Source organism: Enterococcus sp. RTP21361st1_A6_RTP21361_211029 (assembly GCF_040910045.1).
Lineage (GTDB): Bacteria > Bacillota > Bacilli > Lactobacillales > Enterococcaceae > Enterococcus_D > Enterococcus_D gallinarum.
In genome coordinates this window covers 1-47,686 of record NZ_JBDGBK010000018.1, presented here as the reverse complement: position 1 = coordinate 47,686, position 47,686 = coordinate 1, and the positions used below count along the sequence as shown (strand labels likewise).

The window sequence follows — 47,686 nt, the reverse complement described above, 5'->3', positions numbered from 1 at the left end:
GTGAATGTCAACTCTTTTTTTAAAAGTTTTTTTTCGAAAGTGTTTATTCAACAACTTCCTGTGCGTCATCAGCGACTTCATTAGAATAACAAATTAATTGTTATTTGTCAACAACTTTTTTCAATCTTTTTTGTTGCTGCATCAGCATCAAATTGATTTCTTAAATTTGTGAATTCGTTATAATATCATCTGTTGGTTCTGGCGTCAATAACTTTTTTCATTTTCTTTTAGAAATGATTTTTGTCATTTGGCACATGTAATAATATACCAACTAAATGCTGTCAGGTCAATAACTTTCTCTCTTATTTTCGTAATTTCTCAAAGGCGTTCATTCTTACAATCCAATGAATTCATCGTTCGTTTTTAATTCGTTTTCGTTCCATTTAGCAGTGAGTTTCTCCCTTGTTTTTTTCTTGTTAGTCATTTTGGAGGGAACTACTGGTAAAAAAAGAAACACACAAGTAAGCACCCGTGTGTCTCTCTTTATGAATTATCAACGCATTGTTGGGAATAACAGCACATCGCGAATCGATTGTGCATCTGTCAACAGCATGACTAGACGATCGATCCCGATCCCTAAACCACCGGTTGGCGGCATGCCGTATTCTAGCGCTTCAAGGAAGTCTTCATCGACTCCATGAGCTTCATCGTTTCCTTCTTGTCGTTCTTTTTCTTGTGCTTCAAACCGTTGTCTTTGATCAATTGGATCATTTAATTCGGTAAAAGCATTAGCAAACTCCCGGCCTACGATAAATAGTTCAAAACGATCTGTAAATCGAGGGTCCTTTGGATTCTTCTTCGCTAGAGGTGAGACTTCTACCGGATGTCCATAAACAAAGGTCGGTTGCTGTAAGGTTTCTTCAACAAACGTTTCAAAGAATTCATTGATAACATGTCCTACTGTCATCGTTGGAGTGACTTCCACTTGGTGTTCTTTTGCTAAAGCATGTGCTTCTTCGATTGTCATCTCTTTCCAAAAATCGACACCCGTTTGTTGTTTGATAGCATCGACCATATGCACGCGGGCAAAATCACTCGCCAAGTCGACTTCTTGTCCATCATAAGTAATCACAGCAGAATCTAAAACTTTCTCTGCTGCATTGCGGATAATTCCCTCAGTTAGATCCATAACATCTTTGAAATCTGTATAGGCTGTATAAGCTTCTAACATAGTAAATTCTGGATTATGGGTAGTATCAATCCCCTCATTACGGAAGACCCGGCCGATTTCGTAGACTTTCTCCATACCACCTACGATCAATCGTTTCAAGTGCAACTCAAGCGCGATTCGCAAGTATAGATCAATATCTAACGCATTGTGATGAGTGATAAATGGACGAGCTGCTGCCCCACCCGCTTGATTATGCAAAACAGGCGTTTCCACTTCAATGTAGCCATGACCATCCAAATAGCGACGAATCTCACTGATGATCTGGCTGCGTTTCATGAATCGGTCAAAGCTATCTTTATTACTGATCAAATCCAGATAACGTTGACGGTAACGTTGCTCGATGTTGGTAAGTCCATGGTATTTGTCCGGGAGTGGGCGTAACGCTTTAGACAAAATAACGATTTCTTTTGCTTTGATCGTTACTTCCCCCGTATCAGTTTTCATGATCTCCCCTGAGACACCAAAGAAATCACCTAAGTCAGCATGCTTAAATCCTTCATACGGTTCGTCACCTACTTGATCTTTGCGGACATAAATTTGAATCTGACCATCACGATCTTGCAAATGTGCAAAGCCAGCTTTCCCTTTACCACGTTTCGTCACCATTCGTCCAGCAACACTTGCAGAAAGATTCATCTCTGTTAACTCTTCTTTTGTTCGTTGATCAAATAACTCATGCAACTCGGCAGAATTATGCGTACGTTCAAAGCGCTTGCCAAAGGGATCAATGCCTTCTTCCCGTAATTTTTCCATCTTTTCACGGCGAACCAACATTTGATCATTTAATTCTTCTTGTTTTTGTCGTTCCTCTGTCACGAGTTTTCCTCCATTCTTAACTTGGGTTTCCTTCTTATAATGCCAATGATGCCACAAAAAATCAAGCCGAAGTTCAAGATCGACTTGATTTTACTTTACTCAGGAGTATTTCCGACAGGTTGTTTTTCTGTCTTTTCTACAAATGCATCTAACAGATCAATAATCGCTTGCTTATTCTCTGTCTGGTTGATTGCCGCTTTGACTTTAGCTGCCCGTGAAATGCCTTTTAAATAGTAGGCAGCATGCTGCCGAAACTCTCGGGAAGCAACAAATTCACCTTTTAAATCAGCAAGCCTTTCCAAATGAAGTTTGGCTGTAGCGATCTTCTCCCGTGGAGTAGGTTCGGCGATCAGCTCTCCCGTTTCAAGATAATGTTTTGTACGATGGATCATCCACGGATTCCCCAATGCTGCTCGTCCGATCATGACAGCATCTGCGCCGACTTCTTCCAGCATTCGTTTGGCATCTTCTGGTGTCCGAACATCTCCGTTCCCCATAAAAGGGATCGAAATTGCTTGCTTCACCTCTCTTAATACCGACCAATTAGCCGCTCCTTCATACATTTGGACCCTCGTGCGGCCATGCATCCCAATCGCCGCTGCACCTGCCGCTTCAGCAGCTTGCGCATTTTGGACAGCGAAAATATGTTCATCATCCCAACCGATCCGCATTTTGACTGTGACCGGTTTATCAATTGCCGTAGCTACTGCATGCACCATTTCGTAGACTTTGTCTGGATCCAATAGCCACTTTGCACCAGCCTCCGCTTTAATAATTTTATTTACCGGACAACCCATATTGATGTCAATGATATCTGCTGCTGTATTTTCTGAGACAAATTGAGCCGCTTCGACCAAAGACTCTTTATTCCCACCAAAAATTTGCAAGCTTAAAGGATGTTCTGTTTCATCTATATAAAGCATTTCTAATGTTTTTTTGTTTCGTAGTTGGATTCCCCGATCACTGATCATTTCACAAACGACTAAGCCTGCGCCAAATTCTTTGACCGTTACGCGAAACGCCGCATTGGTTATTCCTGCCATAGGCGCAACGACAACTCGATTAGGGATTTCGACATTACCGATTTTCCAGCTGTGTATCGCCATCTTCTATGCCTCAGCTTCTTTCTTTAATCTAGCAAGTTCTTGTTCATCGAAATGGTATTTATTACCGCAGAATGAACAAACAGCTTCTGCACCATGATCTTCATCCATCATTTCTTGTATTTCATCCGCGCCTAATGTAATGATCGCTGTCGCAAATTTTTCTTTGCTACAATCACATCGAAATTGAACAGGCATTTTTTCTAACACTTCGACTTTGGTGTCATTCAACAATACCGTCAAAATTTCTTCAGGCGATTTCCCTTCATCCAGCAATGATGACACTCGTGGTAATTCTTGCAGGCGGTTCTCGATTGAATCAATAACCGTTTCATCTGCTCCCGGCATGATCTGCAGTAAGAAACCACCGGCTGTTCGAATAGAATCATCGGTATCAACTAACACACTCAATCCAACGGCCGAAGGGATTTGTTCAGAAACTGCTAAGTAATAAGTGAAGTCTTCTCCCAATTCTCCAGAGACAATAGGTGTTTGTCCAGAAAACGGTTCTTTCAACCCTAAATCTTTGATTACAGTAAAGATTCCTTGATCTCCTACTGCTCCTCGCACATCCAACTTTCCTTGTCCGTTTAGCGGCAAGCTGACATGCGGATTTTTTATGTACCCTTTGACATCTCCACGACCATTGCTATCAATAATGATTGCTCCAGCGGGTCCGTTCCCTTGGATTTTGACCGTTAATTTGTCATCACCCTTTAACGTGCTGCCCAAAAGCAGGCTTCCAACCATAGCGCGGCCTAGCGCTGCTGATGCTGTATTCCAAGTATCATGACGTTGTTGTGCTTCACTAACAGTTTTTGTTGCAGACACTGCATAGGCACGAACAAAACCATCATAAGCTAATGCTTTTACTAAGTAATCTTCCATTGTTTATGCTCCTTTATTTCGTTCATTAGTGAATCATACTAGGAACTTGTTTTTTTTTCAACTGAATGCCACCATTTTAGAGAAAAGCCAATGTTTTCTGTCGGTTTATTTCTCGATTTGTTAACAAGAAAGGACTGCGGCACAAGCCGTAAAACAAGCAACTGGTCCGAACCTCATTCGAATCTGTTCTCTTGTTTTGACTTATGACACAGTCCCTAGACTTTACGATAGCTAATCACCTATTGATAATTGAACGACTACTCTTGACCGTCCTCTGTTTTATCTTGGGATGAAGCTTCGTGGTTTTCATTATTGTGACGAAGTTCGTCTACTTGCTGATCAAAATCTTTTTTCTCAGCAGCTTGCTTTTCAGCATCTTTCTCTTCTAAAGCGCGTTTTGCTTCTTCAAAAGTTTGAGCTTTTTCGCTTGGATATTCTGAATTCTCAGTTCCAGCAGGCATTTTGCCTTCTTCAAACAATGACTTGATTGCTTTTGCATCCAATGTTTCATATTCAAGCAGTTTTTCGGCAATCAATTTATGTTGCGCACGATGTTCTTCGATGATCTCATGTGCTTTTTGATGTGCCTCCATCAAGATACGGCGTACTTCCTGATCGATCTCGAAAGCAACTTGTTCTGAGTAAGCTTTGGTTTGACCATAATCACGACCGACGAAGACCTGATGATTGCCTTCATACTGAACTGGACCTAGTTTGTCGCTCATACCATATTCTGTGACCATACTTCTAGCTAAAGCTGTTGCTTGTTCAAAGTCATTGGATGCTCCGGTTGATTGAACGCCGAAAATGATTTCTTCTGCTGTCCGTCCACCAAGCAATCCGACGATTTGTTCAAACATATCTTCTTTCGTCATTAAGAATTGATCTTCTTTAGGTAATGCGATCATGTAACCGCCAGCACGGCCCCGAGGGATGATCGTTACTTTGTGAACGACCCGCGCACGGCTTAAGACTAAACCGACGATCGTATGACCCGCTTCATGGTAAGCAACCATTTCGCGTTCTTTTTTATTGATGACACGATCTTTCTTCGCAGGTCCTGCGATTACCCGATCTTCTGCTTCATCAATATCAGAGGCATCGATTTTCTTTTTATTGCGACGAGCAGCGACTAGCGCAGCTTCATTTAAGACATTCTCTAAATCAGCACCGGCAAAACCAGGTGTTTGTTGTGCTACGACTTTCAAATCCACATCATCCGACAACGGTTTGTTCCGTGCGTGAACTCGTAAAATAGCTTCACGGCCTTTAACATCCGGACGGCCAACAAGAATTTGTCGGTCAAAACGACCTGGACGTAACAAGGCTGGGTCTAACACGTCGGAACGGTTGGTTGCTGCAATAACAATAACTCCTTCATTGCCATCAAATCCATCCATTTCAACTAATAACTGATTCAACGTTTGCTCACGTTCATCATGTCCACCACCCATGCCGGCACCACGTTGGCGCCCAACCGCATCGATTTCATCGATAAAGATGATGGCCGGTGCGTTTTTCTTGGCTGTTTCAAATAGATCCCGGACACGGCTCGCTCCGACCCCGACAAACATTTCCACAAAGTCTGAGCCTGAGATAGAGTAAAACGGAACGCCAGCTTCTCCGGCAACCGCTTTTGCTAGCAATGTTTTCCCTGTCCCTGGAGGTCCTTCTAGCAGCACACCAGCTGGGATTCTCGCACCTAATTCGACAAAGCGTCGTGGATCTTTCAAAAATTCGACCACTTCGACTAATTCTTGTTTCTCTTCTTCAGCACCCGCTACATCAGAGAAACGAACGCGATTGGCTTTTTTGTCGGCCTCTTTCGCTTTGGATTTTCCAAAGTTCATGACACGGCCGCCACCGCCGCCACCGCCGCCTTGCTGGCTCATCATCATATAGAAGAAGAAAATGATGATTACGATTGGCAAGAAACTAATCAGCAACGATAACCAAACACCACTGTTCGATTCTTCTTCGATCGTTGTTTTAACCCCTTGATCCTTTGCTAATGTCGTAACCTCGCTCAATGTCGAGTCATTCGGCAAAATGATCGTTGTAAAACGTGTCGTACTTGCTTGCGTGCTTCCTAGTACGGAAAGCCCATTGTCATTGCTGACGGTTTGTTCGGCATTGTATTCACCGACGATCCGGTAAACACCGTTAGCAGGCTGAACGGTAAACTGTTTGACCTTTCCGTCTTTCAGCTGCTCCGTAAATGTTGAGTACTCGATTGTTGGCGTTTGCTGATTGCCATTTCCAAAAATGAAATAGACGACCATGACCATTGCTAACAAGACAAGTACATAATATAAGGTATTTTTGATCATACCGTTATTTTTCTTATTCATGCGTACCTCCTTGGCTATTTTGTTTTATCAATCCTGACCATTTAATTGTATCACAACTGATTTAGATCAGTCACTAATTTGATTGATAAACGCTTGGTTTTAAGACACCCACATAAGGGAGGTTACGGTATTGTTCCGCGTAATCCAATCCATAGCCGACCACAAATTCGTTCGGTACATCAAAGCCAATATAGTCGGCATCGATTTTCACCACACGTCCTTCTGGTTTGTCTAGCAATGTCACGATTTTAACCGACTTTGCTTTGCGATATTTAAATAGGTCTACTAGATAGGCTAATGTGCGACCGCTATCAATAATATCTTCTACGATCAGCATATCTCGGCCTTCGACATTTGTATCCAAATCTTTCAAAATCTTCACTTCGCCAGAAGAAATTGTCGCGTTTCCATAACTAGAAACATCCATAAAGTCCAATTCCAAATGACAGTCCATTTCTCGGACGATGTCTGCCATAAAAGGAACAGCTCCTTTTAATACGCCAACGACCAATGGATTTTTATCTTTGTAGATTTCCGTCAGTTCTTTACCTAGTTCAGAACAACGATTTTGGATCTCTTCTCGAGTAATCAAAATTTTTTCAATATCTTTGTCTAACATAAAGTTCTCCTTCCAACTCTTACTTCCGATATTTATAAAGAAGTATGTAGTGTATTTTATCAGTTTCTTGCTCAATACTCAAATAGGAAAATAGATAAGGCAAAAGTGCCAATACATTCTCTTGAGCGTCTGTCAGGACCCAACTAGCAGCACGCTTTTCATTCGAAATCTTCTCATCGATAAAGAAACGCCTGATTTTTTTCGTAAGACCTGGTTTCAGCTGTAACCGATCCCCTGGTTTTCGCTTCCGCAAAAAAACTGTCGCAGGATATTGTATCGGTAAAATTTGTGAAATCTCTGACCAATCCATGACTTTTTCTGGAACTTGGGCGTCACTTGGAATGTAGCCGATCCATTCATGGTCCGACAAAAAGAAACTTTCACCTTTTTTTAGAACAAAATGCGTCTCATCTACCTGCGTTTGGAGGTGAGAGCCTTTTTTAACAGCAGTGACTTTCAACTGATCATAAACTCGAACAATCTGCCAATCTTGATTTAAATCGATTATCCACTGACTGGGATTATGTTCTAGTAGATACAGCAACTGCTCTCGTTGTTTAGTATTGTACGAGATTCCTTTATCATGGGAAACTTTCTGTAGCAAACCTTCAAAAAAGTAATAGCGTTCTGCTGCGGTAAACGCAGCCAATTCATCCAAGTTTAAAAAATAGCCTTCAGCTTCCTCATGAAGTATCGTGGCGAGCCAATCTGCTTGCTGCTTTTTGATCAATTGGTCAGCATAGATCATCTCTTGAGAAAGCTGCTGAAAATGATCAAGAGCTCTCGGGTTCTCTGCTTTCAGCAGAGGGACCGCTTGATGACGCAGGCGATTTCTTTGAAACAGCGTTTGCTGATTCGTTTCATCTTCGAAATAAGCGATCCCTCTCCTTCTTGCATAGTCTCTAATCTCCTCTTTGGCGATCGTTAGGAAGGGACGGATCAAATAACCGTTACCAAAAGGTTGCTTGCGCTTGATTCCCGAAGCGTTTTGCAAGCGTCCCTCTCGCACCATCTTCATCAGCATCGTTTCCATCTGGTCATCTGCATGATGAGCGGTTAATAACCAATCATAACTCTGAAGAGTCATCGTTTCTGCAAAAAAATGATAGCGGAACTCTCTAGCGGCCGCTTCGATGCCATTTTGGGGCGGATCTTGCCAAACTCGTTCATAATATGGAATCCCGCGCGTTTGACAATAGTCCTTCAGGAACGCTGCTTCGTCGTCTGAAGCTTCCCGCAGATTATGATTGACATGAGCCACGCCAAATGTTCCTTGCTGAAACAACTCTTCGATCACATGGAGTAAAACCATTGAATCCACGCCTGTCGAAACAGCAAGCAAACAAGTAGCATCCTCTACCCATCCATCGGCTTTGATTGCATGATAGACTTTTTGCTTAAGCATTCTATCCCTCCGTGTCTCTTGCTTCTATACTTAACTTCAAACTAAAAATGACTGTCTATTGCTAAGAAAGAGAAATATCCGAACTATGCCGATTCCAAAACGCCGTGCTCCACGGCGAAAGCCTACTACATGGTAGGAGTAATCGGATATAGTTCGGATATTTTTTGAAATACTTATCGTTACGTCACAAATTCTTTTGACAACTTGCTCATCCTGTTTAGTTACGTCGACCGCCACGGCCGCCGCGTTTACCTTCCGTATTACGTCGTAATGAAGATAAACGATCATCACTATCTTTTAGAAAAGAACTCATCAATGAATCGAAGTCTTGTTTATTTACGTTCGTCGGTTGATTGCGTGAAAAAGATTTCTTCGGACTTGACCGATTGAATTCTTTTTTAGGAAAATCACGTTTTTCTTCCGGCTTTGCTTCTGCTTTACGGATCGATAGCCCGATTTTTCCATCATTGCCGATTGCCGTCACAACAACGGTTACTTCATCGCCAATAGACAACACGTCATGAATGTCTTTCACAAACCCATTTGATACTTCGCTGATATGTACCAAACCAGTTTTCCCCTCACCAAGATCAATGAACGCACCAAAATTTGTAATACCAGACACTTTGCCCTTTAGTTTCGCTCCAACTTCGATTGACATATAAAAAATGTTCCTCCTAATTTTTACCCATTTAATCATTTCAACTACTGCGATGAGTAGGTATGACCTTGTTTATTCCGAATCACTTGTCTTTGTATCACTAGCATTTGCCTCATCACCGCTTGTTTCTGTTTTTGAATCAGAAGCATCCGGCAAGACAGGGTAGATCTTTTCATTTTTCTTTGAATAAAAGAATCTACTGCGAGCTAATTTTGCAACGTATTCGTCATCTTGCAACAGTGCTACATCTCGCTTAAGTTGTGTCACTTTTTTGTCCGCTGCTTCTTGTTTTGCTACTGTTTCTGCTTTATACTCTTGTAATTTTTGCAGACGCATTTGATCATTGAACATTTGAATACCTACGATTGCAAAAATCACTAGCGCTGCAACAAAAACAGCTACAAGTCGACGTCGACGAAAGACCACTTGTCGTCGTTCTTTTTCGAACTTGGCAAATTGCTCTTTGGCATACTCGGTCTGCAATAGTTCTATTTGTTTGTTTGGCTCTTTATCCATGCTGACCTCGCTCCTGTCACTGTGATTGTTTTTTCCATTATACCAACATCCACAAAAGTTGTCTAACTGAAAATGGGACAAAAATCAAGCATTTTCTGAGATACGTTCTTCTTTGAGGATCTCGTACATTTTAGCTGCATCTTCTTTTTTAGTTGATTCGTGTAATTCTTGTACTTTTATTTCTAATACTTTATTTCCAAACTGAATACGCACCGTATCGCCGACTTTGATATCACTGCTGGATTTTGCCAATTTTCCATTGATTTGGATACGCCCTTTATCTGCTACTTCTTTTGCAACAGATCTACGTTTGATAATCCGGGATATTTTTAAAAATTTATCTAATCTCATTTTTTCCACCTCTTAATTTCAACAATTTTTTTCCAAACGGAACGAGCAGCCATTCTCGAATCGTTAATAATTTAACTTTGAGAGCCATTATAATGAAAACTGTCCCGCCAAAAAAGACCCCTCCAAGGCAAAAAATCAGCGCTTGCAGTCTTTTCGTCACTGGACCTCCACTCAACAGAGTGATCACACCATAATATAAAAACAGTGCGCAAGCCATGATCCCTAAACAAAGCAGGAGTTTTTTGCCATACCCTTGCTCTATCCAAAAGCTGTTCAATGCTTTTTTCTCAGAAAACACAAAATAGATTAAAGTACCGATCAAACCTAAAAGGGTACTCAAACTCGCACCAGTTGTTCCTAAAAGATAGGTCAAGGGCCACGTCAGCAAACCTTTAAGCAAAAGGCCGCATCCTGCTGCATAAATCCCTACACGGAATTGGTTCCGGCTTTGTTGGATGCTTTGATACGCTTGGATTGCAGCCATCAAAGCGACCGCAAAAACAAATAAGACCAACGCACTGTTGCCGGCACCATCTTTAAAAAGAGCGAAGTTGATATAAGGAAGCAGGATAGCCAAGCCAACTGCAGAAGCACTGGCAATCCCTAAAGTCAACCGCAAGTACATCTTAGCTGATTTTTCAAACAAGTGCTGATTTTTGACTGTCAGATATTTCGTCAATGTTGGCAAGAAAGTCGAACTTAGAGCCATCGCTACCACGAGACCTAACTGAACCAATGGCTGTCCTCGGTCATAGATCCCTTTTGCAATGCGGGCACTTTGTTCCGTCAAACCGCTGGCTTCAAGTGAGTTCGTCATCAAAAAGGAATCTGCCAACTGAAACAAAATCAAAAAACCGCTGTAAATGGTCAACAGTCCCCCTTCAATCAAAAAACGGCGACGCAAGGAAGGAGCATGTGCGGTAGGCATAGTTTTTGTGGGGATCGCTAACGACCGACCGGTGATTTTCCGACTATAATAGCTTAAAATCCCCCACGCCGCAAGTCCGCCAATCAATGCGCCGGACATTGCCAAAGTCCCAGTCTGATAAACATCCCATGAGAAGAGATGAAAAAAACTGGCCGCTACTAAAATCACTCCGACTCGAAGGAGCTGTTCTACTACTTGGGAAACTGCCGTCGGTACCATCTGTAAATTTCCTTGGAAACTCCCACGATAAAAAGTCAGGGGTGGTACAAAGAGGAATGTAAAGGATACCACGCGGATCAAAGATGCCAGTCCTGCGTCTCCCATGACCCGAGCGATAACATCGGCAAAGAAAAACGTCGTTGCCCATAGTCCAATCGCTGTCCAAAAAACATACGGATAGATGACTTGGATCTGGGCACGCTGCTTCTGAGGATCAGGTTGTTCGGCGATCACGCGCGAAATAAATTGCGGCAACCCAGATAAAGCCAATGTCATAGCTAATCCATAGATTGGATAGACTTGCTGATAGACGTAAAACCCTTCGTCACCAACTAAGTTTTGGAAAGGGACGCGGTAAACCGCACTTAACACTTTGGCAATGAAAGAAGCAATCGTTAAAATAAATGCTCCTTCCATCGTCCGTTTTAATTGTGACTTTGGCATCTTCTCCGCCCCTTTATAACTAATTTTCTTGTAACACGTATTTTTGTTCCCGTAGCGCTTTGACAAAATCTTGAATCTCTAACAGCCAAGTGCTTTCTTTCATCACAGCAGGAATCTGAAGTTTGATCGTCATCTGCTCGTGATCGACACCCATCGTCGCTTTAAGCTTGGTCGCTTTCAACGCTTCAAACAGCTGTTCGACAGAATAGTTTTTGGTGCCAACTTTACTTAACGTTAGGATCACTGTTTGCTGCTGTTTACGGATCGTATCTAACAATGCCCGATCCCCATTCATTTTGATTTCTCCGACAGTTAATAGGTGAGCCACTTCGACCGGATATTCTCCAAAGCGATCAAGCAGATCATCCTGCAGCTCATCCACCGCTTCTTGAGAATCCAATTCACGGATGCGTTTATAAATTTCAATTTTTTGCCGTTCATCTTCTATATAAGAAGTTGGCAGATAAGCATCGATGCCAAGATCGATCTCAACCGTTGTTTTCTCCGCTTGTGTATTTTTCCCTTGTTTACGCGCTACGGATTCTGACAGCATTTGAGAGTACATATCAAACCCAACAGCATCAATAAATCCGTGCTGTTGCGCCCCCAAGAGATTTCCTGCACCTCGAATCGAAAGATCACGCATCGCGATTTTAAATCCGGAACCTAATTCCGTAAAGTCTTTGATTGCCTGGAGCCGCTTTTCACTGACTTCGTTCAAAATTTTTTGCTGTTCGTACATAAAATAAGCATACGCAACACGATTGCTTCGACCGACACGACCTCGCAATTGATAAAGAGTAGACAAGCCCATGTAATCCGCATTTTCTACAAATAATGTATTGGCGTTCGGAATGTCGACCCCAGTTTCGATGATCGTGGTTGTCACCAACACATCGTATTGTCCTTCGATAAAATCAAACAATGTGTTTTCTAGCTGGATTTCTGTCATCTGCCCATGGGCATACCCAATACGCGCATCTGGAACTAACGCTTGGAGCTCTTCGACTTTACGTTCAATCGTATCTACTCGATTATAGAGATAAAAAACTTGTCCTCCCCGTGCCATCTCCCGCAAAATAGCTTCTCGAACTGCACCTGGATTCATTTCCATCACATAAGTTTGAATAGGATAGCGATTTTCCGGTGGCGTTTCAATCACAGAAAGATCCCGCACCCCCAACATGGACATATGCAGTGTCCGGGGAATCGGGGTAGCCGTCAATGTAAGAACATCGACTTGCGAGCGTAATTGTTTCAAGCGCTCTTTGTGTTTGACGCCAAAACGCTGTTCCTCATCGATCACCAATAATCCCAGATCTGCAAACTCTACATCTTTAGACAGCAGGCGATGCGTGCCAACTAAAATATCAATTTGGCCCTTTTTCACTTGCTCGATCGTTTCCGTTTGCTGTTTCTTCGTTCGAAAACGGCTTAACAAACCGACATTGACTGGAAACCCTTCAAAGCGATCCAGCATTGTTTCATAATGCTGTTGTGCTAAAATCGTTGTCGGCACCAGAAAGGCTACTTGCTTACTCTCTTTGATGGCCTTGAAAGCCGCCCGCAATGCCACTTCTGTCTTCCCAAAGCCAACGTCTCCGACTAATAAGCGATCCATTGGTTTTTCTTTTTCCATATCACGTTTGATCTCCGCAGTGCTGCGTAATTGATCATCTGTCTCAGAGTAAGGAAAGGCATCTTCAAATTCTTTTTGATAGCCATCATCAGGCTGAAACGCGTAACCTTTCTCCGATTCGCGTTTTGCGTATAAAAGAATGAGATCATCTGCAATGTCCTCGATTTTTGCTGAAACTTTTCGTTTCGTTTTCGCCCACTCACTGCCGCCTAATTTATTGATCTTTGGCGTTTTAGATTCAGAGGCAACATATTTTTGAATCAGATTCAACTGGGTAACTGGAATAAACAGCTTATCATCATTTTGGTAGAGGATGGTCATATAGTCTTGGTGTACACCATCTACTTCCAGCGTTTCCATACCAATGTATTTACCAATCCCGTGATTCGCATGGACGACATAGTCGCCGGCTTTTAATTCATTGTAACTCTTCAATCGCTCCGCATTGGTCACATTTTGACGCCGCGTACGTTTCTTGTTGATTTTTTGGAAGATTTCCTTTTCTGTGACAATGACCAACTTATCTTGGGGCATTTCAAACCCGCTTTGCAGTGTTTCTACAACGATTTGCGTTCGACCTGTAAAAAGTCGATCTGCTGTGGTTTGTACTGCGTAAATGGAGTGATCACGAAAATCTTGTTCCAATTTTTTTGCTCGTTCTGAATCACTTACTAAAAAGACAACCGTTTGTTGTTGTTTCTCCCAGCGATCTACTTCAACTTTCAGCAAACCCATTTGGCTGAAAAATTGTTGCATTGGTCGATATTGAAAATTGTGGATCGCTTGAAAACGAAGATTTCCCATCCCCTTTTGAAAAAGCGAGAAGAAACTTGTAGAAAATTGTTCTTTTTGAATCAGCTGCTGGACATCTTGCCCGAAAGATTGCTCAGAAAAAACGCGAAGTTCTGCAATTTTTTGTGTATGCCACTCAGCTTCTTCTCGTTCAATCTCGCGGTTTGTCTCCATAATACGAGCATAATCATCGATCATCAGCAGTGCATCTTTTGAAAAATAATCCAAAATGCTCGTCGGTTGCTGATACAAAAGATCCGCATAATAACGAGCATTCTCGTCAGGTATGCCACTTTGCCAAGCCGATGCTAATTGACCAAAATAATCTTCTAAAAAGTTTTTATCTGTGGTCTCTTTCACTACAGCGAGCCGTTTCTTCAGCAACTCTTGCAGAACTTTTTGTCCATGAGCTAAATCAGCTGGCGAAAACACTAATTCTGTTGTGGGAACAATCGTTACTTCTGACAACGTTTCTACTGAACGCTGTGTTTCCACGTCAAAAGAGCGCATCGAGTCGATCTCCACATCGAAAAGCTCGATCCGCACCGGATATTCAGCTTTCAAAGGATAAATATCCAAAATGCTTCCACGAATACTAAATTCACCAGGTTTGCCAATCATTGATTGCCGCTCATACCCCATCAATACCAATTGCTGCGGCAACTGATCTAAATTGATCTCATCCCCCACATGCCAAGAAAATTGGTAGTTCAGCCAAGTATCTTTAGCAGGCAGATATTTCCGCAATGCAGCGATCGGCATGACGTAAATTCCTTTTTTCCCGGTAGCGACAGCATTCAATGCTGTCACTCGCTCCGCTCGAGCTTCTGGTGAAGCAAACGCCATTTCGGCCGACAACACTTCATCCACCGGAAAGACATACACGTCGTCAATAATATTCCGCAAATCTTCGGCAACTTGATTGGTATAATAAAGATTTGGTGTAACAACAATGACTTGCCGATCAAATTTCTGATAAGCTCCGGCAAAAGCTAATGTTTTTGCGGAACCTGCTAAGCCAGTCAATAGCTGTCGAGATGCGTGATCCGTTAATTGTTGGTGCCAGGCAGCGACTTGCGGCACCTTATTTATTAGTTCAATCAGATCCATACAGGTCCTCCTTAATTAAATCGATTCATTGTGGCAAGAAAATCACCGGTGGTCAAGTAATCGATACTTGCTGCTGCTGCTTTATCCAAGCTTTGCAGAATCATCGGCTGGTCTTCTTTAGCAAAAGGACTTAGAACGTGATCGACCACTGTCCGGCCTGGCTGTGGTCGATCGATCCCTACTTTGATGCGATCAAATACAGATGTACCAAGATGGGAAATCAAGCTTTTCATCCCGTTATGCCCCCCCGCACTGCCTTTTTGCCGCAAACGAATTTTGCCTAACGCTAAATCAAGATCATCATAGATAACCACGATCTCTTCAGGATAAACTCCATAATAAGTCATTAAAGGCCCTACTGCCCGGCCCGATTCATTCATGAAAGTCTGAGGTTTGACCAACATGATTTTTTCACCGTTCATAAAAAATTCAGCAATTTCTGCTTCAAAAGCTGATGATTTAAAAGTAGCTTGGTATTTCTCCGCTAACGCATCGACTACCATAAACCCAACATTGTGTTTTGTTTTTTCGTATTTTTTGCCTGGATTTCCCAGACCTATAATCATTTTCATTTTTTGATCCGCTCCATTTTTTCAAAAAAATTACCACCACAAAATACTGGGCACGACAATTCTGCCCAGTAAAAACGTTCACTACGATTATAACACATAACGGACTGTTACCGTGTCTTTCCTTTGCTCAGAATTTCTCTTTCTTAAAAAAATCATTAGAAACCCTGATTTATCCTAATTCCTACAGGATAACAAAGAAAGCATTTACAAATGAAACAGCAAAATTATCTGTAACATTGTTGAGCAAATCACATGACAAAATCGCTTGAAAGTGTTAGGATGTTACCTAGTAAAACAAATATGCGGAAGGAATGATACACAAATGACTGCTAAGACAAATAAAAAAGATCACCAAAAGATAATCCTTGTTGGAGACGGTGCGGTTGGTTCCAGTTATGCATTTGCGTTAGTCACTCAAAATATTGCTCAAGAAGTAGGGATCATTGATATAAATACAGCAAAAACAGAAGGAGATGCTATCGACTTATCTCATGCGTTAGCATTTACCTCACCCAAAAAAATCTATGCTGCCACTTATGCAGATGCACATGACGCCGATGTCGTGGTGATCACAGCTGGTGCGCCACAAAAACCTGGCGAAACTCGCTTGGATCTAGTCCACAAAAACTTAAAAATCAATCGTGAAGTAGTTACACAAATCGTTGATTCAGGATTTAACGGTATCTTCCTTGTCGCTGCAAATCCAGTAGATATTCTTACCTACTCAACATGGAAATTCTCAGGTTTTCCAAAAGAGCGCGTAATCGGTTCAGGAACTTCACTAGATTCTGCTCGTTTCCGTCAAGCATTAGCTGAGTTGATCGATGTTGATGCACGTAATGTCCATGCTTATATTTTAGGGGAACATGGCGATTCAGAATTCCCAGTTTGGTCTCATGCAAATGTTGCCGGATTGCAAATTTATGAATGGGTCAAAAACAACCCCGATATTGATGAAGAAGCAATGGTTAACTTGTTCTTCAGTGTTCGTGATGCAGCTTACACAATCATTGAGAAAAAAGGTGCTACTTTCTATGGTATCGCTGTTGCCTTGGCTCGTATTACTCGTGCCATTTTGGATGATGAAAATGCAGTACTGCCGCTTTCTGTCTTTATGAATGGCGAATACGGCTTAAAAGATATTTATATCGGTGCCCCTGCTATCATTAATGCCCAAGGAATCCAAAAAGTAATCGAAATTCCATTGACGGATGGAGAACAAGATCGAATGACTGCTTCTGCAAAACAATTGAAAGACATTCTAGATGAAGCTTTTGCGAAACTAGATGCGGAAGACAATCAATAAAACGATTGCTATAAGCCACTTACAAGAGTCTGTAACATAAGACCGAACAAGAAAGAGATCCTTTGAATCAAGATGCTTCGTGTACTTTGATCCAAAGAATATTGCGTAAAGCTGCTGTGCTTTTATCACACAGCAGCTTTCGTTGAATCACTTCTTGGTTGCTGTCCTATGAGCAGACTCTTTTTATAATTTAAGAATTCTCTATTTTTTCATGGAACTTTCACTTAATCAATTCGCTTTTCTTGTAGAATATGGTATGATTTAGCCGATCTATCATTTTTAAATCATCATAAAAGGAGCCTTTAAATGACACGATCCAACAAACACACACATACTCAGAGTAAGACGAAAAAGATCGTTCTGATCGCTATCGCTGCCGTTCTAGTCGTGATTGCGGGCGGATACGCTTATCGAAGTACATATTATCAAGACCGTTTCTTGCCAAATACCTCGATCGATGATATTGACATCAGCAATAAAACGGTCGCTGAAGCCAATGACTTGTTGCATGACCGTTACAGCAAACAGTCTTTTACAATCAAAGAAGGCAATACGGATTGGAAAACCATCAATTTGGCTCAATTTGGTTTGCAAACGGATTTTACAAAAGAATTGGAAGATTTGAAAGATGAACAAAACCAGTGGACATGGGGAATGGCCTATGTATCTGCTGCAGAAGATAAAAAACTAGGTACCGTTTCTGTTGATCAACAAAAGTTGACAAGTGAAACAGCCACAATCAAAGAGGCTTTAGAAACCTTAAATGAAGGTAGGACCGCTTCTAAAGATGCCACATTGAAAAAAGGAGATGATGGCTTCTCGATTGAGCCAGAAGTTGTTGGTGATGCCATTGACGTCGAACAAACTGTCACGGATTTACAAAAAGCAATTACTAGCGGCGAAAGTGAATTGGATTTGACTGCGTATCAAAAGAAACCTAGCGTTACTTCTGATGACAAAGAACTAGCAAAAGAAATGGAATCATTGAATAAAATTGCTCAAGTAAATGCTAATTATTCCATCAATGGCTCAACTTTCCAGATTCCGACCGCAACAATCATGGATTGGCTCTCTTATAAAGATGGAAAAACCACGATTGATGAAGAAAAAGTACGGAATTATGTAGCAGATTTAGGGAACCAATACAACACAAGCACCAATGCTTCTACGTTCAAAAGCACGAAACAAGGCGAGGTATCCGTACCAGCTGGGACACTAAGTTGGACGATCCAAACTGATTCTGAAACAAGTGCATTGATCGAAGCCTTAAAGACTGGAGAAGACTTTACTCGTTCTCCAGTGGTCTTGGGTAGTGCAGATCCAAGTGGTCCACTGTTTGGAAACACTTATATCGAAGTTGATTTAAAAAATCAACATATGTGGTATTACAAAGACGGTGCAGTCGCTCTTGAAACAGACATCATTTCTGGAAAACCTAAATCACCCACTCCTACAGGTGTATTTTACGTTTGGAACAAAGAGCGGAATGCTACATTGACCGGCGAAGATTATTCTTCTCCTGTTGACTACTGGATGCCTATTGATTGGACCGGCGTTGGGATTCATGATTCAGATTGGCAACCAGAATATGGTGGTGATTTATGGAAGACCCGCGGGTCTCACGGATGTGTCAATACTCCGCCAGGTGTGATGAAAGAATTATTTGGTATGGTAGAAGTAGGAACGCCTGTTATCGTTATTTAATCTATATAATCCAAAAAGGACGGAGAATTATTTCTCCGTCCTTTTTTATACCCGATTCTGGTTTCTGATCGTAATCGTCAGTACAAAAAGTAATATGCCCGATACGACCCAAATCGTTCGGTGAAAAAGAAACATACCTAATAAACTGCTGCTGACTGCCCCGAAGAAAAATCCTCCGATGATCATCGCGATATACTTGATCTTATAATCTACAGTAGCATCTTTTTTGAAGAAACGCTGATAAAGATAATCCGCCATTGAACGCAAATTTCCGGTCGTCATCGTCGTTGCATAGGGCATTCCAGCTAATCTGCGATAAGAAGCATATTGGATGGCTGCAAAAAAAGAAAGTCCAGAATCCACAAAGACATTTGGCAATGTCTGAGCAAAAAATCCTAAAAGAAAAATACCGAGTGCTTCAAAGAAGAGGGCTACATTTTGCCAAACAATTCTACCACCTGTTGGGAAACGATGCTGCAAGCCATTAGTCACTATGATCCCTATCAAAAACAGCAAAATTGGCGGTAAATATCTGGCAGCCTGTCCAAACTCTCCAGATGCCAAATTGATTCCTAACAAAATGACATTTCCTGATTGCATACTGGCAAACACTTCTCCATGAAAGAGATAAGTATATGCGTCTAAGAATCCCCCTGCCATTGCTAAGGCAACTCCTACTGGTAGACTTTCATGCACCACGATATCCGGTTGTCGTCTATTCGGATCATTTATTTTACTGCTGTGATCTGCTTGCATCTTTTCCGCCTCTATCTTTACTTTACTATTTCTAGCTGATTGATTGCATTTTAGTTATGGTTGCTGTTAAAAAATAATCTCATTTTCTTTTCTTGCCTCGCTTTTGCCAACTAAGAATCCCCCAACTAAGTAAGACAGCTGTCAGTGCTCCAGCTGAATCGAGCATGACATCTTGGAACAAAGGTGTACGGCCACCGGTCAACATTTGATGGTACTCATCCATCCCTGCATACCCTGTTGCTGCCAACCAGCCAAAGAAAGCTGACAGCCAATAGGGAATTTTTCGATAGCTCAATGATAGAAATAAGCTACCTCCTAATACAAAGTAAGTAAAGAAATGAGCCCCTTTACGAATAAAAAATTCCACAAAAGAAAAATAACCTTTTTCGGCAATACTGATTTCAGATCCTGCATAAGAGAAAGCGAATTTGCTCAACCATTCTTTCAATGGCTCTTCTTTTAACAGGCGAGAAAGCAAACCGACTTGTGATTGTTGTTCATAAGTTTGTGACGAACTAATAAATAAAATAACCATCACAGCTACCGCAATCGTGAAATAAAAATTTGGTTCTTTCCACATTTTTTTCATCATCTCAGCCCCTCATTTTCTAATCTTACCATTTTCAGTATTCTCTGCAACTACTTTTCGAAGGGTGTGCTATACTTATTACCATCTGATAAACGAAAGGAGCAACACCCAAGATGACTTATTCTCTCAACTGGGACCTTGATTCGATTTTTTCAGGCGGCAGCACGTCTACCCAACTGCAAGAACGAATGTCCCAACTAGATGCACAAATCAAAACTTATCGCACAAAAGTAGATGCGTGGCAACCCGACAATGCCTCTCAACCAGAGGAATTAGCTGAATTATTATCATTGTCCGAAACAATCAGTAAAGGATTTTCTCAGTGCAGCAGCTTTATCAATGCATTGCTATCTGCCAACGTTAATGACAATCAGGCAAAATTACTTTCGGGCGATCTCTATGCCAAATTACCAATGCTACAAGCAGCCGAAACAGTTTTTTCGAAAAAATTGACAGAAATTTCTGATGAAGACTGGGAGACACTATTGAAAGAAGAACCCTTTGCGACTATCGCCTTTCGTTTGAGCGAAATTCGTCGCGACGGCAAGGAGCTTTTGTCGGAAGCAGAAGAAACGATTATTAACACACTTTCTTTAGACGGACTAAATGCTTGGAGTCAGCATTATGATACGATTGTTGCTTCGATTGCGATTCCATTTACCCGGTCGGATGGAACAACGATTACTCTTTCAGCTGGTCAAGCTTTCAACAAAATGATGGGTGACCCAGATCCTGAAGTTCGTGCTCAACTATTTGCGGAGTGGGAAAAAGCTTGGGGAGAAAAAGAAGATTTATTTGCCGATACATTGAATCATCTGGATGGATTCCGTCTCTCCAATTACAAACTGCACGGTGTAGATGACTATCTGAAGGAGCCTCTCGAGTATAATCGCCTGCAAAAAGCGACATTAGACGCAATGTGGGGAACGATCCAGAAGAACAAACAACCGATCGTGGACTTTTTGACACGAAAAGCCCAATTATTCGGAAAAGAAAAAATGGAGTGGCAGGATCAAGATGCTCCGATCATTTTAGGTGAAATGAAGGAACGTACCTATACATTCGATGAAGCAGCTGCTTTCATTTTAGAAAACTTTAAAAAATTCAGTCCCAAAATGGCTGATTTTGCGCAAGAAGCCTTTGAAAAAAGTTGGATCGAAGCAGAAGATCGTCCTGGCAAACGTCCTGGCGGTTATTGTACAAGTCTGCCTGAAACAAGAGAATCACGTATTTTCATGACTTATAGTAATTCCGTCAATGAGGTAGCCACTTTGGCGCATGAGTTAGGTCATGCTTTCCATAGTAGTGTTCTTTGGGACTTGCCGCAGCTTAATCAGGATTATGCGATGAATGTGGCTGAAACTGCAAGTACCTTTGCCGAACTAATCGTTGATGATGCAACATTGAAAGAAGCAAAAACAAAAGAAGAAAAAATCAATTTGTTAGATGCCAAAATGCAAAATGCCATTGCCATGTTCATGAATATCCATGCCCGCTTTATTTTTGAAAACAGTTTTTACCAAGCACGGCAAAAAGGGCTGGTTTCTGCTGAACAAATCACAGAAATGATGGTGGCTGCACAAAAAGAAAGTTACGCCGATGGATTAGCTAGCTATCACCCACATTTCTGGGCGGCAAAACTACATTTCTTTATTGATGATGTTCCTTTCTATAACTTTCCTTACACATTTGGCTATCTTTTCAGCATGGGAATCTATGCTTATGCCAACCAAAAAGGGACGAGTTTTGAAGAAGAATATATTGCTTTGTTACAAGACACAGCTTCTATGCCGACGGAAGAATTGGCCCAAAAACATTTAGGCGTTGATCTGACAAAACCTGATTTCTGGCAAGCCGGAATCGATCGGGTCTTACAAGATATCGATACCTTCATGGAGTTGACAGAAGAATATTTATAACAAAAAACAAGCGCAGAAATCTGCGCTTGTTTTTTGTTACTATCAACTATTTAATAGTGTTAATCCGATAGTTAAATACCCCGCATAGAGACACCAAATCAGATAAGGTACAAAAAGATAGGTGGATCTTTTATCGATTCGGGCAAATAAAAACATACAGACGATGACTGTCAAAACCAATAAGACGATAACCACTGTTCCTACCCAATAAAGATTCCAGCCAAAAAAGACAATACTCCACAAAAAGTTCAACACTTGCTGGATACCAAAGAAGATATAGGCTTGTTTCTTAAATGCTGGATTTACTTTCGCAATGATGAGTAAAAACAAAGCTGTTCCCATAAAGGCATATAAAATCGTCCAAACGATACCAATAATCCCTCCTGGAGGTGCCAAAAACGGTTTGTCCATTTGGGCATACGTCGCAGCAATATCACCCGCGAACAAGCTGGAAATAATCCCAGTAATCTCGATTCCTACCACACAAACAAGCCAAAGCAAAAATTTCATTTCTATCGCTCCCTTTCGTTCTCCACTTTTCTTCCGCTACTCGGTTAAATGAATCTAGCAACGGTTTGCTGCTTTTGCCTTAGTTTCTAATATTATGGTATCATTCCTACCTTCATTTCAAAAAAGTAATGCTCGTCTCAAAGAGATCGTTGGTCGATTTCAGCTCTAGTTGTCTGATAACGACCTGCTATACTTGCTTTGTTGTTGGGCAACATATTTATAAAGCGAACCATAACGGCTCTTGTACCCTTTCTTCCAAGGCTTGTCTTTACCACAAAAATGCAGCAATACAGTATGATCGATGACCCAGTCTAAGTCCCAGTGTCCTAGGCTGATCGTTTCATATGTACGGTTTTTTCTTACATCATAATTATATAGTTGGTCTGGAATTCCCAAGATCCGATCCCCATACAGCCCATTTAGAATATCTTGATCCGGTAAAAATAAATTCAATTGATTCTTCTGAATAAATGCCGCAATCTCTTTTTCTTTTACTTCTTGACGTAACTGAGTCAGATTCATCAGCAAAACGCCCGAATTGAAATATCCTTCAGACTCATAATTTTTGAGACGCACTTTATTGATGACTGTCGTAACCTCTGTTAATTTTGAATGGTTTGCTGCCGCATAAAGATGATCTTCAAGCGGTAATTCATATAGCGGCTGCAAATCGTTGATACACAATATGTCTGCGTCTAAATATAAGACCTTATCTAGATCTTTCGGCAAATAATTTTGGGCCAATAACCGGTAATAGATCGACTCTGGATAACGATCACTGACAGGGGCTTGTTTAAAAATAGATCCTGTACCGATAATGACTGGATGGTAGACAATTCCCAGTCCATGACAAAATTGATTCAATTTCTCTGTCTGAGCAAGTTCCTTCTCTTGTAAAACAAATGCATCCAATCGGCTTGCCGATGTGTGCAACCAAATTGAATAGAGGGTTGTTTTTAATTGTTCTACAAACGTATCGTCAATCGCAAACAGCAGGTTCATACTTTTCTTCACTCCTTAAGCAATCATTGAAAACTGCTTGTATCTATCTTCGTACTATTAGTATACCTGATTCTCAGAATCTATACGAAAACAAACCATTCGGCCATCAAAAACAAAAAAACCAAAGCAGCGAGCACTTTGGTCGTTATGGTTTTCGATGATTTAAAAGATCTGGTTTCATGTCTAACATGGAATACCCGCGAACATCATACCGATTTCGGCTTCTTGAATAATCGATCGGTCTTCCCGATTCTAAATAAATAATCTGCTCTAATTCCAAAACTGGATCATCCGATTGACACTTCAAATATTGACGATCATACTCATCACTTTTCGCTGCTTGAAATGTCCGATAAGCACCGGCAAACTTATAATTCAACTCTTCTAACAAATAATCATATACCGATCGATGCAAGATTTCTTTCGTTAATCCCGTCACTAAATCTACTGGCATAAACGAATGTTCCAAAATATAAGGTTGCCCATCTAATATTCGCAAACGAATCACATGATACACCGGCTCTTCCGCAGCGACTTTCAACATCTCTTGTACTCTGCTATCTGGGAAACAGACTTCGAAGGTAATTACCTGACTTTGTAAATCTCTTTTTTGCATTTTCATCTGGTAACTAAGTCCTTTGTATTCGTTTACAGAAGACGTGTCACGATCCCAAAAAGAATGGTTCAACACTTTCGTCCCAGATCCTCGTTTCGAAAGCAACAGTCCCTCCATGATCAAAATATTGATGGCATTCTTAATGGTCATCCGACTGACACCAAATTCTTTTACTAACTCCGTTTGATGCGGCAGAAAGCTCTCTTTGGGATAAGTTCCATCTTTGATTCTTTTTCGAAGGACATCTGCTATCTCAACATACTTTGGCACAACATTCACCTCACATCCTATTAATTAAAAAAGACTGCGGCATAAGCAACAAAGACGACTACCCATCCTGTTGCTTTAGCCACCAACTAGCAACTAAAGCAACAGGATTGTCATTTTCATTCGTTCGGGTAGTTTCGTCTTGTTCTGACTTATGTCCCAGCCTAATTTTGATCGGTTAGATTTCTTTCAGACGACGATTTTCTTGGATCTGTGCCATCTTCACGAATGGAAGATAGATCACGATCGAGATAATCAAATTAACTGCAGCTAAGATTCCGCCAGCAATGCTTTGTGTTGACAAGATCCCACCAATGATCGGTGGTGTTGTCCAAGGCGCAATAACGGTACATGCTGGTACCAGTCCTGTTGCTGTGGCAAAATATGCAGTTGAAACTAATACAAGTGGTGTCAAAACATAAGGGATGAACAAAATTGGATTCAACACGACTGGCAATCCAAACATCACTGGTTCATTGATCATAAATACCCCTGGAGCCAATGATAATTTCGCTACAGTCATATAGGCTTTATGATGACGAGCAACCAAGAAAATTGCGATCAATAAGCCTAATGTTGCACCGGTACCACCTATATTAACAAATGAATCAAAAAACGGCTTATTTACAATATACGGCAATTTGTCTCCTGCTTCAAGCGCTTTCGTATTCGCTTCGATAGCTGGAATGTTAATCGTTTGCATAAATGGATCGATGATATTTGCACCATGCAAACCAAAGAACCAAAGGAAAGCAGAAATGAACCCTAGTAGCAATGCAGCTGGATAAGAGTTTGCCAATCCCATGAATGGTTGTTGCACAAGCTCATAGAAAGATAGAACCAAACTTGATACGCCGAATGCTTGGAAGATTGCTGTGAACAATGCAAAGATCGAAACAGTGATCATTGCTGGGAACAACGCTGCAAAAGAACGAGAAACTGCAGGTGGTACACCATCAGGCATGTTGATCACTAGACGAGGATTGCCTGCCAAACGACGGAAGATCTCAGTAGAAATAATAGCAACGATCAATGCCAAAAATAATCCTTGTGAACCAAGACCCGCAGCTGTCAGCAAACCATCAGCATCTGTGGCCATTGCACCTAATGCAAAAAAGCTGGCAACTGAAATTGCTCCTGCTCCTAATGCATCTTGGTCATAGCTCTTGGCCAAGTTATAAGAAACTGTGAATGCAATCAATAAAGCTAAAATAGAAAATGTACCTGCAGATAAATTATTGCCAAATGCTTGCCAGGTGCCTTCACCAAAAATACCGTTCATAAAATCAATATAAGCTGGAATAGGCAAATTATTGATCAATACCCCAAAAGATCCCAAGATCATCAATGGCATCGTTACGATAAAACCGTCACGAATCGCAACTAGATGACGTTGTGAACCGATTTTGGAAGCAATAGGAATAAAATGCTTCTCCATAAACGCGATAAACTTATTCATTTTTTTCTCCTTTCAAAAACCATCCTATAATTTAGTGAAACCGATTTCCTCTATAGAATACCACGCTTACATTTATAAGTCTAGTCTTTTTATTTATAAAACTGAGCATGGATTATACAGTCCTATTCTTTTGCTATAGACAGCACCATTTTTTGACAATAAAAAAAACACAGTGAAGCAATCTTCACTGTGTTTTGAATCAAAAGCCGTTATTGTCAGAAACTTCTTTGTACCAACGGCCAGATTTTTTAATAGTGCGCTTGGCATCATTATTCAAGTCAACAGAAATGAAGCCATAACGATTCTTGTAGGCATTCGTCCAAGACCAGTTATCCATACATGTCCACATATGGTAGCCAACACAATTGGTCCCCTCTTGGATTGCTTGGTGGACATATTTCAAATGTTCCTTGACGAATTCGATGCGATAATCGTCCTCAATGATTCCTTCATCATTGACAAAACGTTCTTCTCCTTCTACGCCCATACCATTTTCAGAAATATAGCATTTGATATTGCCATAATTCTCGCGGGTATTGGTCAAAATATCATAAATCCCTTTTTCATAGATTTCCCATCCACGATAAGGGTTCATTTTTTTGTCAGGTTTATCATAATTGTCAAAATAATCATCTGGTAATGGGCCATTCGTGTGGTCGATCGGTGTTTCTTTTGCCATAATACGACGTGGCTGATAGTAATTGATGCCTAATAAGTCAATCGTATTTTCTTGGATGATCACTAAATCTTCTGCTTCATGTTCCGGTATCATGTCTAATTCTTTGATGATCGTGACTAATTCTTCAGGAAATGTCCCTTTAACTGCTGGATCCAGAAAAGAACGGTTGAAGAAGGCATCGGCGATTTGGGCTGCTTTAACATCCTCCGGGTTTGCTTCATCTCTCGGATAGCTAGGTGTCAGATTCAAGATAATCCCTATCTCTCCACCCAATTCTAGCGCATGATATTCCTTGATTGCTTTCGCGCTCGCTAAGGTTTCATGGAAGCCGGCTTGAACAGCATGCTTCATGTTGATTTCGTTTGGATAGTGGAACTGATAGAGATAGCCACCTTCTATCGGAACGATTGGTTCATTATGCGTGAACCACTTTTTGACTTTTGTACCAAACAATTCAAAACAAGTTTTGGCAAAAACGACGTAAGCCTCAACTGTCTCACGACTTAACCAACCGCCTTTTTCCTGCAAGGCCATCGGCATATCAAAATGATACAAGTTGACGAAAGGTTCAATCCCATTTGCAATCAATTCATCGAAATAATCATGATAAAAAGCCACAGCTTCTTGATTAACTTCGCCAGTTCCTGCTGGAATCAAGCGACTCCACTGGATCGATGTCCGAAATGTATTGTGTCCTGTTTCTTTCATCAGTTGAATATCTTCTTTATACCGCTTATAGACTTGGGATGTTTTTTCGGGGCCTACACGGTCAAAGAATTTTCCTGGTTCTTGCTCATACCAGTAATCCCAAATACTGGGTCCTTTTTTGTCTCCTGGAAAAGTTCCTTCTGTCTGAGGACCGCTGGCAGCAGAACCCCACCAGAATCCTTCTGGAAATTGATACGTCATCTTTTTTACACTCCTTATTCATGCTTGATACCGTAATCATAAAGGAAGCACTACCAAAAATCAATCTTTTTATTAGACAATGTATAGACATTTAGAATAAAACATGATACATTATGAATTGTAATCGATTGCAAAAAGTTGTTAGGAGTGATTTTTAATGAACGGTTTTATGGATAAAATATCTGAAAAAATCTTGCCGCTAGCCAATGCGTTAGGGCAAAACCGCTACCTCACTGTATTACGAGATGCGTTCATGCTTTCTTTTCCCATTACGATGTTTGGTTCAATCGTAGTGGTTATCAACAATCTGCCTTTTTTCAATGATGCAACGAAAGGCACTCTAAGTACCCTGTTCGGTAATGGACAAAATGCAACAATGAGCATCATGACAGTTTTTGTTACTTTCGGTATCGGCTATTATTTGTCTAAGTCTTATGATGTTGAAGGGATTTTTGGTGGCGCTGTATCTTTTGCAAGCTTTTTGATTCTAACGCCATTTTTCATGACTACAGAATCAGGCGAAACAGTAACTAGCGTGCTTTCCCTTGACCGATTAGGCGCCAAAGGGATGTTTATCGGAATGATCGCTGCCTTCTTAGCTGCTGAGATTTATTGTCGCGTCACAAAACGCGGTTGGCAAATCAAAATGCCTGATGGGGTGCCACCTGCAGTAACGAAGTCATTTGCTGCTTTGATTCCAGCGATCGTTACGCTAACCATCTTTTTGATGATCAATGCGATCATGACCGGCGTCTTCCATGCGAACCTTCATGATGTAATCTATGAATTGATTCAAAAACCGTTAACAGGTCTTGGCAGCAGCTTACCTGCTACACTATTGGCACTGTTCTTGGTTCAGTTCTTATGGTTCTTTGGTCTTCATGGGCAAATCATTGTCAACTCTGTCATGGATCCTATCTGGAACACATTGATGTTGGATAATTTAGAAGCCTATCAAAATGGCGAAGCATTACCCCATATCGTGACGAAACCATTCATGGAAACTTTCACGGTTGGTTTAGGGGGTTCTGGAATGACACTAGCTGTTGTGATTTTGATGGCTTTTGTCCTTAAGAAAAAGCAATACCGTGATGTTGGCCGCTTGGCTCTTGCTCCTGGTATCTTCAATGTCAATGAACCTGCTATTTTTGGAATGCCGATCGTGTTGAATGCGACGATTTTGATTCCTTGGGTAGTCGCACCCTTAGTTGTAACAACCTTCAATTACTTGGTGATGGCTGCTGGGCTAGTTCCAGCACCAACTGGTGTGTCTGTGCCTTGGACCGTGCCAGTGATTGCTAGCGGTGTATTAGCAACCAATTCTTGGTTAGGGGGCTTGCTGCAAGTCATTGACGTGGTACTTGTCGGTATGATCTGGTATCCATTCTTGCGTATTCTGGATCGTCAACAAGAAGCTTCAATCAGTTAAGACAAAAAGACTGGCAGGCCCATCAACCTGTCAGTCTTTTATTTTGAAAAAAGGCTGCCGATTCGGATTGTCGAAATCGCTTTTTTCAGCTATACTCTTTGCGAGGTGAGGAGATGCCAAAATATCAAGAAATTGCCAATATTTTAAGAACCAGAATCAAGAATAAAACCTATCCTCCAGATAGTTTATTACCTAACCAAATAGATCTCGTTGAAGAGTTTCAAGTAAGCCGTATGACCATCAAAAAGGCGATCGGGATTCTCTCTATGGAAGGGCTCGTCTATTCTCAGCGAGGAGCTGGAACTAAAATATTGAATCATCCTTTTGTGGATCGAGATACGACTACATTAACGGAATATGTCGGCTTATCCACTGAAATGCGCAAAGCAAAGCGGCAATTGACCAGTGAAGTCATTGATTTTCAAGTAGCTTTCCCGGACAAAGAGATTCAAGAAAAACTGATGTTGACAGAAGAACAACCTGTCTATAAGATCATCCGTCTGCGAATTTTAGAAGGCAGACCATTTATTCTAGAGCATACGTACATGCCGGTCCATTTAGTTCCTAATCTAAAACGTTCTCACTTGGAAACTTCTATCTATCAGTATGTAAAAGAAGAACTAGGCATTCAATTTGTCGGTGCTTATCGGACGATTTCTGCGGATAAAAGCTCGTTATATGATCAGAAATATCTGGCTTGCGATCCAACCGATCCAGTATTAGAAATTCAACAAATCGTTTACCAAAAAAATGGCTCACCGATCGAATACTCCCGCAGTCGCAACCGTTATGATACGCGGGTATATTCCTATTTAGACGTTCAACGGTAATAAACAGCCAAAGCGGCGCAGTAAAACTAGACAAAAGAACAACCAAAAGATAGAAAGGAGATTTTTCGGTTTTTGGGTGTATTAGTCTTGCTTACTGCTCGCTTTGACTGTTTTTATTTATTGGTCTATTGTTTTTATATCTCTCTTCTCGACGTTCATCAGATAGAAAGTAAACGATAAGAAGTGTCTTTTAACGCAGCTGTCAATGCTTGCTCTGGGGCATCGCTTATGACGGTCGCAGTTTTCTTGTTCAAATCAACTGTAACTTCGGTAACGCCGGCAACTCGAGCAAGTGTTTCTCGTACCGTTTTTGCACAGCCTTCGCATTTCATGCCCTCGACTTGATATGTTTTTTTCATAATGATCCTTCTTTCTTCTCTATTTTATTATTAGTTTCTTGCTGCTCGTTTACTGACTGGAGTGAACCGTTTTAAACGTAGCGCATTCAATAAGACGGAAACAGAACTAAAACTCATGGCTGCCCCTGCAATCATCGGATTCAAAAGCGGTCCGCCAAAAAGATGCAATAACCCCATAGCAACAGGAATCCCCAAAACATTATAAGCAAATGCCCAGAAAAGATTTTCTTTGATATTCTTGATGGTTGCTCGACTCAATTCCACTGCAGTCGGCACATCCATCAAGTCACTACGCATCAACACGATATCTGCAGATTCAATGGCGACATCCGTTCCTGAGCCAATGGCGATACCGACGTCTGCTTTGGCTAAAGCTGGTGCATCATTGATTCCATCACCTACCATGGCAACTTTTTGTCCAGTTTGCTGCAGTTCTGCCACTTTAGCCGCCTTATCTTCTGGCAACACATCACTAATGACTTCATCGATCCCTACTTGATCAGCAATGGCTTGTGCTGTTCGCGCATTATCTCCTGTGATCATCGCCACTTTGATGCCCATTTGATGCAGACGTTCAATGGCTTGTGCGCTGCTTGTTTTCACCGTATCGGCCACAGCAATCAACCCAATCAATGCGCCGTCCATGGCAACATACATTGGTGTTTTCCCTTGTTTTGCTAAGCCTTCGGCAGAAGCAATTACAGATGAGACATCTATTTGTTTTTGATCCATCAACTTTTTGTTTCCTAACAGCACGTCTTTTCCATCCAATCTTCCCGTGATTCCATGACCAGGGACGGCTTGGAAATGACTAACTGAAGAAAATGTTAATTTCTGTTGTTTGGCAGCGGCTACGATAGCTTCTCCCAGTGGATGCTCCGATCCATCTTCTGCAGAAGCTGCTAGCTGCAAGACCGTTTCTTTCGTATGTTCGCCATAAGGTAAAAGATCTGTCACAACTGGTTTCCCTTCTGTGATCGTCCCGGTTTTGTCAAAAACGATCGTTGTGATGTTGCGAGTCGTTTCTAATGCATCACCGCTTTTGATCAATACACCATTCTCGGCGCCTTTCCCAGTTCCCACCATGATTGCCGTTGGTGTTGCTAATCCTAAGGCACAGGGGCAGGCAATGACTAATACCGAAATAGTGATCGTCAGTGCAAAGATCCACGACTCTTGTCCGAAGAAAAACCATGCCAGTCCTGCTAGTAACGCTAAGCCAATCACGATCGGAACAAAAACACCCGAAACTTTGTCAGCTAATCGTGCAATTGGGGCTTTCGAACCTTGGGCATCTTCCACTAGCTGGATGATCTGTGCTAAAGTGGTATCCTTGCCAACTTTTGTCGCCTGATAGCGAAACGTACCCGTTTTATTGATACTCGCTCCAACAACTGAATCACCAGGTTGTTTCTCCACCGGAAGGCTCTCTCCAGTGATCATTGACTCATCCACTGCTGAATGTCCTACTATCAGTTGTCCGTCCACAGGAATTTTTTCACCGGGACGAACAATCACAATATCGCCAGCCACGACTTGCTCGACTGGCACTTCGATCTCTGAATCATTTTTTAAGATCCGAGCAGTTTTTGGTGCTAAATCCAATAATTTCTTGATGGCTTCAGAGGTCTTGCCTTTTGATACCGATTCAAGGTATTTCCCTAGTGTGATTAATGTTAGGATCACTGCAGCCGACTCATAGTATAAATGCATCGCGAAATGCGTCTCTCCTAAATAAACCATGACCGTTCCATACAAACTATATAAAAAAGCCGCACTGGTGCCTAAAGCAACCAGAGAGTCCATATTAGGATGCCCTTTGAACAATGCTTTGAAGCCATTGCTAAAAAAAGCGTGGCCAAAGATCATGACAGGAAGCACAAGGATCAATTGTGTACTAACAAATGCTACAGGCTGTGTCATAGGGTTCAAAAAGGAAGGGAGCGGCAGACCGATCATTTCGCCCATTGCTAAATAAAATAATGGCACGGTAAAAATGGCAGACAACCAAAATCGTTGCCATAACTTTTGAATGGGGTCTTTCTTTGCCGATTGCATCTCAACAGTTTTTTCGGTGAAAGCTTGATAGCCTGCTTTCGTCACCGCTGCTTCGATGGCAGCCGTGTTTAGTTGCTCCTTGTCATAATGAACTGTCAATTTTTCTGTGGCTAAATTGACAGTAGCCGCTTGAACGCCTGCAAGTTTGTTCACGGCTTTTTCAACCGTCTGGGCACAAGAAGCACAGGTCATTCCTTCAATCTGGAATGTTGCTTGCAGCTGATTTCCTATAAGAGAGTAGCCGGCATCGGCTACTGTTTTTGCTAAGAGTTGTTCATCTACCTGCGTTTCATCGTAGCGAACGTGAAGTTTTTCCGTTGCCAAATTGACGGAGGCTTCTTCGATACCTGTGACTTTGCTGACAGCCTTCTCGACCGTCTGGGCACAAGAGGCACAGGTCATTCCTTCGATTGCATAGTTCCCTTCAGCCATTGTTTATTCCTCCTTAATGAAATATCGTACTGGGTTCCCCAAATAAGCGAGAGAGGCTACCTTTTGATTACAACTGTAATCTCTACTCTTCTACTTTACCTCCATCGTTTACATTTGTCAACGATTTTCATTCTACAAAAAAAGTACGCTTTCTTTTAGAAACGTACTTTTTGTTTTGCTATGATTTAACTATTTTGTCCATTGGTCTTGATCACTTCTTGATACCAATAGAAGCTGTCTTTTTTATAACGGGTCAAACTACCGTCTTGATTTTCGTCTTGATCGATATAAACGAAACCATAACGTTTTTGGTAGCCATTCAACCAGCTTAATAAATCAGTAAACGACCAAGTACAGTAACCTAGCACCTCTGCACCATCACTGATTGCTTCTTTGATTGCGTGAACATGGCTTGACAGATAATCGATGCGGTATTGATCATGAATCTGATGATTGTCTGTCAACTTGTCATATTCGCCAAGTCCATTTTCAGTGATCATCACCGGGATCCGATAGCGGCTGGTGATACGGCGTAACGCCACTCGCAACCCTTGAGGATCAATTTCCCAATCCCAATTGGTGCGATCAACAAATGGATTTTCGACTTTTTTGAACATACCGGGTGTTCCTGTTTCTTCTGAACTGCCTTTTTCTCCAGTTGTATTCATTTTACCAGCGCCTACACCATCTAACGGATTTGCTGCGTTAGTGGCGGTTTGATAGTAATTGATCCCTAAGAAATCCGGTTTTGCCGAACGCAACAGTTCCATGTCTCCTGGCTCAATCGTTGGCGCGATCCCCTGTTCTTTCAAGAAATTCATGGCTGCGATCGGATATTCGCCCCATAGGTAGACATCCATCCAATAATGTGCCATCAAATCTTCGGCATTTTCTGCTGCCAAAATATTTTTGGGATCACTGTTGATCGGATAGTTTGGTGTGTAAGCAAAGCTAGGTCCGATTTTACCCGGAATCTCCATCTCATGAAATGTATTGATTACAGAAGCATTAGCTAAGTTGGCAATATGATTCACTTCATACATTCGTTTAGGATCAGTGACACCTGGCGGATGAGCAGCTAATAAATAGCCTAGTGAGGTAAACACATTTTGTTCATTCAGACTGACCCAGTATTTGACTTTGCCGCGAAATGCTTCGAAAAGTGTCGCAGCATAATTAGTAAAATCTTCAATGATTTGGCGAGATTCCCAACCACCGTAAGCTTCTTGTAACGCTTTAGGCAAGTCCCAATGATAGAGCGTAACCATTGGTTCGATCCCTGCAGCAAGCAGTTCATCGATCAAAGCCAAGTAGAAATCTAGTCCCGCTTGATTGACTTCTCCTCGGCCTTCTGGAAAAATTCGTGTCCAAGCAACAGAAAAGCGGTAGGTTTTCAGCCCTTGTTCTTTCATCAATGCCACATCTTCTTTGAATCGATGATAGTGATCGACTGCGACATCACCGTTGGTTCCTTTAAATGTTTTTCCAGGAATGCGCACAAAATCATCCCATACAGAGGCGCCTTTCCCATCTTCTTGCCAAGCCCCTTCGACTTGGTACGCTGCAGACGCAGAGCCCCATAAGAAATCTTTGGGGAAATCTTTTAATTGTTTATGAAACACACAGGTTCCCTTCTTTCTTTCAATAATTCAGAATGTTTCCTTTCTAAGTATACCGATAAAAAAGCGGTTTGTCATGGAAACGCTGCATAATTTTGTCACTGCTTGATTGAAAAAGAAGAGGCGGCGACAAAAGGCCTGCTACAAACTGCGAACCGTGTCATTGTGTACTTCTGCGATTCAGCAAGTTTTCGGCGCACATAGACGCAACTATCTGTTGGATGCCCCAATTCTGCTACTATGCGTGGGTCTTTAGTCCAACTGCTAAGCTGCTTCTTCTGAGTCAAGCTATTCGTTGCTTATTCATCAAACTGTGCTTGGTAAAGGGCTGCATACGCACCTGCTCTAGCTAATAATTCATCATGAGTCCCTTGTTCGACGATATTACCGTTTTGGACCACTAAAATCACATCTGCGTGACGGATAGTGGAGAGACGATGAGCGATCACAAAGGACGTTTTGCCCTTCATCAGCTCAGTCATTGCCGTTTGGATCAACCCCTCGGTCTGGGTATCGACATTTGATGTGGCTTCATCTAAAATCAAGAGATCCGCATCCAAAAGCATCGCACGAGCAATGGTCAAAAGCTGCTTTTGTCCTTGCGAAATCCCGCCACCATCTTCTGTGATCAGTGTGTCATACCCTTTTGGCAATTGTTGAATGAACTCATGGACATGGGCTGCTTTAGCCGCTGCCTCTACCTCAGCAAGAGTCGCGGATGCTTTACCGTAAGCCAGGTTTTCAAAGACAGTTCCAGTAAATAACCAAGTATCCTGCAGCACCATCGCATAGCTTTTGCGCAAGCTGCTGCGCGTCGCTTTTTTGATGTCCTGTCCATCTAAACGAATCACTCCTTGATCCGGATCATAAAAACGCATTAAGAGATTCACGATCGTGGTCTTACCTGCCCCGGTTGGACCAACGATAGCGACTAAACTGCCTGGGGCAACGTCCAGCGATAGGTCCTTAATGATCATGCGATCCTTTTGATACCCAAAGGAGACATGATCCAATTGGATACGCCCGGTTACTTCTGTAAACTCATAGGCATCAGGAACATCGGAGACTTCCGGTTCTTCATCCAACAAGCGAAAGATCCGTTCTGCTGCTGCCAACGCGGATTGCAAATCGCTAAAGATATTGGCCAGCTCATTGATCGGTCCAGAAAATTTACGAGAGTACAACACGAAGGAGGAGACGCTTCCTAAAGAGAGACGACCGAATAAAAATAGCAGTGCGCCAAAGACACTGATCAGTGACAACGAAACATTGTTGATAAAGTTGATGGACGGTCCCGTCATGCTGCCATAATATTCTGCATTGTAATAAGAGGAAACTGCGGCCTGATTTTTTTCATCAAATCGTTCAATGATCGGTTCTTCTTGGTTATAGATCTTAATCGTTTGCTGACCCGAAAGAATTTCTTCTACAAATCCGTTCAATTCCCCTAGCTTTCGCGAACGACGCCGAAATAATGGCTGAAATTTCTTCATTAAATAACGAGTCAATAGAACCGAGGCAGGCACTGTCACTACAAAAATCAAAACGAGCACTGGAGAGATCAGCAACATCATAATAAACGAACCAATAATGGTGACTAAGCTACTCAGCACTTGGATGGCATCACTAGCTAATGATGTATTGATCGTATCGACATCATAACTGATTCGACTAATGATATCGCCTGTTTGGATACGATCAAAGTAGCCGATCGGCAATTCAGAAATTTTGTTGAAAATCGCTTTGCGCATGGACTGGACGACACGTTGACTCAGACGGATCATCAATAATGAGATCAGATAACTTAACACCGCTGAACAAAGATAAAAAGCAATCATCCATCCGCAATAAAAGAATACTCGGTGAAAAACAACTTTTCCTGGACCTGGCTGGATGGCATCAATGGCATAACCGGAAAGCAGTGGACCTACTAAGGAAAACAGATTGCTAGCCATCATTAAAACTGCTGATAATAGAAGAAGCCATTTCGCTTCATACAAATAGTGCCAGAGACGCTTCACAGTTTTTTTCGTCTCTTTTGGTTTTTCGGCGACTGTCTTGCTAGGCATTGATTCTTCCTCCTGTCTGTCCATGATAGATTTCCTGATAGATGGTATTCGTCGCCAGTAATGTGGCATGATCGCCGAATCCACTCATGCGGCCATTTTCCAACACAAGAATCTTATCTGCATGCTGGATCGAACCGATTCGTTGTGCAATCAAAATCGTCGTTGTGTCCGCAAATTGTTGTTTAAGTACTTGGCGTAGTTTGGCGTCTGTCTGATAATCCAATGCACTGGCTGAATCATCCAGGACTAAAATTTGTGGTTCACCAGCTAATGCACGGGATAGGAGGACTCGTTGCTTTTGACCACCGCTTAGATTACTTCCTCGCGCATGAAGTTCATAGGCCAATTGTTGCGGCAACTGCTGGATAAATTCCTTTGCTTGCGCTCTAGCAGCAGCTTCTTCGATTTGTTCTTTTGAAAAGCGGCGCCCAAAATCAATATTTTTTTCGATCGTATCTGCGAAAAGGACATCTTTTTGCAAAACAATGCCAAAATATTGGTGCAGCTCTGCAGGATCCAGTGAGCGGATATCACGGCCATTAATGCGGATCTGACCATTGGTCGGATCGTACAAGCGCAGCAGTAAACGTACAATCGTCGATTTGCCACTGCCGGTAGCTCCGATGATCCCTAACGTCTGTCCTTTGTCTAGAGAAAAATCGATTTCCTTCAGGACGGTCGTACCATCAGGATAAGTAAAGGAAACGTGGTCAAATACAATGTGTGCCTCATCTTCTCTTGCCAGAAGGGGAACGACCTTCATGTCTTCTGGTAGTCGCAGTACCGCTTGAATACGGTCTGCGGAAGCTAATCCTTTCGAAACGATCACGAAAATCCGCGTGATGCTTAACATTGCATTGAGAATGATCGTAAAGTAGGTGAGAAAAGCAATAATCACCCCTGGCTGTGTCAGCCCCGCATTCACTCGATAGGCACTCACTAAAATCACCAATGTCAAACCCGCATTCAGGAAAAAATCCATTAAAGGTGGTGTGGCAGCCATCGTTCGGTTCGCCTTTGTTTCTGCCGCAACAACTGACTGATTGACTCGCTGAAATCGTTGTTTTTCATATTCTGCTTTCGACAATGCTTTGATCACACGAGCGCCTGTCACATTTTCCCGGACGGTGCGAACTAGTGTGTCTACTCGCTTTTGCAATTGCGCAAACAATGGGATTCCTCGCTTCGAAATGATAACAGCGGCAACTAATGTGAAGGGCAAAACTCCAACTAATACGACTGTTAGCACTGGATCTAAAGTAGCTGTGATCAATACGCCTCCTAGTAAGAGGATCGGTGCTCGAATGCCAAGCCGCTGGATCATGCCTACCGTTTGATGAATATTGTAAGTATCCGTAGTCAACCGTGAAACCAGTGAAGGGATACCGACTTGTTCGATCTGAGGAATCGATAAATAGGCTACTTTGGCAAAAAGATCATGACGTATGCTGCCAGTAGCATCTCTGGCAACACTGGAAGCCATACGATTGGCCAAAATATTGGTTACAACAGCAATCACCGAACACAGCAGCATCACACCGCCCCACAAGAATATGGCGGAAACATTTTTTGTAGGAATGATCGTATCAATGATATAGGCTAGGATCCATGGCAACAGCAGATCCATCAAAGACCCAAAAAACTTGATACTGATTCCGAGAGACATACGCCCAATATATGGGCGCAAGTATTTTTTTAGTAGCTTCACTGGACCTCATCTTCTTTCTTTAAAGCACGCTGCGAGTTTTCTTTTACTACTTGCAGATCTGCCAGCAATTTTTGCTGTTCCGTTTCAGAAAACCCTGCTAAGGCTTGCTCATTCCACTGCTTCAACAATTGTTGGAGGATAGGTTGCATCGCCAAGGCTTTTTCAGTTGGATAAATAAGCTGTCGCCGCCCATCCAAACTGCTCGTTTGCCGACGAACATACCCTTTTTCTTCTAAGACTGCTAATTGGCGAGCAACGTTGCTTTTATTGACAAAAATCAACTGACCTAAAGCTTCTTGACTGATCCCAGGGTTGCGACAGACATTTAGAATGTACGTATGATGCATGGGACCTAACCCATATTTTTTTAGCTCTCTTTCTCGGTACAATGAGGCTAAACGGGCAATATGATTGATTGAACGAATGATCGACTCCATAATTTTTCTCCTTTAAATGCCGTAAGGTAAATACAGTAGGTTCAGTATAAAGATAATTAGTTGCGGGCGCAACTAATTCCAAAAAAATTTTTCTTAAAAAAACTTAGACGCCAGAGAAGTGCTGGAGTGTTGCCCACTACAGTTGCTTCTCTGGCCTCTAAGCCAATTCATTATTCTTTGCTGTCGGAAAGCGGCCGTCGGCATTTGTTCCCTTGATTATTTTTGGCGTCTAACTGCAGCAAACAGCTGCCGCTTTTTCCAAAGAAAACCAAGAGCCAATAAAACCCATGCAGCCATTGTCACCCACAGTCCCCAGTCAAAATACCAAGGCGCGTCATAATCCACGATCAGCTCATTGAGACCTGCCTGCTGCTTAACAGTCACTGCCCCTATCGTACTCACTCTGATGTCGGAACGCGTCAATGGCTGGCCGTTAAGCTGTAAGGTCGTTCGCTGGTAATTGATGACCGGTAATGCCTTCCAGCTAGAATCGTCCCCTTGCCAGCGCAAAATCAACTGTCCATTAACCACTGCTTTTTGCACTGTCGTGTTTTGCTTGATGATTTGTTCCCCATAGGCATCGTATTTATTTTCCTTTGTGTCACGATAGATGGGAACATAATCGGGGGTTGACCGCTGGAACAGCACCAGTGCCTTGGCCTTGTCTGGACTGAAATAAGCCGCTTTCAGCGTCTGCTGATCAGAAACAAACAGATAGGAGTGATTTCTGATTTTCACCGCGGAATCGCTGGACTGCCACTCACTCATCTTGGTACTGGTTTGGAACATGATCTGACCCACACTGACAACTAAAAGTAAAATCAGCCAAATCGGCCGATTCAGGCGGCTATCCGCTAAATAGGGCCACAAAATACACAATCCCGCAAGAATCAGCACTGTCGCAGGGACAAAAAAGCGAAAAGGAAATTGAATCAATTCTATCAATGGGTTTTCGAGACTAGATAACCATTGCCATGGCAAATAGTTAGACGATAATAGGAAAAAAATGCCCGCAACGACAGTCATCAGCTTCAAGCCATTGGATATCTCTTGCCATTTCTTCAAAGAGCCGGCAAAAAACAACCCACAGACCAATGGGAAAAGGTAGGGGGATGTCCACCAATAACTGCTGGTGCCCGTAATCGTATTTCGTTCCATATGGTGATTCACAAAAGGTGGTAACAATTGATTGCTTTGATAAAGATCAAGCATTGCCAGCCAAATATTGGCAGTCAGCAGAAGAAAAATGCCAATTGCAGTAGTTAAATGGAGCAAGAGCCGCTTTTTATCTTGGCTTTTCAAAAAAGTGCGCAAAAAGAACGGAATATAGATCAAAACCAATAAAATACTAGAAAAAACATGGATTTGAAACAGCGCAGCCACTGATACCCCTACAGCAAAGGGACGAATCCGTTGAAAGCGCGTCATATCGATCAATGGAATGAAACAAAAAGGCAATATTGCTGCCCCCCAAGCCGAAAAGCCTTGTCGTTCGACCCAATATTGGATCGAATACGTCGTCATAAAAAGAATGCCCATCCCCACAGACAACCAGCCTGAGACTTTTAATTTTCGCAGCAACGTGTACATGGACGTTCCTGCCAAAAGGTATAGCAACCCATTCGATAAAAGTTGGTACTGGAACCAGGAACGGCTGATCAAAACCAATATCCCTTGAAAATACGCAAAAAATGGACCATACAATGCATTGACGATCCGTCCAGATTGCTGAAACCCATAAATGGAAAGAAAGTATTGATAGTTCCCCTCTTTGATTTGCTGGCTCGTCTCATAAAAACGATTAAAATGAAAGACGGCATCCGAACCTAAAATCAAGCCACGGCCAAACAATTGCGGCAACAATAGCAGCAGGCTTACACAGAAAATAACGAGCAATTGCAGAACTGTCGGCTTGAATAAAACTGCTTTTTTCACTAAATGACCTCCTTGCAAAACAGTTCTTATTTTTTAGAATAACAGAATTGTCGTATAAGGTAAAAAATAAGCCTTTTTGAAAAGGGTATCATTGTAAAAATTTAATGAAGCGCCCCCTTATTGAAGCGTCCCCTAATGAAAGCTAAATTCAGCTTCAAAAAAAATACACCTTCTATAACTTTTTACAAAGTACAATTACGAAGTGCATCAACGCAATAAAAAAGCCGCAAACGCGAGGTTTACGACTTTGAGCGGCTAAAAACAGCACTTCGTTGTTTTTTTCTCTATATATGCTTAATACATACTTGCTTTTCGTCTATCAGCAAGCAAACGGTAGATTTGATCAAGCTGATTGGGTAATGGCCTGCCAACTTTCTAATAACTCGCTCAGCAGTTCTGCAACCGCTTGGGCAGGAACCACTTCTTTTTTGATGTTGGCTTCAATCAGCTGCTGATACATGTATTCATACAATGCTGCAAGACCTTCAGCAATTTCGCCGCCTTGTTTTTCGTCTAACGACGTACGCAACTCCAACAAAATATTTTGCGTTTTTATGAAGTGTTCATGGGCTTTTGCTAGTTCTTGTTTTTCAATCGCTAACTGAGCCAATTTGATATTCTTGATTGCTGCCTGCAAAAGCATTTCAATCAATTTGTTAGGTGACGCGCTCATCACTTGATTCTTTAAGTAGTTGTTTTGCATTTTCTGATAATTCATCTTTTTATCCTCACTATAAATCAAATTCGACGAAGGCGGCATTGTCTTCTTGCTGCAAATACGTTTTGACAAGATTATTTTTGCGGTTCAAACGTCCTAATTCTTGTTTGATCTCTTGCTGCTGGGCTTTGACCTGGTCTAAGAACACTTGATACGCTTGGATCACTTGTTGCGCCAATACACTGGTTTGGGGACTATGGCTCTGTTCTTCTGCCTGCATGGCTTCTATGACCACTGCATTGGCTGCCATCAAACGACCGGCTTCTTCGCTGTCGCCATGCCATTTTGCAAAACTAGTTAAGATCTGATTCAAACGTTCATCTAATGATACGTGTGGCTCCATAGATTGTTTCCTTTCTTGTTGACGAGGGTTTCTTATGCGAATGAAAAAATGACTGCTTTAATCGTATATCTTGCCTAGTTTGACGTATTGGCAAACTGATTGCTTAGGTAACTCAGCTGATTTTCAGCCTCCATCATCACGGAGTCTAATTTGGTGAACATTGTGATGTAACGCTCTTTTTTCATTGCTAATATATCATCAAACCGTGTGATCTGCTTGTTTAAATCCTTGATGGTACTGTCATAGGTCGCAGATTTGGTGGCAATGATCCCTTTATTGGCTGAAGTATTGACGACATAGCTGTTGGCTAATTCTTTTAGCGCTAGTGTATAGCCGGTCTCTTTCGTACTCGCAGTGCCATCGGCTTCTTTGATTTTCGTACTTGCATAAAAGAAGGACTTCACAGCAGCGGGATCTTCCGCTAGGGCTTCTTTTAACTTTGTCGTATCCAGTCCCAATGTACCATCATTATCGACGGTGGAGATGCCTAGCTTACTAGCGGTCAGCTTTGAGCCGCTGACGGCTGGAATGGTGATCAAATTTCGCAATTGAGTCTGTAGACGGGTCAACGCACTGTCTCCCACCAAGGTCCCCGTCTTGTTGTTTTCACTACTAGGATCTCCCACGGTCAAATTATCATCGATAAAACTCATCAAGCTATTGTATTGATCCACTAATCCTTGCACTGCATCAACGACTTTCGAGGTATCATTGGCTAAAGAAAGCGTCACATGCTCCTCGCTTTTTTTAGCTAATGTCAGAGTGACACCATCGATAACATCCGTCACACTGTTACTGTCGCGAGTGATCTTCATGCCGTCTAGCTCAAAAATAGCCGGTTGGCCTTGCGTCGTTGTCGCAGTTGAACCGATCCCTAACCCTTCGGCGGCATTGCCGTCGATCAAGAAATTTTTGTCGCCCATTTTGGTATTCGTTAAAATCAAGCGGTTATCCACGATACTCGCCGCAACGAAGGTCGTCTTGCTTTGGCTATTAATCTTAGCTGCCACATCTTTTAAGCTGTCTTCAGCAGTGATCTCGATCGAAGCGGTGATCGGTTTGCCATTTTCATCTACTTCCGAACTGGTCAATGACAGCTGACCACTGACATTTAGAGCTGTTTTGCTGCTTTGAGCTACTTGACTCCCCGTCACCTTCGTGGCTGTTGCTAGTTGGTTGATTTTTAAATCATAGGTACCTTCTGGGGCTTCCGTTGTTCCTGCAATTGAAGCGATACTGCTATTGGTGGTCGTCGCTTTTTTCGTTTGATAAGCATCATCTTTTTGTAATGCATCGACTTTTGACAAAAAGTTCGTCAGGCGAGTGCTGATATCACTCCACGCCGTTTTTTGTGCTTTAAGCGACGTGATTTTGTTCTCAGCGCGGGTCTTATTGATCGCATCTGCCGCCAATAATTTTTCAATATCTTCTGAAGTCACGCCAGAATAACTCCCTAGCGTTGTACTGATTCCTGAACTGCTGGTTACACTTGCCATATTTTCATCCCTTTCGATCGACCGCGATCCCCATGTCATCCCATATTTTTCCAATCACATCTAGCATGTTGGCGGGTGGGATCTCTTTGATGACTTCGTTGGTCTGCATATCCACCAAACGCACCATCGTCCGCCCCGTGCGCTCATGCACTTCATAAGCCAATTTCATATCTTTGCCCAGTAGCAGCTGATTCACTTCATCCACGGAGACTCCGATCTTGTGCTGATCGGCTGCTGAAAAATAGTGGATCGGCGGTTCAGTTGCCACTGTCCGTTCCTTTTCCTCTGTTAATCCACGCCCTTTGCTTTGCGAGCGAAGGTTGGTGGCCTCTTGATCTACGGCTTCAATCGGCCGTGTCTTAGCGACCGACGCAACGGCTTCGATCGGGTGTATTCCTGAAATTGGCTGAATATCCATCAGAGCTTCCTCATTTCTAAGCGTTTTTGTGCTGCTATGTAAAACACAAGAACTGTGCTTCCCCTAGGCAGTCCTTGTGTCAGTAGTTCCTCTGATCAAAAAATTATCCTTGTAACAAGCTTAATACACTATTAGGCATTGAGTTTGCTTGTGCCAACATTGAAGTTGCTGCTTGAGAAAGGATGTTGCTCTTCGTAAAGCTCATCATTTCTTGCGCCATATCAACGTCACGGATACGTGAGTTTGCTTCAGATAGGTTTTCTTGCGTTGTACCTAAGTTGTTGATTGTGTGTTCTAGACGGTTTTGCGCCGCACCAAGATCCGCACGTTGTGCAGAAACTGCTTTGATCGCTTTATCGATTTTTGTGATTGGGTTGTTTTCAACGATGGCAGTTTCCGCTGCTGCTGCTGCTTTGCCTTCATCAGAAGCGGTAAATGTTGCTAAAGCATCATCGTATGTTTTTTGAGCTGTTGCTTTTGCTGCATCATCCGCTGCTGTATCGATGGCTGTTTGTAAATCGGCAACTGTTTTACCAGCTGCCGCATCAACTTTGCCGTCCGCTGCATATTTTGTTGTTGTATCTGCTTTGAAGGCAGCCGCTACTGCTTTATCTTTTGCTGCAGCAATATCGCTTGTGGCAAATGCTTGTGTTAAATCTAAGCCTTTTACTTTCAAGGCAGTTGAGCTCATGTTTGTGATTGAAACGCTCATTGTTTGGTTTGCGTTGGCACCGATTTGGAAAGTGAATGATTTCGCATCATCGCCTTCACCAGTTAACAAGCTTTTTGTATTGAATTCAGTGGTATCCCTGATACGGTCGATTTCATCAGACAATGCGGTGTATTCTTTGTTGATCGCACTGCGGTCGTCATCACTTAACGTACCGTTTGAACTTTGTACCGCAAGATCACGCATACGCCCTAAGATGCTGTGGGTTTCATTTAATGCACCTTCTGCTGTTTGGATCAATGAGATACCATCTTGTGCGTTGCTTTTTGCTTGTGACAAACCGCCGATTTGGCCTTTCATTTTTTCAGAAATTGCTAAGCCAGCTGCATCGTCCCCAGCTTTGTTGATGCGTAAGCCTGAAGATAATTTAGACAAAGAATTGCTTTTAGAAGCGTTGGCTGCCGTTAGGCGTGAGTAAGTATTCAATGCTGAAACGTTTGTATTGATTCTCATGTGTAGTTCCTCCTAATTTTTATTCGCTAAGGTTTCCCTCTGCTACTATTTATCGGAAGAAACCATTCAGGATTAAGCCTTTTTTCTAAAAAAAAATAAAAAACTTTTGCTCTCAGCAAAGAACAAAAGTTTTCGGGTTAATTTAAGTAATCTAGAATGGACATCTGCATGATTTTTGTTCCCATCGCTAGTGTTGAACGATAGGCAGTCATTTGATTTTGATATTCCATATACTTTTCCGCAATATCGACGTCTTGTTTGTTGGACAGTGTTTCGGTCAAGTTCAGCTTTTCCGTCTCGTTTCGATCAGCTGCTGCCTCCAAGCGATTGTAGAGAGTGCCGATCTGCGCCCGTACATTCACCACATTAGTGGCATGCTGGTCATGAGCGGTTAAAAGCTCGCCCCCTAATGCATCTTTATCATCACTGCGCAACGCAGACAATAAATCATTGAAGTAGGTGCTTAAATTTTGGGGATCCGCAGCTGTACCCGTCTCGTTCATCAGACGATCACCGCTGGCTAACAGATCCACCGAGACCCCGTTTGCGATTTCTCGGGGCAAGTCTTCGCTAGAGCCATTGTATTTGATACCGACGATGGCGTCATTTTTTTTGACGATCTCAAAAGGCGCCGTCGTCGTATTCGTTCCGCTAAATAGATAGCGACCATCAAAGTTGGTATTTAATGATTCCACGATGCCTTCGATCTCTTGCTCGATCTCTGAACGATTTGCGCCTAATTCCTCACTGCCGGCTGTTGCATTGGCAGAAGATTGAACCAACGAGCGAATCCGCAGCATCGAGGTACTAACACTTTCTAAAGCAGAATCTTGAGCTTTTGTCCAAGAAATACTGTCTTTGATCGTATTGTTGTAAGTTTTGTTTTGATTTAACGACACATTAAGATCCATGATTTTTGAAACCAGCAGTGGATTATCCGAGGACTTGCTGACTTCTTTCAAGCTCGATAGCTGATTCAACGTGGATTGGACTTTGGAGGCGTTGGTTCCTAGATTTCGTAAAAAATCATTGTAGGTGATTGAATTGGAAATACGCATGGTCTACACTCCTGTTCGATTGATCAATGTGTCTAACATTTCAGAAACGACCGATAATATGCGGGCATTGGCCTGAAATCCTTGTTGGAAACGAATCACATCTGACATTTCTTCATTTAATGAAACCCCGGACACCGATTGATTTTTGTATTCTAGTTGATTCAGCAGTGACAATTGAGCACTGACCGTATTGTCGGCTTGCTGTTTTGAGATCCCGTTTTTGGTAACGATACTGTTAAAATAGCTGCTGACACTCATTCCGGATGCTGCATTAGCAAACGTCAATGTCTCAGGATCAAAAGAAGCGATCGTCTTTTCTGACAATGGGAAAGCCAATTTGGCACTGCTGAGTTTCGCCATTGCAGCGGCTCTTGAACCATCTCCTGCTGCATTGCTCGTTCCGCCGGCCACCAGACTTGGGTTATCTAACAGTGCTTGGCTGACCCGAATCGTCGTGGCTGTACCAGTATCATCTTGGCCGATCTCAAATAGACCGCTAGTACGAGAAGCGCCGCTGGTAAAGACCATGTTCATGGCTTGCGCGATCGTCGTCGTAAAGTTGTTCAATTCCGTCAAGCGGCTGCCGATCTCACCAGATGATGCTTGCAGGCCGCCGATCGCGCCTTCTTTGATCGGCAATTCTGTATAGGCGGTGTCGCCATTGTCGGTGGTTTTCGTCAACAAGATGGTTCCAGCTGGATAAGATCCTGTAATGGTTTCAGCAGGATTCAAGGCGTTGCCGTCTTTGGAAACCAAGGCGCCTGTGTCGCTTTGTCCCACCACCACACTAAGGGTATTGCGTTCCTCAGCACTTAAAATCGTCTGTCCGCTCATGGATACAAACCCACGGCCATATTGATCGGTCTTGGTTTCGATCCCTGCTAGACCCGAGAGATCTTTCAACAGACTGTCTCGACGATCTAAGAGATCATTGGGTGTTTCACCACTCGTCGTCAACCCATAGATCTGTTCATTCAAGGATTGCAGCTGTTTGACCTTCTCATTGAAGTCCAGCGCGGATTTTTCGATGGTATCCAGCGTATCGCTTTGCAACTGCGTCATTTGTTTGCCCATTTGGTTGATGGTATCGGCAAACGTACTGCTGTTTTCCAGCACGAGGGTCTTAGACGTATCCAGTTCAGGATTGTTGGCTAATGCGGTCCAAGAATCAAACATCGTTGCCAGCTGTTTGGACAGTCCATTGTCAGAAGGCTCATTCATTAAACTTTCCAGCTGTCCTAATATGTCTGCTTTTTGTTCGTAATATGTATAGGTAGAATTGGCATTGCGTACTTGTCCAATGACAAAATCATCGACGATCCGTTCGACACTGCCGACTTTCACACCCATACCGATGCTGCCGACGCCCGCTAAATGATAAGACGCTTCGGCTTGCAAGTTGACTCGTTGTCTTGAGTAGCCGTCTGTATTGGTATTTGCAATGTTGTGGCTGCTGGTTTGCAACGCTGCTTGATTGGCGGTCATGCCCCGGGTTGCGGTGCCTAATGAACCAAATAGTCCTGTCATAGAAGTACTCCTTACATTTTTTGATCGATGATCGCTGTTGAGACAGCTTGTTTTTCTTGGTATTTCGAATACGTATTTGCTGGTGTCTTGATATTTTCTTTGACTGCATCCATCAAAACGGTTTGGAAACTAATGGCTTGTTCCGTCAGCAGGAGATTCTCGGCTTGCTGCACTTGGATCTGGCGGATGAGTTCTTTGATCGCCGCTGAAAGAGTTCCTTCATACATGGAAAAAACGGGTACGAAGGCGGTTTTTTTCTCGACGAGTTCTGGTAATTTTTCTGCTTGATTTTTGATCAAGCAGGTCTTTTCTTTTTGCAGCAACCGCAAGAACTGCTGAAGCTGACGCTCAAATTCCCGCTCTGTCATCTAGTCGACCTGCTTTTCATCTTGCTGCAGCATTTTATCGGCGATCGTTTCGGCAGATACTTGGTAGGTGCCTTCTTTGATCGCTCGTTTCAATTCTGCCACTCGCTCACTGCGACTGGCTGTTTGATTGGCACTCTTTTGAATGGCTTGAGCTGTTTCGGACAATTGAACATCGACGGTTTTTTCTGTCTGAGGAGCAGTTGGCTTTTCTTGTTTGACCGCATCGCGTTTGATGGCCTTGTCGCTGTATTCTGCGTAACCTCTTTCGATTTTCATAGGTTCTCCTCCGTTCTCATTCTTCTACCCTCTACTATCGGTCAAATCACAAAAAAGTTAAACCCATATGTTTAACTTTTTGCGATTTCTTCAAGTTAATGCAAATTGTGAATGCGTTGTTT

General features: G+C 42.3%; 40 protein-coding genes. 5 read left to right on the top strand and 35 right to left on the bottom strand.

Going from position 1 to position 47,686, the window contains the following annotated elements; translation table 11 throughout:
- Positions 1 to 493 precede the first annotated feature (493 nt).
- The 12 genes from lysS to pth all read right to left on the bottom strand — a co-directional run bounded on the left by lysS (position 494) and on the right by pth (position 15,585).
- Positions 494 to 1,987, bottom strand: coding sequence for a lysine--tRNA ligase (gene lysS, locus AB5Z52_RS05200; RefSeq protein ID WP_003129138.1), 1,494 nt, complete (start codon positions 1,985 to 1,987; stop codon positions 494 to 496).
- Positions 1,988 to 2,082: 95 nt separating this feature from the next.
- Positions 2,083 to 3,093: a tRNA dihydrouridine synthase DusB gene (gene dusB, locus AB5Z52_RS05195; protein ID WP_003129136.1), complete on the bottom strand. Its 1,011-nt coding sequence runs from the start codon at positions 3,091 to 3,093 to the stop codon at positions 2,083 to 2,085.
- Positions 3,094 to 3,096: 3 nt separating this feature from the next.
- A complete protein-coding gene (gene hslO, locus AB5Z52_RS05190) occupies positions 3,097 to 3,978 on the bottom strand; it encodes an Hsp33 family molecular chaperone HslO (RefSeq protein WP_003129134.1) in 882 nt (293 codons plus the stop codon).
- A 257-nt stretch (positions 3,979 to 4,235) separates the two neighbouring features.
- Positions 4,236 to 6,329 carry an ATP-dependent zinc metalloprotease FtsH gene (ftsH, locus tag AB5Z52_RS05185; protein WP_003129133.1) on the bottom strand — a complete coding sequence of 698 codons (2,094 nt, stop codon included), beginning with the start codon at positions 6,327 to 6,329 and terminating at the stop codon, positions 4,236 to 4,238.
- A 73-nt stretch (positions 6,330 to 6,402) separates the two neighbouring features.
- Complete coding sequence (hpt, locus tag AB5Z52_RS05180; RefSeq protein ID WP_003129132.1) at positions 6,403 to 6,948, bottom strand: hypoxanthine phosphoribosyltransferase; 546 nt, start codon at positions 6,946 to 6,948, stop codon at positions 6,403 to 6,405.
- Positions 6,949 to 6,967: 19 nt separating this feature from the next.
- Positions 6,968 to 8,353: a tRNA lysidine(34) synthetase TilS gene (gene tilS / locus AB5Z52_RS05175; RefSeq protein WP_003129131.1), complete on the bottom strand. Its 1,386-nt coding sequence runs from the start codon at positions 8,351 to 8,353 to the stop codon at positions 6,968 to 6,970.
- Positions 8,354 to 8,570: 217 nt separating this feature from the next.
- Positions 8,571 to 9,014 carry a S1 domain-containing RNA-binding protein gene (locus tag AB5Z52_RS05170; RefSeq protein WP_005472931.1) on the bottom strand — a complete coding sequence of 148 codons (444 nt, stop codon included), beginning with the start codon at positions 9,012 to 9,014 and terminating at the stop codon, positions 8,571 to 8,573.
- 72 nt (positions 9,015 to 9,086) lie between these two features.
- Positions 9,087 to 9,530 carry a septum formation initiator family protein gene (locus AB5Z52_RS05165; protein ID WP_003129129.1) on the bottom strand — a complete coding sequence of 148 codons (444 nt, stop codon included), beginning with the start codon at positions 9,528 to 9,530 and terminating at the stop codon, positions 9,087 to 9,089.
- Between the two features lie 84 nt (positions 9,531 to 9,614).
- The gene (locus tag AB5Z52_RS05160) at positions 9,615 to 9,881 is read right to left on the bottom strand and encodes an RNA-binding S4 domain-containing protein (RefSeq protein WP_005472932.1); all 267 of its coding nucleotides are present in this window, start codon (positions 9,879 to 9,881) and stop codon (positions 9,615 to 9,617) included.
- Positions 9,868 to 11,472: a polysaccharide biosynthesis protein gene (locus AB5Z52_RS05155; protein WP_003129127.1), complete on the bottom strand. Its 1,605-nt coding sequence runs from the start codon at positions 11,470 to 11,472 to the stop codon at positions 9,868 to 9,870. Before AB5Z52_RS05155 ends, AB5Z52_RS05160 begins: the two co-directional genes overlap by 14 nt.
- A 19-nt stretch (positions 11,473 to 11,491) precedes the next feature.
- Positions 11,492 to 15,013: a transcription-repair coupling factor gene (gene mfd, locus AB5Z52_RS05150; RefSeq protein WP_003129125.1), complete on the bottom strand. Its 3,522-nt coding sequence runs from the start codon at positions 15,011 to 15,013 to the stop codon at positions 11,492 to 11,494.
- Positions 15,014 to 15,024: 11 nt separating this feature from the next.
- Positions 15,025 to 15,585, bottom strand: a complete 561-nt coding sequence (pth, locus tag AB5Z52_RS05145; protein ID WP_003129124.1) for an aminoacyl-tRNA hydrolase — start codon at positions 15,583 to 15,585, stop codon at positions 15,025 to 15,027.
- 322 nt (positions 15,586 to 15,907) lie between these two features.
- Between pth and AB5Z52_RS05140 the strand changes: the two genes are divergently transcribed.
- On the top strand, positions 15,908 to 16,891 hold the full coding sequence (locus tag AB5Z52_RS05140) for an L-lactate dehydrogenase (RefSeq protein ID WP_003129122.1): 984 nt from the start codon (positions 15,908 to 15,910) through the stop codon (positions 16,889 to 16,891).
- Between the two features lie 306 nt (positions 16,892 to 17,197).
- Positions 17,198 to 18,595: a L,D-transpeptidase family protein gene (locus AB5Z52_RS05135; RefSeq protein WP_003129121.1), complete on the top strand. Its 1,398-nt coding sequence runs from the start codon at positions 17,198 to 17,200 to the stop codon at positions 18,593 to 18,595.
- Positions 18,596 to 18,640: 45 nt separating this feature from the next.
- Here the strand turns inward: AB5Z52_RS05135 and AB5Z52_RS05130 are convergent, their stop codons facing one another.
- Both AB5Z52_RS05130 and AB5Z52_RS05125 read right to left on the bottom strand, forming a co-directional pair.
- Positions 18,641 to 19,351, bottom strand: coding sequence for a YoaK family protein (locus AB5Z52_RS05130; protein ID WP_003129120.1), 711 nt, complete (start codon positions 19,349 to 19,351; stop codon positions 18,641 to 18,643).
- A 79-nt stretch (positions 19,352 to 19,430) separates the two neighbouring features.
- Positions 19,431 to 19,940 carry a VanZ family protein gene (locus AB5Z52_RS05125; RefSeq protein WP_003129119.1) on the bottom strand — a complete coding sequence of 170 codons (510 nt, stop codon included), beginning with the start codon at positions 19,938 to 19,940 and terminating at the stop codon, positions 19,431 to 19,433.
- Between the two features lie 113 nt (positions 19,941 to 20,053).
- Between AB5Z52_RS05125 and AB5Z52_RS05120 the strand changes: the two genes are divergently transcribed.
- Positions 20,054 to 21,859 carry a M3 family oligoendopeptidase gene (locus AB5Z52_RS05120; protein ID WP_288551494.1) on the top strand — a complete coding sequence of 602 codons (1,806 nt, stop codon included), beginning with the start codon at positions 20,054 to 20,056 and terminating at the stop codon, positions 21,857 to 21,859.
- A gap of 42 nt (positions 21,860 to 21,901) precedes the next feature.
- Here AB5Z52_RS05120 and AB5Z52_RS05115 read toward each other — a convergent pair whose 3' ends face one another.
- From AB5Z52_RS05115 to AB5Z52_RS05095, 5 genes are all read right to left on the bottom strand, one after another.
- Complete coding sequence (locus AB5Z52_RS05115; RefSeq protein ID WP_003129117.1) at positions 21,902 to 22,369, bottom strand: TspO/MBR family protein; 468 nt, start codon at positions 22,367 to 22,369, stop codon at positions 21,902 to 21,904.
- Positions 22,370 to 22,534: 165 nt separating this feature from the next.
- Positions 22,535 to 23,371: a glycosyltransferase family 8 protein gene (locus AB5Z52_RS05110; RefSeq protein ID WP_003129116.1), complete on the bottom strand. Its 837-nt coding sequence runs from the start codon at positions 23,369 to 23,371 to the stop codon at positions 22,535 to 22,537.
- Between the two features lie 145 nt (positions 23,372 to 23,516).
- A complete protein-coding gene (locus tag AB5Z52_RS05105) occupies positions 23,517 to 24,257 on the bottom strand; it encodes a GntR family transcriptional regulator (protein ID WP_003129115.1) in 741 nt (246 codons plus the stop codon).
- Between the two features lie 175 nt (positions 24,258 to 24,432).
- Positions 24,433 to 25,713, bottom strand: a complete 1,281-nt coding sequence (locus AB5Z52_RS05100; protein ID WP_003129114.1) for a PTS sugar transporter subunit IIC — start codon at positions 25,711 to 25,713, stop codon at positions 24,433 to 24,435.
- Between the two features lie 199 nt (positions 25,714 to 25,912).
- The gene (locus AB5Z52_RS05095) at positions 25,913 to 27,301 is read right to left on the bottom strand and encodes a glycoside hydrolase family 1 protein (RefSeq protein ID WP_003129113.1); all 1,389 of its coding nucleotides are present in this window, start codon (positions 27,299 to 27,301) and stop codon (positions 25,913 to 25,915) included.
- 157 nt (positions 27,302 to 27,458) lie between these two features.
- On the opposite strand from AB5Z52_RS05095, the gene celB reads away from it, so the two are divergent.
- A complete protein-coding gene (gene celB, locus AB5Z52_RS05090; protein ID WP_003129111.1) occupies positions 27,459 to 28,730 on the top strand; it encodes a PTS cellobiose transporter subunit IIC in 1,272 nt (423 codons plus the stop codon).
- A gap of 113 nt (positions 28,731 to 28,843) precedes the next feature.
- The gene (locus AB5Z52_RS05085; protein WP_021148996.1) at positions 28,844 to 29,560 is read left to right on the top strand and encodes a GntR family transcriptional regulator; all 717 of its coding nucleotides are present in this window, start codon (positions 28,844 to 28,846) and stop codon (positions 29,558 to 29,560) included.
- Between the two features lie 158 nt (positions 29,561 to 29,718).
- Here AB5Z52_RS05085 and AB5Z52_RS05080 read toward each other — a convergent pair whose 3' ends face one another.
- From AB5Z52_RS05080 to flgM, 16 genes are all read right to left on the bottom strand, one after another.
- Positions 29,719 to 29,919 carry a heavy-metal-associated domain-containing protein gene (locus AB5Z52_RS05080; RefSeq protein WP_003129107.1) on the bottom strand — a complete coding sequence of 67 codons (201 nt, stop codon included), beginning with the start codon at positions 29,917 to 29,919 and terminating at the stop codon, positions 29,719 to 29,721.
- A 30-nt stretch (positions 29,920 to 29,949) separates the two neighbouring features.
- Positions 29,950 to 32,409 carry a heavy metal translocating P-type ATPase gene (locus tag AB5Z52_RS05075; protein ID WP_005472945.1) on the bottom strand — a complete coding sequence of 820 codons (2,460 nt, stop codon included), beginning with the start codon at positions 32,407 to 32,409 and terminating at the stop codon, positions 29,950 to 29,952.
- 185 nt (positions 32,410 to 32,594) lie between these two features.
- A complete protein-coding gene (locus tag AB5Z52_RS05070; protein WP_029487334.1) occupies positions 32,595 to 34,031 on the bottom strand; it encodes a glycoside hydrolase family 1 protein in 1,437 nt (478 codons plus the stop codon).
- A gap of 296 nt (positions 34,032 to 34,327) precedes the next feature.
- Complete coding sequence (locus AB5Z52_RS05065; protein ID WP_005472949.1) at positions 34,328 to 36,097, bottom strand: ABC transporter ATP-binding protein; 1,770 nt, start codon at positions 36,095 to 36,097, stop codon at positions 34,328 to 34,330.
- Complete coding sequence (locus AB5Z52_RS05060) at positions 36,090 to 37,805, bottom strand: ABC transporter ATP-binding protein (RefSeq protein ID WP_003129103.1); 1,716 nt, start codon at positions 37,803 to 37,805, stop codon at positions 36,090 to 36,092. The genes AB5Z52_RS05065 and AB5Z52_RS05060 overlap by 8 nt, the downstream gene beginning before the upstream one ends.
- Entirely contained in the window at positions 37,802 to 38,242 is a 441-nt protein-coding gene (locus AB5Z52_RS05055; protein ID WP_005472952.1) for a MarR family winged helix-turn-helix transcriptional regulator, read from the bottom strand. Before AB5Z52_RS05055 ends, AB5Z52_RS05060 begins: the two co-directional genes overlap by 4 nt.
- Positions 38,243 to 38,458: 216 nt before the next feature.
- A complete protein-coding gene (locus AB5Z52_RS05050) occupies positions 38,459 to 40,177 on the bottom strand; it encodes a hypothetical protein (protein ID WP_368243573.1) in 1,719 nt (572 codons plus the stop codon).
- A gap of 343 nt (positions 40,178 to 40,520) precedes the next feature.
- The gene (fliS, locus tag AB5Z52_RS05045; RefSeq protein WP_005472954.1) at positions 40,521 to 40,895 is read right to left on the bottom strand and encodes a flagellar export chaperone FliS; all 375 of its coding nucleotides are present in this window, start codon (positions 40,893 to 40,895) and stop codon (positions 40,521 to 40,523) included.
- 13 nt (positions 40,896 to 40,908) lie between these two features.
- Complete coding sequence (locus AB5Z52_RS05040; protein ID WP_005472955.1) at positions 40,909 to 41,238, bottom strand: hypothetical protein; 330 nt, start codon at positions 41,236 to 41,238, stop codon at positions 40,909 to 40,911.
- Positions 41,239 to 41,312: 74 nt separating this feature from the next.
- Positions 41,313 to 42,734 carry a flagellar filament capping protein FliD gene (fliD, locus tag AB5Z52_RS05035; RefSeq protein WP_003129095.1) on the bottom strand — a complete coding sequence of 474 codons (1,422 nt, stop codon included), beginning with the start codon at positions 42,732 to 42,734 and terminating at the stop codon, positions 41,313 to 41,315.
- Positions 42,735 to 42,738: 4 nt separating this feature from the next.
- Positions 42,739 to 43,152, bottom strand: coding sequence for a flagellar protein FlaG (locus tag AB5Z52_RS05030; RefSeq protein WP_003129094.1), 414 nt, complete (start codon positions 43,150 to 43,152; stop codon positions 42,739 to 42,741).
- A 103-nt stretch (positions 43,153 to 43,255) separates the two neighbouring features.
- Positions 43,256 to 44,335: a flagellin gene (locus tag AB5Z52_RS05025; protein WP_288551495.1), complete on the bottom strand. Its 1,080-nt coding sequence runs from the start codon at positions 44,333 to 44,335 to the stop codon at positions 43,256 to 43,258.
- A 137-nt stretch (positions 44,336 to 44,472) separates the two neighbouring features.
- Positions 44,473 to 45,393, bottom strand: a complete 921-nt coding sequence (gene flgL / locus AB5Z52_RS05020; RefSeq protein WP_003129092.1) for a flagellar hook-associated protein FlgL — start codon at positions 45,391 to 45,393, stop codon at positions 44,473 to 44,475.
- A gap of 3 nt (positions 45,394 to 45,396) precedes the next feature.
- Entirely contained in the window at positions 45,397 to 46,920 is a 1,524-nt protein-coding gene (gene flgK / locus AB5Z52_RS05015) for a flagellar hook-associated protein FlgK (protein WP_368243571.1), read from the bottom strand.
- Between the two features lie 11 nt (positions 46,921 to 46,931).
- Positions 46,932 to 47,288 carry a hypothetical protein gene (locus tag AB5Z52_RS05010; protein WP_003129090.1) on the bottom strand — a complete coding sequence of 119 codons (357 nt, stop codon included), beginning with the start codon at positions 47,286 to 47,288 and terminating at the stop codon, positions 46,932 to 46,934.
- Positions 47,289 to 47,564 (bottom strand): flagellar biosynthesis anti-sigma factor FlgM, encoded by a 276-nt coding sequence (flgM, locus tag AB5Z52_RS05005; protein WP_005472958.1) that lies wholly within the window; start codon positions 47,562 to 47,564, stop codon positions 47,289 to 47,291.
- Positions 47,565 to 47,686: the final 122 nt, after the last annotated feature.

What these genes read in the sequence shown, in the direction of transcription:
- fliS (WP_005472954.1), bottom strand. Translation starts at nt 40,895, where the DNA reads ATGAATTATCAGAAAATGCAAAACAACTACTTAAAGAATCAAGTGATG.
- AB5Z52_RS05100 (WP_003129114.1), bottom strand. Translation starts at nt 25,713, where the DNA reads ATGAATAAGTTTATCGCGTTTATGGAGAAGCATTTTATTCCTATTGCT.
- AB5Z52_RS05075 (WP_005472945.1), bottom strand. Translation starts at nt 32,409, where the DNA reads ATGGCTGAAGGGAACTATGCAATCGAAGGAATGACCTGTGCCTCTTGT.
- fliD (WP_003129095.1), bottom strand. Translation starts at nt 42,734, where the DNA reads ATGGCAAGTGTAACCAGCAGTTCAGGAATCAGTACAACGCTAGGGAGT.
- dusB (WP_003129136.1), bottom strand. Translation starts at nt 3,093, where the DNA reads ATGGCGATACACAGCTGGAAAATCGGTAATGTCGAAATCCCTAATCGA.
- AB5Z52_RS05115 (WP_003129117.1), bottom strand. Translation starts at nt 22,369, where the DNA reads ATGAAATTTTTGCTTTGGCTTGTTTGTGTGGTAGGAATCGAGATTACT.
- flgM (WP_005472958.1), bottom strand. Translation starts at nt 47,564, where the DNA reads ATGAAAATCGAAAGAGGTTACGCAGAATACAGCGACAAGGCCATCAAA.
- AB5Z52_RS05125 (WP_003129119.1), bottom strand. Translation starts at nt 19,940, where the DNA reads ATGAAAAAAATGTGGAAAGAACCAAATTTTTATTTCACGATTGCGGTA.
- AB5Z52_RS05025 (WP_288551495.1), bottom strand. Translation starts at nt 44,335, where the DNA reads ATGAGAATCAATACAAACGTTTCAGCATTGAATACTTACTCACGCCTA.
- AB5Z52_RS05030 (WP_003129094.1), bottom strand. Translation starts at nt 43,152, where the DNA reads ATGGATATTCAGCCAATTTCAGGAATACACCCGATCGAAGCCGTTGCG.
- AB5Z52_RS05055 (WP_005472952.1), bottom strand. Translation starts at nt 38,242, where the DNA reads ATGGAGTCGATCATTCGTTCAATCAATCATATTGCCCGTTTAGCCTCA.
- AB5Z52_RS05040 (WP_005472955.1), bottom strand. Translation starts at nt 41,238, where the DNA reads ATGGAGCCACACGTATCATTAGATGAACGTTTGAATCAGATCTTAACT.
- AB5Z52_RS05010 (WP_003129090.1), bottom strand. Translation starts at nt 47,288, where the DNA reads ATGACAGAGCGGGAATTTGAGCGTCAGCTTCAGCAGTTCTTGCGGTTG.
- pth (WP_003129124.1), bottom strand. Translation starts at nt 15,585, where the DNA reads ATGAAAATGATTATAGGTCTGGGAAATCCAGGCAAAAAATACGAAAAA.
- tilS (WP_003129131.1), bottom strand. Translation starts at nt 8,353, where the DNA reads ATGCTTAAGCAAAAAGTCTATCATGCAATCAAAGCCGATGGATGGGTA.
- AB5Z52_RS05140 (WP_003129122.1), top strand. Translation starts at nt 15,908, where the DNA reads ATGACTGCTAAGACAAATAAAAAAGATCACCAAAAGATAATCCTTGTT.
- ftsH (WP_003129133.1), bottom strand. Translation starts at nt 6,329, where the DNA reads ATGAATAAGAAAAATAACGGTATGATCAAAAATACCTTATATTATGTA.
- AB5Z52_RS05120 (WP_288551494.1), top strand. Translation starts at nt 20,054, where the DNA reads ATGACTTATTCTCTCAACTGGGACCTTGATTCGATTTTTTCAGGCGGC.
- mfd (WP_003129125.1), bottom strand. Translation starts at nt 15,013, where the DNA reads ATGGATCTGATTGAACTAATAAATAAGGTGCCGCAAGTCGCTGCCTGG.
- celB (WP_003129111.1), top strand. Translation starts at nt 27,459, where the DNA reads ATGAACGGTTTTATGGATAAAATATCTGAAAAAATCTTGCCGCTAGCC.
- flgK (WP_368243571.1), bottom strand. Translation starts at nt 46,920, where the DNA reads ATGACAGGACTATTTGGTTCATTAGGCACCGCAACCCGGGGCATGACC.
- AB5Z52_RS05080 (WP_003129107.1), bottom strand. Translation starts at nt 29,919, where the DNA reads ATGAAAAAAACATATCAAGTCGAGGGCATGAAATGCGAAGGCTGTGCA.
- AB5Z52_RS05130 (WP_003129120.1), bottom strand. Translation starts at nt 19,351, where the DNA reads ATGCAAGCAGATCACAGCAGTAAAATAAATGATCCGAATAGACGACAA.
- AB5Z52_RS05160 (WP_005472932.1), bottom strand. Translation starts at nt 9,881, where the DNA reads ATGAGATTAGATAAATTTTTAAAAATATCCCGGATTATCAAACGTAGA.
- hpt (WP_003129132.1), bottom strand. Translation starts at nt 6,948, where the DNA reads ATGTTAGACAAAGATATTGAAAAAATTTTGATTACTCGAGAAGAGATC.
- AB5Z52_RS05110 (WP_003129116.1), bottom strand. Translation starts at nt 23,371, where the DNA reads ATGAACCTGCTGTTTGCGATTGACGATACGTTTGTAGAACAATTAAAA.
- AB5Z52_RS05095 (WP_003129113.1), bottom strand. Translation starts at nt 27,301, where the DNA reads ATGACGTATCAATTTCCAGAAGGATTCTGGTGGGGTTCTGCTGCCAGC.
- flgL (WP_003129092.1), bottom strand. Translation starts at nt 45,393, where the DNA reads ATGCGTATTTCCAATTCAATCACCTACAATGATTTTTTACGAAATCTA.
- AB5Z52_RS05165 (WP_003129129.1), bottom strand. Translation starts at nt 9,530, where the DNA reads ATGGATAAAGAGCCAAACAAACAAATAGAACTATTGCAGACCGAGTAT.
- hslO (WP_003129134.1), bottom strand. Translation starts at nt 3,978, where the DNA reads ATGGAAGATTACTTAGTAAAAGCATTAGCTTATGATGGTTTTGTTCGT.
- AB5Z52_RS05065 (WP_005472949.1), bottom strand. Translation starts at nt 36,097, where the DNA reads ATGCCTAGCAAGACAGTCGCCGAAAAACCAAAAGAGACGAAAAAAACT.
- AB5Z52_RS05085 (WP_021148996.1), top strand. Translation starts at nt 28,844, where the DNA reads ATGCCAAAATATCAAGAAATTGCCAATATTTTAAGAACCAGAATCAAG.
- AB5Z52_RS05155 (WP_003129127.1), bottom strand. Translation starts at nt 11,472, where the DNA reads ATGCCAAAGTCACAATTAAAACGGACGATGGAAGGAGCATTTATTTTA.
- AB5Z52_RS05135 (WP_003129121.1), top strand. Translation starts at nt 17,198, where the DNA reads ATGACACGATCCAACAAACACACACATACTCAGAGTAAGACGAAAAAG.
- AB5Z52_RS05170 (WP_005472931.1), bottom strand. Translation starts at nt 9,014, where the DNA reads ATGTCAATCGAAGTTGGAGCGAAACTAAAGGGCAAAGTGTCTGGTATT.